Origin of the sequence: Chroococcidiopsis sp., from assembly GCF_051657925.1 — a bacterium.
GTDB lineage: Bacteria > Cyanobacteriota > Cyanobacteriia > Cyanobacteriales > Chroococcidiopsidaceae > Chroococcidiopsis.
Window position 1 is genome coordinate 57672 of sequence record NZ_JBOFLP010000155.1, and the last position, 53487, is coordinate 111158.

Below are 53487 nucleotides of genomic sequence, written 5' to 3' on the forward strand. Positions count from 1 at the left end.
TTGGATCTTCATAGCGAGAAAGCAGAGTTGTAATTGAAATATACTCGTCGTCGGAATCATCGAAATAGAATCGATTGCCGTCGTCGTGGGTTATCTCACCTTTGTACTGAATAGCTTTAATTGGTACATCTCCCACAGATTCAGCATCCTTTTGTTAATAGATTCGGCGTATTCGACCACTAAGCGGGTCGAGAAGTTTTTGGTCATACTGGGAGACCAGAGCGTAATGAGAAGATCGCTTCGATCGACCATGCCACGCATCATAGATTCTTTGAGCTGGATAGCGCGACCTCGGCGATCTCCGTCTTCATTGTCTGGCAGACGATCGCTATAGTACTCAACTCGTGCGGCGTGTCCTTGGTACAGGTAGAACAGGTGCTTGTCTTCGTCGTTCCATACCTGCTCATAGCGAGGAAACGGGACGTTTAGCGTATAGGGAATCTTGGCGTTTTTACAGGCGATCGATCCAGCTAAGTCAAAGCCTTGCTCAGGACTCGTCTCGACTTGAGACGGGTCCAGGTACGTCAAGGTGTGCTCTAGCAATCGGATTAGAGGATTCAGGTTTTGGGGATAGTTCTGGGCATCCGCTAGAAAAGTGCGGTACAGACCGAGGATAGTTACGTTCACGGGATAGGATCTATTTTTCCGCAACAATAACTGTCACGGGTGTACAGGACAACAGACTCGGAAAGGAGTCTCTGTATCTTTATCTTAGTCTGTTCGTCCTCTGTCATGCCTTGATCGCTATATCCCGTAGCAAGTTCGTTCATGGTTTCAGAGGTGCATCGTCCCCAGTCAGGGGATAGCTCTAACAGATTTAGGATGTAAGGGTCAGACACCTGTTTCCAGTTTCGGCATCTAGAGCAATCTAGTTTCGGAGTTGTAACAGGAGTCATGACTTACTTCCCTACCTTAAAAAGGAGTTGAGAATTACTACTTAGAGTCGGGGGGACCCCTTCGCCAGTCCATTTCTGGATCGCTTTATTCATCAGCACTTCTGCGGTTAACGTTTTTTGAAGTGCTTCATTTCGCTTGGCTTCCATCTCAGCGACCTTGAGTTCAGACTGAGCTGTAAGCAGTGCTTGCTTACTAATAGCAGTCTTCTCGATCGCGGCTTGTACTGTTTCGTCAAGCTTGAGTCCAGTAATGTTAAAAGAATCGACTTCCGCGATCGCACCTTTTGAAAACCCAGCAATCATTTCCTGAGTTAATCGCTGCTGCAATGCAGCTCCTACATCTGTCGAAAACGCAGCTTGGTTTGCAATCAATTCCGTCATGGATTGCTTGGCAACGACTTCCTTCACAACGCTTAGTAAAATCGGCTGCACGATCCGATCTTTGACTTCTACCGTTGTTTTCCCAACCTGGCTAAAGATGACAGGTGCGTGTTGTGCGCTGATTCGGAAATTCAGTGTCCCAAACACTTTCACGGATTGTCCGTCCGATGTTAAGGCACTAAACTCTTCGGGAGCGGCTTGAACTCTTGAATCGAACGTCGTAATCCAGTCTACCAAAGGAATCGACAGATGGACTCCCGGTTGAAGTGCGGCAGATTTTACAGATCCTAACGACGATTTCACGCCGACCTCACCCGGATCGATAATCGAGCAGCTCGTACTAGCAAACAATGTTCCGATCGCACACAGTAATAGAATCCACAATCTCATAACAGGATCTCCGCTCGTAGGTTTCAAATGAATAGTAAATGTCGTTTTGAACCTGAATTGGTTCGTGCGCGACGCGCTTAAAGTCTCGATCGAATGGCGGAAACCACTTATCGAAAGGTCCGGGGTGATCAACCATTGTGAGATACAGGCGATCGACATGCGGTAGAAAATACTGGTAAATCTTCTCTCCACCGATCACCATAATCTCGGTTGAGTTAATGTCGGGATGACCTGCTAGTATCCCGTTTATGGACGCTCGGATGAACTCAACCGTACGCTGTTGAATAAAATACAGATTTTCTTCTGGTCGCGATTGCTGCTTTCTACAAGACAGCACGATCGTGACTCTTCCAGGAAGCGGTTTTGATTTTAGATCGGTCTCGAAGGTTTTCGATCCGACAATCACAGCATGATTCAACGTTAACTGTCTGAAGTGTTTTAGATCAGCCGGAAGATACCACGGCAGTTTCCCTTCAAACCCGATTCCGTTTTCGAGCGAACAAGCGACAACGATTGAAAGCATTAGGGGGATGTACAGCGGGTACTGGCAATAACAGAGGGGTTCTGAATCGACGCTGATTCAATGACAACAGCTCCGCCGACTTCGATATAGTCTTTCCCGCAGTAGAAGACATATCCCGATCGGTGTCGTCGAATCGAGTTAGATGGAACTTCCCACGATCGAATGATCTGTTGATTTTGATATAGAAGGATTCGCTTCATTGATGGGTTGCAGTTTGATTGGAAGATCCAAATAACTACAAGCGCAAAAAGCGTAATCATTCCGACTGAAACAAGTCCAGCCGCTAAAACATCTTCTGTCTGTTTTCGTGGGTTAAAATCCGCCAACGACCGTTACCTCTCCTTTCAAAGATCCGTGAGATCTGTAAGGAATCAGCCATTCAAAATCCTCAAACACAAAGTCTTGCATTCGTGCTTGACCTCGATCGTGGATCATGAGTTGCGGCATCGGTAGAATCTCTCGTCCGATCTGCTCGATCGCTTGGTCAATATGGTCCGAGTAAAGATGGGCATCGTCGATATTGATCAACAACTCCCCGACCGGAAACCCCGTCAAGAACGCATACATGTGCGCTAGGAGCGCATACTGAGCCACGTTGAATGGATTTCCCAGAAACAGATCATTCGATCGAATCCCGACTCGAAGATTTAGTCGTCCGTCAATCACGTTAACGAGATGATCGATGTGGCAAGCCGCTAGAACAACGGATTCAAGTCCCCGGTCTGCTGCCATCTGATACGTTCTAGCCGGATTCCAGCAGGTTACATAATACGACTTACGATCGGGATTTTTTTGAACCTGCTCAACAATCCATTCGGTTTGATCGATCGAGTATTCGTAAGGCTCGTTGGCTTGTTCATCCCACTCTATGCATCCCCAGTTGGTAAATGCGGTGTAGTGAACGGGAATCTCGAACGGTTGTCGAGACAGCAAAAGATAATCTACAAGCTCCTCCTGAGACTGGACCTGTCTAATGAGCCGACCCGTAGAGTCAGGCGGATAAGCTAGATAACTGTAAGGAAACTCCTTCATCCGATACTGAAAGTGTTTATATGCCCACTCGTCCCAGATATGAACACCTTTCTGGATCAAGTCCGTAACGTTTCCGGTCCCCTTAAGGAACCAGATCATTTCTTCAAAGGCTCCGCGATAGAATACTTTCTTTGTCGTATAGAGCGGAAAACCTTTCGATAAATCAAATCGAAGCTGGCGACCAAACAACGAGTAGATGCATTTATCCGGCATCGGCTCTTTCGTTGCAGAATCGAAAATTGTTTTCTGGCTTCCATTCAGGATTACATCAGCCAGAAGTTTAAGATAGGTTGCTTCACCGTATTGCTGGGTAGTGTTCGAGGCATGAATTAGCGAATCGATCGCGTCAGGAGATAGTGTTGGAGGCATGTTAGTTCATTAAGTACCGGAATTCAGGAAAGTCTGCGAAGGTCTTGCAGTCCGGGTAGAACAGTTCCCAGTTCGCGCTATAGACCGCAAACATTTCGCAGAGTCGATCGTCGGATAGTTCCCGACACTCTAAAAGATCGAGCTGAGCGCGAAGGATTTTAAGCGCCAGTGTTTTATCTTCAGCAGTCGCCTCATCCGAAAGAATTGCTTCGATTTCAACGATCGGACCGTACCCAGAATTGTGATCGACGCAAACCGTCTCCGCTCCCTCAAACGGAGGAAGATAGACAGCTCTGCTGCGTCTCCATTTTGATTGGATAGCTAAATCGCGTTCCAGAATAGAATCTAGAGAATCAATTTGCAACAAGACCGGAAGCTCAATTTCTTGGCGAATCGATCCATTTTCAGACGATTCATCATTAAGCGACCACTTCGCGATGAGCAGTGTTCTGGGAGGCTCATGAATCGAGATTAGCGATCGGGTTCGAATCGAAATCGGAAGTTTGCGAACACAGGCTTCAGCCAGAGATTCAACCACTGATTCGAGTTGATCGATGCGATCGCTCGGAAGGTGACTCATCGCGATCGTGTTTAAGACGTTAAGCGATAGAGAGGTTCCGGGTGAGAAGTAGTGGTTTTTGTGGATCTGGGTGTCGGCTAGCGTGTAGTGAATAGCCAGCAGATCTGCGGTTCTATCCGATGGGATAGACTTGAGTTCGAGTTCAATCATGGATCACTCTAAGTTATATTTCGTTTTCAGCGCATTGAGAGCAGGTAGCAGTCGCTCGTGGAATGATTCCTGACTCTCTTTCTCCATCGATCGAGCGGTCTTGTCGTGAACACCTTGAAGATCCCGAAGGAAGGCAACCGCATCTGGAAAATCGTCTGGAAATAGACGTTCAATTTCCAGCTTCATCCACTTGAGAGGATGATCCCCCTGCGGCATCTGATAATACAGAGAGGATATTCCAGAACAGTTGAATTCCGTTTCAACTGCTTTTTGAAACCGTTCCGGTTCATCTAGAAGGCATCCGATCGCACACATGCTTGAATCATTAATCCAGTAAAGACAGTTATCGTCCTGGAACCCTGGGTTGTTTCCAGGAGTCTTGTAGAAGTTCAGAACCTTGTCAATTAACTCTTGTGCCTTCATTCGGGTAAATCCATAAAGAGTATAAAGACATCAAGCTAGAAAGCTCCTTTTCTAGACGATCTACGAACAACTCAATCGGAACATGAGTTAATCCGTCATGGCATTTTTGAAGACGAACCAAGAACTGAAGAGGCTCAGGGATTTCAGTGGGAAATAACGCCTGGACTTGCTGCATGATCCACAAGGCTTCCACGTCAACAGTAGAATTTGCTTCGGCGATGCTGTAGATATATCTGATTGTGGAGTCGGAATAGCAATCGGCATACTTCTGAAAGCGCTCTGAGTCTTCTAAAAGGCACCCAATCACACACTTAGAAGAGTTGTTAACGTGATAGGAACACGCTAGTTCTTCGAATCCGGGACCGTTTCCAGGTGCTGCATAGAATGATCGAATCTTATCGAGCAGCTCCGGCACGTTCATAGATAGGTTGCTGTATATACTCAGAGAATTGAACCTTCGCAGAGTGAAGCGCAGAGGCTAAATCAGTGTAGAAATCACTTTTAGGATGAAAGGCGATTTCATCATGAAGACTTTGCACTCTGTACAGAAAGCCAAGACTATACTCGGCATGAAGATCCGTAGGGCGGATAGAGTCGATTAAGCGAATCACTTGCTTCGATCGATTGCAGTTTGGACGACTTAGAGCAGTCGTGTAGATCGCTATCAACGATCCGTCTTGGGTGATGTCGTCTACATAGCGCTGCAAATAAGCGGCGTCATCTAGTAAGCATCCGATCGCGCATCTACATCTCTCGTTTCGATAGTAGGTGCAGTATCCGATTTCGGTAACACCTGGCTTGTTGCCAGGTTTGGAGTAGTACTTTAGGATTCGATCGACGATTTCAGTAGAGGTCATAGCACAAAGGGTAGGATGACCCAGGGAAGTAGCTGCGTTTAAGGCGCAGCTACTTCCAAAGGTTTAGTCGAAGCTGATATCGGGAGTAACTTTAGGTCTCTTTTCGACAGCTACGGTCTCGGACTCAGCAGGTCCAGAAGCTTCCGATGGTTTTTCGGTTTCAACGGCACCCATGATTTCAACCTTATCAACTCTAGCGAGTGTGAAGGTCGTCTTCGCCTCACCGTCCTTGACGTAGGAGTTGGGAACTCCCATCGACCCATCAACTAGCAGTCGAACATCTTTATCGATATGCGGAGCCATAGAATCAGCGTACTTACCCCACAGGGAAAATTGAGCCAGTACAGAAGGCGCGTACTTTTCACCTTCAGGCTTTCGCTCTCCCGTTGCAACGTTCAACAGAACCTGAAGAACATTGTCTTTTAGCTTAGGGTTATCTTCCGTTGTTTTATGCTGAACCGAAATTACGCGACCCGTCAATACCGTTCTAAACATTCGAAACGTCCTGTTTTAGTTCTTTTAGGCGTGCCTGCAAATCCTTACCAATGCTGTTGATTAGCTCAGCACTGGACATGTAATTCAAGGCAGGGATTAGGTAAGGCTCTGTAGCTAGCCTGTTATGTTGAATCGCAAGTTCCTCGACCGCACTGATTCGGGATAGCTTGTCATCGATGATATCTTCCGATAAATCATCTCCGGTCCACAGCTTCAACCCGATTCCAGTCGTAAGTGCGATCGCTTTTGTTTGGGCGCGGTAGAAGCTACGGTTAAACAGTTGCTCATCTGCGCTCGGATTTCCGCTCTTGTCTTTACTGTGAGGAAATACAGAAGCACCCGATTGGGAGAGGACTCCGAAGTGGTAGATAGCGCTGCAAGAAAATCCGTCATGAACATACGGCTTGCAGAAAAAACCCCCACCTCCGATCTCTTCAAAAAAATACCCTCCGGTAACAGGGTTAACCACAAACCCGGTCTCAAGCTCTGGGAAATGCTGACGCATTAAACGCAGAGCATGAGCATGGGATAGATACAAAATCTTATCTCCCGTCTTTTGCGTTCCTTCTCTAAACTTATTGCGCTCAACCCATTGAGACACATCTAAGTTGTAGGCTTCCAGAAACCGCTTAGGATCGATAGACAATACAGGATGCCGTGCGGGAATTCCTGTTGGGAATAGGTACGGGTCTGACACTGCGTTAGTCATGCATCTCTCGCTGTCTGAACTGCACTTACAATACGCAATCCATACGGAGGGTATAACGGTATATTTTCGTATCTTTAGACCCGCTTTATTTCCCAGGATTATTTTATCCGTACAAATCAGGAGACATTTTCAGGAGGTTCCGCAGGTTTACGGACAGGTTGCAGTACAGGCACGGTATGTAGTCGATCGTACTTTCCGTTAGAGACCAGCAGCAAGTTGTCTAGCAGGTACGCTTCGGTAGATTCCGTAATGGAGCCAAACAACGTCACAAATTCTTTGTAGGTGATCCGAGTTGTGCGAGTTAGCGAGGCATAGCTCTCCCCGCTTTGCTTAAGACGATCGATCGTTCGGGTCATCTTCGTCGCGTCTAGCGGCAGTTTTCTTCCACGTTCTCGGACCTCGGTGACGGGACGATACAGATCGAGTCTCCGCTCTCGATGATCTAACCGCAGCAGAGGACCGTAAGAATACGCAATTGACGGAAGCTTGCTTTTCGCGGACAGCTTAACACTGCCAAACAATCCAAGCTCGGAAAGATGGGAAGCCTCGATCGTCAGCTTAGACAACGCAGCCATCAGCAGCGCAGGATCGGGGATCTCCAGGTAGCGGGACGCAAGCAGTTCCAAGTCTAGAACGGCTTCCGCACACTGTTGAGAAAATGCAAGCGATCCAAGCGGGGATATGATTAACGCCTCCGCTGGATGCACAGGTTGATTGCACAACGCAATCAGATCCTCTAGCGGAAACACTTCGATCGATTGCCGCTTTGAAGCCTCTGCCACCTCGACGATCGCGACATCTACCTCATCCCCTAAAAACAAAATCCGCATCCCTGATCCTGTCAGGATTTCAAGGTCCGAGGATGCTTGCTTAATCGATAAGCTTGCTAGCGATCGCACAAATTCGAGAGGGAGCCGGAGTCCGATCGGTTCCAAGACCTGGGTAGAAAATTGCGTCTCTTGCACCTGGAAGGTCACACAAGCCGCATCACCTTCGATTATGAATCTATATTCATTATGGGACACCCATAGCTTGTAGGACCATTTAGACACCACTGAGAGCGATCGTAAAATTCGGACTAAAATCTCGGCGTTGATGCGGTAGGTCATGATCACGTTCTCTCGGTAAGCTCTGAACACTGTACCGTGATTGTGCGATCGATAGTATCAAAAAGTCTGCGTAAGGGGTTGACAGAACTCCCTATATCCGGTATCATTCTTTAATATTAGATCTAGAAAATATTTAATTAAATACATATAATATCTTTCTAGATATTATTAGAATAATTACTTAATTAATTATTTCTAAGATGTATAACCAAGAACCCTCAAGGTTCTTAGTTGAGACGTAGAAAATAATGGGTATAAATACCTGCGTTAGTGTTCGTGAGATCTGTTCCACGATCGAGACCGATCAGGATTTATTCGATGCGATCGAATACTTATACACTTCGGCAATCCGGCTTAGCGAAAAATATCCAGGTGATTTGGCGATAGAAGATTTGGTCAGTGTTATTTCGGATGCGTTTCTATCGGCAGGTGATATTATCATTCAGCATGGATTGGATAAGTAGGCTATCAAGAAGGTAGAAACTGCCTTAGGTAGCAGCAGTTAGAGCTATCTAAGGAGTTGGTATAAATCACAGTTCTAACCCGTAGAAACAGGAGCTGGTTTCGGACCAGCTCCTTTACAGCACTATTCAATAACAGGGACGGAGAAGCATGTCGATTAAATTTAGAGGTCATGATCAGTGGCTTGAGATCGTGCAGGATGAATCAGGGCTACTGATCGTTAGATACCACTGCCCTGAATGGGAGGTGCCTGTTCTTGATTTTCCTGTATATCACGGGAAGTGTTAACACTTAGGAGACTGTTTATGTCTTTTTGGGACAAGTTATTTCCGGTTGTAGGTTGCCAAATCACCATCTATCCCACTCACTTATGGTTAGATTTTTCAAGATCGCTTGATGCAGAGGTTTTTGCCTCGCTGAATGAGCTTAATAGCAGGGCAGGGTTCTGCTTTAGGGAACGCGACAGGGATAATGCAACTAAGTTCTCTCTGCATTTTCCGGCTACGTACTGCCCTCGGCATGTAGCAGAAGTTACAGTAGAGGTCATAAGATCACACGGTATAAGGGTTAGAGTAGAGGTCAATGTCCTTGGAGTACAAAGAATAGAGCAGATGAAAGATAGACGCTATACTTTCTAGCGTTCCGTGTCTGTCTTCTCTTGTACAGTAGAAAGGGTTACGTCAATCATGAGCGAGGCAGGGTAACTCCTGTCTTGCTCCTATGTTAAAATTACGGCAATCCAGGAAAAGCCTGGAGGTGGAAGTCAGTTGGCTTTGAGCACCCCCGTCTTTGACTGAGGGGTGTTTTGCATTTAAGAGGATGTATGGATTTAGATAGATCTCGATCGCTTTGGGGTGTGTATTTGAACTACAAAGGAGATCATCGAAGCTATAAGACAAACACAAACGAGTATGTAATAGCCTCGGATATATCTTCTGCACTTCGTCTAGTTATGGAGAAATACGACGGCAAAGATCCGTTTATTTACTCCATACAGCACAAAGGGACGGCAACGATCGAGGATCGATACTAACTATGCATCAGCTCAAGTATCCGATAGACCCGGACATCCCTGATAAGGTGTGGAGCGTTGTCACTGACTTTTTACGTATCCACGGAAACTATCCCGGATCAATACTTCTTGGATATGGAACATACCTCTGTTTAACGTATGTCGTGGAAAAGCAAAGGATGAGTCACACCATCCTTGGAATAACGGAGTTTCAAGGTATTCCTATTATTGTTGATCCGGGATATGAGTACCGAATTATTGCGATCGACACAATCTCGTCTTGCCTAGATCAGGCAATCAATGCTCTACATAAAAATCAAAACGACGAAATTTAACAAAGCATAATAAAGCCTCCGTGCCCTAAGAGGCACGGAGGCTAGTTGTTATCTCTTCATGCTTGAACAGCTTTAAGATAGTCGATCGCTGCTTCAATCTCAGTACTGTAGTTGCAGGCGAATTCCTCAAACCACAATCCTTCTGTTGACTTCCTATCTAAGGTTTTCAACCATTGTTCAGCAGCAGTCTTCATCTCCTCAAGCTGTCGTTTCGACTCGGACTCTACGGCTGCTTGCTGATCCTTCTGCCTTTTGAGGTCATGTTGGATCTGCTCAGCTTTCATACTAGAAATCAGATCATCGGTCCCAGAGCGCTTGGGCATAGGCTCTCCTAAGTTATATAGGAGATCGTCGATACCGTTTCCCATTTCTTAAATCCGCTTATATCACAGGGAAGCTAATCATTCACAGCCGCAAGAAGCACTTCGGCTAGCGATCGATCCGCCAGATCATCCATTGTAACCGTGTCGCAGATATCGAACTTTGCACCGACACCTTGAAGATCGTTATCTATCGCATCTAGAAACTTCTTTGCGCCGGAATCGTTTCCGACTTGGATAAACGTGATGCCGAGTTCTGCATCCCGCTCCATCTTCTGGGAGGCAGCGATGATGGTCTCAAACACCTTCCGCTTATCATCCGGCTCTCCATCCGTTATCACCAGGATAGTTTCTCCTTCCTTTGATTGTCCTTTATTCTTACGATCGAAATAGTTTTCCGTCGCATCTTTTAGAACCGATGCCAGGTCCGTTGATCCAGACGGATCGTTCTCTAAGAAGATGTCGTCCACCTTGCTAGAGGTCACATCGTCGTATCGCTTGAATTTATTAGAAAACACGTAGACCGTGATTCCATCGGGATCGAATTGTTCGCATTTACGCGCTAATGCTAGTGTAGATTCCTGGGCAATATCCCAACGGCTCCGGGTTAATCCCTGGATCATTGTAGACATGCTGCCGCTCTTATCCAGAATCAGCGTGTAATCTCTCTTCTTTAGATCGTCCATTATTATCATACTTAAGTGAATTTCGACCCAATCATCAAATCACCTAATGCAGCCGTTGTCAAATTCAGTAATATTACGATACATATTCTACCTACGTAGGTATACTATATTCTTATACCTACGTAGACAGTAGATGAAGATTATTAGCCTTTCAGGTGCGATCGGATCAGGGAAAGATACCGCTGCGCAGATGATCTCCGAACTCTCAAAACAGCCTGTTCACCACTGCAAATTTGCACACGCGATCCAAGACCAGATTTCTTTACTATGCGGCTTCTATCAGTCCGATCTGTCTCATCGACAGTTGTTTGACGATCGCGACTGGAAAGAAGGACATACCTTACTATCGTTTAAGGGGATTGACTACACTCCAAGAGGTCTCTTAAAGACGATCGGTGAAGGCTATCGATCGCTGTTCGGCGCAGGTATTTGGGTTGAACTACTCGCTTCTCATGTTCGATCGCTCCCTGAAGATTCGATCGTAGTGATTTCCGACCTTCGGTTTCCGCATGAACTGGCGTGGGTTCATTCTATGAATGGAACCACAGTATACATTCAGAACGAAGTCGCAGAAGCTGCGTTCTACAACGAAAACCAAATCATTCATGCGTCGGAGTCGTATTTGACATACCTTAAAAAAACGACTCAAATAGAGCTTCTGAATGAGTCAACGTTATCGGATCTGCTTTATTTTGTAAAGACCATGATGCTAGATCTATCTATCCCGATCCGATAAATTATGGACTATATAAAATATGCGATCGTATCTATGCAGTAAGTGTCTAGATAGTCCATCTAAGCCTGTCAGTTTTTGTAGATCCTGCCAAGCAGGAGCACGAGCTAGATTAATTAAACGGAAAGCGGTGGAGTACAAAGGAGGCAGGTGTTCTGTTTGCAGCTATAGTAGGTGCGAAGCTGCTCTACAGTTCCACCACCCTGATCCGTTAAACAAGAGCTTCGGAATTGGAAAATCTAGCCGATCGTTTGAATCCTTGAAGTCAGAGCTAGATAAGACCGTATTACTATGCAGCAACTGTCACGCAGAGGAGCACATGTTACGCCATGATCGAACCTTGGAACGTAGATCCGTCAAAAACCCCACTTGATGAGATTAAATATTCTACCGTACCTAATCTTGACAATGGTATTTATATTGTCAAGATGTACGATCCTGAAGCGAGTCATAGATCCGTCTATTTTTGGAACAAAGAAGCTGCTATAGCATACGCTAACTATCACGGGGACGATGAGTACGGTTTTGCAGGATGGCACAAAGTTAACATTTACCAGTTCGATCGGATATGTGAAGATGGGAAGATTAGCCTTCGGGACATGTATGCTCACGATATTCGCTTGCAATTAATCTCTGCGGGTATTGTTGAGAAGGAAGACCCATGCGCGGATTTTATAGAGCCACCTGATCTAAAAAGTATCTATATTACTGAAATAGATCCCGGTGATGAAGACGAATACTTGCTTCTCTATTTCTCGACTATGGAAGCCGCTCTTACCTATGCCGCTAGGTGCGATAACAAGGAGGACGATCTTTATTGCAGCTCTGTTAATTTTTACAAGTTTGATCTACTTTGTGACAATGGAAGGATCAGTGTTAAGGAGTTCTACGATTACTAGTTATGATCGAATTCAAGCAAGGGGATTTACTAGAAGAAGATGAAGTTGATGCGATCGTCAACGCAGTTAACTGCGTTGGAGTAATGGGGAAGGGGATTGCGTTGCAATTTAAGGAGAAGTATCCAAACAACTTCAGAGAGTATCGATCGGCTTGCCTTCGTGGAGAAGTAGTTCCCGGAAGAATGTTTGTGACCGAAAACTGTCTTTATCCTCAAAAAGTCAGCAATCCTCGGTACTTAATCAATTTTCCTACCAAACAACACTGGAAGGATGATTCCACTATGAAGTATATCGTTGACGGGATGCGGGATCTTCGAAAGGTGATAAAAGACAGAAAGATTCGATCTATCGCAATTCCGGCTCTAGGATGCGGTAATGGAGGTTTGCAGTGGGTAGGGGTTGCTTCTATTATGGTCCAGTATCTTATCGGTCTACAAGATGTTTATGTAATTATCTATGAGCCGCAGTGCTAGATAAAATTAAACAGTATCTACAGGAGCCTCATCGCTATAGCTGGTTCATCTTTGAAATCAGTCTCTACTCTAGCTTAGAAAGAAGCATCTTTGTTAAGCACTGGCTTATAGATTCTAGCGATGCTTGTTCAGTTATAGTCGATACTGTTTGGTTTAGATTCTTTGTCTATCGGTTAGGCTTCTATCTAAAACACAGGGTTAGATAGCCTTCAGGTCTGTTGGTATAGTTGCAAAGTGATTTGATGAGTATGTCTACGGTATAAAAGTTTGAGATTAGATTAAGTCAACCAGATCCAGCCAGTAAAACTACAATGCGTACTTTAGCTTCAATTCAGCAGATTGGATCTATATCTGCAATCGACAATGCAGATGCTATAGAAAAGTTGATGGTCCTTGGATGGTCTACCGTCGCTAGAAAAGGTGAGTTTGAAGAAGGTGATTTATGTGTCTTCTTTGAGATCGATAGTATTCTGCCTGAAACAGAATGGTCGGAATTTATGCGTCGGTGGGGTAACTACCGCATCCGAACTGTGAGGCTGCGTGGCGTCTTGTCTCAAGGACTGGCGTTACCGCTAAGTGTTTTCAAAATCATGCTGCCAACCGAGATCGGCGCAGACGTGACCGAACTACTAGGTGTCACGAAATATGAGAAATTTGTAGCGGAGATTAAAGGTCAAAGCCCTTTTCCAGGCTTTATTCCGAAGACGGATGAAACTCGAATTCAGTCAGTTCCTCATATCCTGAAAGAGTTTGACGGTAGAGAGGTTGTCGCTACGGTTAAATACGATGGAGTGAGTGCAACGTATGCCAACTTTTACAAAGAGTTTTACGTATGTAGTCGAGACATTCGGTTAGACCCTGCTAACAACCCTTACTGGCGTATCGCCGACAAATACAAGCTGGGAAACATTCCCGAAGGTATTGCGGTTCAAGGCGAGATCTGCGGTCCAAAAATGCAAGGCAATAAGCTAGGACTAAAAGAACTATGGTTTTTCGCGTTTAATGTTTTTGATATTCAGCGAGGTAGGTACTTTAACTGGCGAGAATTCGTCACGTTCTGCAAAGAGTACGATATTCCCTATGTAGGTGTGGTTTTTCTTACAGTTCTTGACGCAAGAAAAACCACACCTGAATCTCTACTCGAAGCAGCAGAAGGAATATATCCCGGAACAGTAAATCAACGGGAAGGGATTGTACTTCGACCCATTGTAGAAACCTACAGTGCAACCTTGAATGGCAGACTCAGCGTGAAAGTGATCAACAATAGATTTCTCATTGAGAATAATGAATAAATCTGGTTTTGCATCAGGTATTAAAAGAGTAAACACTAAAAAACCTGCTTGGTGCGCCAAAGCTTAAAATCGATCGGCGTAGCAGGTGTATTAACTCTATATTATCCCATCTCTAGGTGTGTATGGTTATCACCTGCTTTCCTTTCTTCAACGCCTGAATCTTTGCTATAAGTTTATTAGCTTCCTTTCTGCCGATCGTTCTCTCTGGCTTGCATCCATAGGGACAAGGCATCTCTTCTGCGATCCCCCATAACCTACAGATTAACGGTCTTTGTTTATAGATTGAACAGATGCCAAAACCCTGCACTAGCTTGGAACATGTCAAATCACCGTCAACGGTCGGAACTGAGCTAACGGTCTGAATGTTTTCGACTTCGATCGGAAGCACCCCAATAACCCCACAGCATTCCTGGCATTTTCCTTTGCATACTAAGAGGGGTAGAGAGTTGTATATCTCTTCCAGTTCTGCTAGTTGTAGTTGACTCATATCTTCTCCTTACATACTTATAGGCTGTATTAATATCTAATTTTTGTTAAATCCCTAAAATATTTTTTGGGTCTGTCTGCAAAACAGCGATAACCTCTTCCGAAAACTCAGGAGTAGGAAATGATTCACCTATCCATTCAAAATCAGGGTAGGCTTCTTTTAGAAATACTCCATGAGGGATGCACTCATCTTCTCCCAGCCACACCCTTAGCCGATAATCTATCCTAACTTCCTCAGTTTCTATCCAAAAGTGAGGGTATATAACCTGTTTTGCTCTTCCGCCCATCCTCCAGGTGCAGGTTCCTGTAAATAGTTGGAACAAGACTTCAGAGCTGTAAAGCTCTGAAGCGATAAGGTAAGTACACCCATCGCATTCCGTAGGTGTATTGTCGAAAGGTATCGACAGTCTAACTAGTTCATCTATATCCATCTTTATCCCTCTCCTGACTTGTCAATATCCGTACAGTCGTGTATAATTTTATAGATGCTGGTTGAACTAGGATCATTTTTTTCTCTTTTGATTTGGACTCTCCTACAACTATCTAATAGTTGTAGGTTTTTTATTTTTCAAGTCCGGGGTAAAACTCTTCTATAAGTGCATTGTTCATATCTTGCGCTGCTTAGTTGCTTATAACCTCCATATCGCAAAAGTTTAATAATAGCAGTCTTAGTTCTTCAGGTAATGCAGCAATTTTGTCTTCGCCAAATACAGTTATTTTGCTTCCTGGGTAAGGCATGAAGTCAGTAAACGCCTTTAACCCTGATAAAGGTGTAGCGTTCAACATTTTTTAAGATCTCAAGCTCATTAGCTCCTGCAAAGAAGCCATCTCCTTCACTAAGCGGGTCTTTCTTTACGCTTTTTTTTTTGAGTGAGCCATGACGCGATCGCAATTTGAGGTTTGTATTTCTTGATCGCTTCTACGGTTTCTAGTTTTTCTACGTCTAATTTGGGTGCTGTAGCCTTAGCATCTCTAGCATACATATATCCCTGCATCAGAGGATGCATCTGTATCCAGCTATCAGTCTGATGGATTCCCAGGTGATAGCCCAGATCCGCGTTCCCTGCTGCGACTTCGATCGCAAATCTATCTCCTATCTTCTCTCTTAACCAGTCAATCAGCTCGATAGTCGGGAGCTGGTATCTACCTCTGAACTGCATCCACATCCGTAGCTCTAGGTTATCAAATTGAGCGTAGAACTTATAGGGATGCAAGAGGATTCTTCCTTCTCTTAGGAGTTGTTGATCGATCGCTTTAACAATTTCACTTTGTTTTTCTGGTGATAGATCAATAATCTCTGCTTTGATTTGTGACATAATTTCCTACAAAAACACTATTTCTTTGATCTCTCCTGCCGATGTCTTTACAAAAATCTTATGTCCCTTCTTTAGTTCGCTTTGAATAAAGGATTCTGTAGATATCGCACGTCGAATAGCCTCTGTTTGCGTTGTCCCTTGCAGACTGCATAGAAGATCTAGCATTCTGCCAGAATCAAAAGGCAGTGATATACTTAGCCTCTTGTTAGAAGGTGCTGGTAATGGAGAGTGTTCCGAGTCTTTTTCAGTTCCCATCGTGCTATCTACCTCTTCTTATTCGAACAGCTACTCCCTCATTCTCTTCCAAGGGGACAATACTTTTAGTCCCGCTTATAAGAGGAGGAATTAAGTACGTATCTGACTTGTATGCTTCTATGTACTCTTGTAAGGAGATTATACTGATTCCGAAATAATCAGCATATGATTGTAGTTGAGATAGCGTCACATTCCCGGATAGTTCAATGTAATTAACCTGTCCCTTATCTAAACCTAAAGCCTCTTCCATGTGCTGCTGACTCAGATTTACTCTAAACCTCAGCATTCTTAAAGCTGTTAGTACATGTACCACTGGATTGTTAATTTTTGGCATATAACCCTGTTATTTTTATTTAGACGCTAACCCTACTTCGATCGCGTTAATCACTCCGCCTACCCCTTGAGCATGTAGACGACTGTTTTTAACCTTTGCAGATCTAGCGGATCGAACAACTGTATCGATCGATTTTTGAGGCGCGACTCCTGCGATCGCAATTACCAGATCGGCTTGCTCCACGGCTTGCACCGCTTTATTGATTTGAGACTGTTTAGCCGATGCGTTCGCCCAATGCAAAATCTCAACTTGAGAGTCCCCTAATTTTGCTCGCACCCCTAATTCCAACGTGCTGTCGCCACCTACGATCACAACCCTTCCTTTGAGATGGCTAAGCGATCGAGAAGGATTCTCTAGCGCAAGGCTGTTTTCCTTTTGAGGCTTACTTGATCGAGCGGTAGGCTTGCCAACAATGCTTATTGCTCGGATACGGTTGTTTAGCGCAAACTGTGCCGTGAACCGGATCGTCTCCTCCCCGGACAATCGATGCTTCGCGACTGGACCCCTGTTAGACAGTTCATTGATTTTGTTGACGAGCGCAATCGCGATCTCGTCTACCGCGTTAATCTCAGATAGCTCCTTAAGACGGTCCCGGATATAAATCGCTAGATCGGTTGCTTCGAAAAAGCATCGTTGCTGACCAATTTCCTCCAGGATATCTTGCTTAAGCTCCCGCCTCTGATTTTCTAGCTCAATATCTTTTAAGCGTTTAATTTCCTGCTGCTGTTCGAATTGCATCTGCTCGTCAACCAACAGCTCAGCTTCTTGCGGGATTTTTCTAATCTTCTCTTCTAGTAGACTCTTCTGACTTCTCAACCGATCAACAAGTTTAACGATCGCAGGGTTCTGAGTTCCTTGCGCCTCGAACTTTACTAAGGCTTGTGAAACCGTTCGATGAATCGGCGCTACTTTTGAGAGCAGTTGTTTTTCGTGTTGCTCGATTAAACCCTTACGTTTTTGACTTCGCTCAAACTCCTTGGTTTGGTCCTCCGCCTGTTTAATTGTGTCTTGTATCTCAATCTCAAGTTGTGAAAGATCCATAGTTAATCCTGATAAATCACCTATCGACGCTATCTGGTTTTCTCAAGGCGTTTGCTACTATAGCGTTGGATATATATATATATATAGCATCCGATCGCCATCATCAGAATCCCGCCAAGTCTAATAACATGGGAATTGCTCACGTCTCCCCATGCGCTGCTTCCAAAAGCAACTATAAGAAGTGCGCCTGTGTTTATAATGGGTTTACTCATTTTTTATTTTCCGAGCAATTTCTCTAAAGCGTCAGCACAAGCCTGGCGCGCATATCTTTCGGAATTAGTTTCCGATCCGTACCTTTCTATGTTTCTCCATTCTTGAATTAGCTACTCTATATCTTCCATGAATCGCTGCAAGTAGAAGGCGGAAGCATCTCCCGCTAGCATTGTCTGCAACGTAACGAAGTTATTCATTATTTCGTCCTCTTTTAAGAATCTCTTTGGGGTATGCTTCCATCCAATGACTACCCCGAACGTTTCGTATGTTTTTACGATGAATGTTACCCAATCTTCTCTGTTTGTAGGTCCATGTGCGCAAAATAAACACTCCCTTTTTCCATCGATAACATCCTTTACAGTGTTATGGATATCTATGCCTCTAGCTCCGAACCGTGCGATCGTTTCTCCTCCCTGATGAACCCACACAGTATTCCCATCAGACTGTATTTGTACCCCAGGAGGATACAGCACATCTTCTATCGTTATTCCTATGTCTTCAGGTGAGCACTCTAGAAAATCGGTCGCATCTCCTACAGCCCATCCTGCTTCCGCTAGTTTTCGAAGTCTATCTATATCCATAAACTTTCTTGAATTAGATTCGATACGTCTTTAGCAGATTTACCTCTTTTAGCGATCGGACATCCTCCGTCGAGGTCTCAGAACCACTTCGTCCCTCTTTTCATCAATGCTTCAACTGCATAGATTTCACCACTATTTTTATTATTTATTTCTCATTCTAAGTCTGTACCTATTCGCTTTAGAAGAAGTCCAGCAGTCTTGGTATAGGTCTCTATCTTATCTAAAATCAGCACCTCTTCGTCCGATCTATTGCTTTTATCTATAAGCAGGTAAGCTACAAGATCTCTTAATCGTTTTAACGCCTTTGCAAGATCTTCGGGATCTACCGCATCCGATATAGAAATGAGATCGTCAACACTTTCAGAAAAGCTTTCTAATTTTGGAGTTTCGTATACCGCCGAAAACAGCACCGACCTAGAGTCGTTGCATACAGGATGATTTAAGGCTATCAGTGTCGATGTTCTATATATAGCTCTTAGAAGTAGGTATGCATCTTCTACTGTTTCAAGACTAAAATCATCCAACGGTATTTTTTCTTCAGTATTTTTTCCTTCGTATACTATCTCTTCTTCTGCTGCTTTTACCATCAAATCCCGGATAGATACACAAGCATATTCGATCGCCTCTTCTATTAACCTGTTTTCTGGAACTGGTCGATAGGAGATCCCCTCAGAAAAAGGCAGGTTTAGATATCTGTAGAAAACCTCAGATCCCAAAAACTTTTCGTATATGATTCTAGCGTAATTTCTAAAAGGATCTTCATCAGAAGGTATTTTCGTTTGATCAGTTTCAAAGTGGATTGTCTCCTTGCTTTTTCTGTCATAAATCACTACCTGCATGTCATATGTCTCTAGAACAGAGGCAATAGATACAGCAGCTTCAACAGTGCTTATTAAAGGAGACACCTCTATTTCATAGATCCCTTTTGAGTGAAGGCTAATCTTATATAGAAACAGTTCTTTGACTTCCTCAAACTCCTTTCGCAAATCATCTTTTACGGAAGTCGCAAAATGACATTCGATAATATCTTCGTATATCAATAGAAGACAGTCCGCGATCGGTCTAATTTCTAAAAGTTCTTCCCGCATCAACCCTGATCCTTAAATATCGGAGCAGGTATCATTGTGCCTACGTGCGTTGAATTTGTCAATCAGAAATTATCAATTCTTCCAGTTCTCGAATTTGGTTTAGTTCTTGTCCGGGGATGAGTTCAATCGCGATCGAGGTTTCGAAGCAGTCCGATCGAGATGCACTTATATAATGTCGTCCTTCTGATTCGAATTCAAAGAAATATACGACTCCGTTAAACCATTTCTTCCCTGCTGCCCCGTCTGCTATAAATCTCTGCATATTTTAGGCATTAAGACGGACTACGAAAGTATAACCCAAGAGAAATAAAAGAGGAAGTAAGTACTTCCTTCGCTTCCTGCGTTCAGATACACGGTTTAAGCCAGTTCTTCATTTTAGAAATAAAAATATACAGACACGATAAAACATTGTGTTGACGATCCGTGTGTCTTGAGTCAAATGCCAGGAACGAGACTTGAACTCGTGACACGAGGATTTGAAGATCTCCTGCGATTTATAGCGTTCTGGTGAGGATGCACCTGCCTTCATAAATCAAGTGGCTCGTAAGTGGCTCGTAAATTGGCATTTATTCGAGGTGAGAGCCGCTTGGAAGGCAGGTGAGCCGGGATAGCTCAGTTGGTAGAGCAGAGGACTGAAAATCCTCCCGCAGGGGTTCGATTCCCCTTCCTGGCACTTTCTTTAAGGGTTTCAGCCATCGGATTTGCCGAAATCTTTGAAGGATCTCCCAAGTGGAGTGCAACTGGCTCGTAAGTGGAGCGTGTAAAAGTCCGCCTATTTGCAAGCCTTCCAGCGTTCTCAAATCTTCTTAGGTTTGAGATATTTGCGTATGCCTGAAAAACAAATTATCGTAAGGGAGTCCTGATATGTTTGCGGGAAGCAATATGGCACGTCTTTCCTATGGTGAGGTTGGGGTCGAAGTTAATCGAGGAAAAATTAGACTTCGGCTTCCTCGGTATTTAATGGATAAAGGTGTAGAGCGATATATCTATACAGGAATGGATGATAGCCGAGATAATAAATTCAAGGCAGAAACTTTAGCGTTATCGATGACGGAAGATCTTAGAACAGGGTGTTTCGACCTGTCTCTGACGCGTTATAAAAACGCTCTTAATCCTAGAATCTTCCTCAACAAAAATATCTCCTCTGCTTTGGATTTAAGGCAACTTTGGACAGATTATGCACTTAGTAGAAAGCGGCAGGTTGCCGGGACTACTTACAAAATGGAGTACGAAACTAAGTTCCCGAATCATATTAAGCAGCTTCCTACTTTCCACCCTGAAGATGCGATCGCACATCGAGACTACTTGATTGAAAATTTGTCTTTAGGTCAGGCTAGACGAGTCATTACGCAGTTAAGTGCTTGTTGTGACTGGGCGATGGAAGAAGGAATGATCCATCGCAATCCGTATAAAGGAATGGCAGAAAAAATTAAGGCAAAGATACGAATTCCAGGAGAAGAAGATTCGGAGATAGATCCGTTTTCCGACGCTGAAAGAATAGGTATCGAAAAGGCATTTGAATTCCACGAGGAACATAACCACTTTTACCCGTTCATTAGATTCCTGAACTTAACCGGATGTAGACCTTCCGAAGCGATCGGATTGAAAAAGGAAGATATTTTAAGAGGGTTTACCCAAATTATTTTCCGCAGATCATATTCGACAAGGGTAGGGATAGAGAAAGACACGAAAAATCACGGAAGCAGAAGATTTCAAGTAAATCAATCCTTAAAAGAACTGCTGACAGATATAGTGCCTCTCAGAGCCTCAGACGATTATGTAATATTTAAGGCAAAGAAAGGGGGGTATATCCGCCAAAATCAATTTGTTCAGCGTGTTTGGAAAGGCTACCATCCAGAAGGTAATCCTCACGGAAGGCACTATATCGGGATAACTGAAAGTCTTCTATCGCAAGGGATCATGGAACGATACAGACCTCCATACAATTTGAGGCATACTGCCATCACGCGAATGGTAGAGGAAGGTGTCTCTCTAAATCACATCGCCTACGCGATGGGAAATTCAGCCGCAGTCATTGAAAAGTACTACATGGGAAGAATCATGAAATTCACCTCCCCATTAGACTGAACCACTGTTAGGTTAAGTTATTGTGTAAGGAGAACATTTATCAAATGTTCTCCTTGGGCTGTTTGGGGGTTGTATATGGACAAATTAGTTCGAATCAAGTGGGTGATCGCGCTTGTTGCGCTGCTTACGGGAGGGCTATTGAGCCTGTCTTCGATCGCAGTCTTTAACGTGCTGGGAGATATCCTAGTTCTACTTGGGGTATGTCTAGGTCTGTTTTCTGCATATCAGATGGAGCGGAAGGAATGCAGATAGAAAAGGATTGGGAAGTCTGTAGAATAAAGCAGCTATTGTCTGATGCGACAGACGATCAACTTCTTGACGTAATTAGAGACTGCTCGGAGAGATAATATGGTTCATCCTACCGAAAAAACCAGACCTGACCTTATTCTTGAATCGGGAGAACATAAGGGAACGGTATACAAAATCTTGCATACAGGATTCGGAACTCGATGCGGATATATAATGCTTCCTTTCGGGCACCCTGTGTTTGGGTACAGCTTTTCGGAGTTGTCGGGTATATTCTCTGTTCATGGTGGTATAACCTACAGCAACGCAGGCGCACCTAAGCATAAGAATGATTACAATTTAGAACGGTGGATCGGGTTTGACTGCAATCATTGTTTTGATCTGCCGGACGAGACGCTACCTTTTGACAATAACCTCTACAAGCATTACCTGCACTTCTCTTCGAGAATAATAAGACAGTATTGGGATACTGAAGACACCTCGGCAAAGCCAGAGGTTCGATCGACTGATTATGTCAGAGCAGAGTGTTTTAAGCTCTGCTCTCAAGCAGCATTACTGGCTAAAGCACATCAATCTGCTGGTTAACCTGCTGTTCTTTACGGAACGCTTCCTTTCTAGTAAATCTACTCTGGAAGCGTTCCTCCATCACCTCGAAATTTTTCTTCCAGTCGATAGACTCAAGCTCTTGATCCGGGTTCTTTTCTAAAGAGGCAGCTCCTTTCTGCAAAAGATGCTGAAAACAAACCGGATCATTATTCATCGGCTTTATTGTTTGAACAGGAAATTTTCTACGAATATCACAAACATCACACTGTTCATCAAACTCCAGCAGTACCTGACGTACTGCCTCAAACACTAGAACTATATACGTTCCGTTTAACCCAACGCAATAATTTACCTCATACCCATATCCTTTTGGATAAGACAGTACAACTCTAATTCCATAAATAACGGATCGCATCCCAAGCTCGAATCTGCCTGTTTCCGATCGCCAGTTCAGAAGATCCACATTAATGTTGGGTTCTGTAGAGGTAAATATCATTAGTTAAGTTCTGCTTTCCTTATAAAAATATTTCTTGTTTTTTCGATAGCTCTCCTATACTCGACAAGCTTCTGGTATAGATCAGGGTGTTGAAAACAGAGTTTAGCGATGCCAGCAGGATCGACCTTCTCTACTGTCATGTTCGCTTGAAATTGAAGTACCGTCCCGCAGTAACCACACATAGAAACACCTCCGGGGATAGGTTTTATGTTTGGGCTTCCGGGACTAAATGCAGCATCTATCCCATTGTTGCAGTTAGGACATTTTGATTCAGGGATGTCATAACCCTTACTGCGTCTAGGTGTGTTTCTATTTTTTCTACTGCTCATCTTCTTAAGTCACACATCTTTAGATAAAATTTGTACGCCGCAGATAAGGTTATTAAGCTAGCAATGCAGACTAAAACCCCTACAGGGTTTCCTTCTAGCAGCAATCTCACTCCTGCGGCTCCTGCAATCGAAGACAGTACTATTTTAATAACCAAAGAAATAAAACCCCAATCCATGTAGTTACCTACCTAGTTTTGAAATAAGTAAGAAGCGCAACAAACACAAATACTATCGGATACCATGCCTGCCATCTGCCATAGATAAACAAAAGAACCGATACAGATAGAAAACCGCATACCACAGGCAACCAGTATTTCTTATTCATGCGACTAGTTCATACCGTGAGTTTTGTGATCGTCTTCCAGTAGAACGTCTAATTCTTTTGCATAATCAAACGCACGTTTCACAATCCCTAATCTAGGCTCATACTCCGATCGGAGCATCGCAGCTAGGATAACCAACGTAGAATCTCGAATTACGTCTTTTTGAAGCTGCTTTCTGTTCGAGGATTTTCTAGTGCTTCTTCGTGCATCTTCCATTTCATCATGTCAACTGCTGCCTCCTTGATTTTTTCAGGGAGTTTGTTCATGTAATCGTTTACGTGGTCAACGCTATCTAATTCCAAAACCGCTCTTAGCGAATGAAATAATAGAGCAACTTCTTCCGTCGTCAAATTTTCAAAGATTTGATTGGGGGTTTTCATGTATTTTTCTTCAGGGTTTCTTCAATCGAAGCTATAGATAACAATCGGTCAGGATCGATACCTCGTATCTTACAAACAACGGACCTGCAATACATTAAAGAGTCAAACTTCTGACGGGAAAATAGGAACATCTGGACTATCTCCGACTTGTCTAGAGATACGTATGATCCGTTGTCATTAAGACAAATAAACGAGGCACAGACGCCGCATATAGTGGGAATACCAGGGACAGGTTCAGGATCTGTTTCTGGGTTGTTCGGGTCAAGCAAAAACATTAATTCTGTACCGCAGTCAGGACATCTTAATATATCGCCCATCATTCTAATCTCCTAGACCTATAAACGCGATCGCACCTCTGTACTATCGCTGCACCTCTTACAGCACCCCGTCCTTGGGATTCTAAGAGCCTCGGAGTCATGATTACCCTGACGCAGCTATCACGGGTGAGATGCGATCGCGTTAGCCATAATACACGAAAACCCTCTGTGTGTACAGAGGGTTTCGGCACCGAAGTACCTTATTGCGTTCCCAATAATTAGTCTACCTATTTTCTACAGAAAAGAACGTGGATAATTGTTATATCATTATGGTATTATCCCATTGTTCTATACGGCTCTTACTATGTGGCTTGGTGTATTTTTTATCGCCTGCGTAATATCAGGTCTGATTATAAGGATAATGGAAGGAGATCTCCCCACCATTTATGGACTCGTAATGCTAGGTATGATTTATTTAATAGTGTTTACAATGGATCGGTAAAATGAGTGGACTAAGCAGTTTCGATCTCCAAGAGCTGACCGAGATAGAAAAGTATGTGAGATTTCAACTTAAGGTTATCCAAGCGACAAAATATATCGCTCAGGATAGTGCGGATAACCCTGCCTTAATTGAGCGATATACTAAGCAGATTCTAGAGGATGTACTTGAAGCGATCGATCTCAAGCAGGAAGATGCATAAAACCACTGTTTCTATGTCTTTAGAGATCATTCTTCTCTTTCCTTAAGAATGCGATCTAGCGAATCGATCGCCGATACAAACTGGATCAGAAAGTTTTGAGGGACCGCTTTAGAGGCAAGTCCTTCAACGATCTTATATTTGTATAGCTGCTCCCTCAAAAAACGGGTATCCAGATAGCTTGCATCTACTACGCAAGCTCTCGCGTTATGTAGACTGTCTGCGAACTTTACAAGTCGCCAATCAGGTGACTCGTATGACAGTATGTGTCCGTAATAAGTGGATTCCGATCGCTTGTGTAGATCGGTGCAGTGCCATACGATAGCAGCGACCCTCTCACCAAATAGCTTTTGAATCTCCATGAAGGACACACCCACATCTTCAGGAGCATCATGCAGCAGAGCTGCGATCGCCTGTTCCTCGTCCCCTTTCATTTCAAGAACTAATGCAGATACAGACATTAGATGCGATATATATGGCACTTCCGTATGTTTCCGAAGCTGTTTCAGATGAACCACGCAAATAAACTGAAGCGCTTCTGAGAAACGAGGAGAAAACAAATCAGAGCTAGAAAAACTAGGCATACGTTAGAACAGAATCCTACATTGAATAAATTCATGCTTTACATACTCCTCTCGATCGAGGCGGGTAATCTCAACACTTCATTACTTTAGTTGATTTTCCTTGTCTTGTTCTAAGACGTAAACAAAAAAGCAAGCGTCGAAAATTATCGACACACTCTTTGAAGAGAATTCTGATTTGTCGCCGTTAAATTTCTGCTCTAATAGGACGTAGACAACAAAATCCGAGAACCGTTTGATAGCAGCAATCTCTTCGACTTGGTTCCAAATCACCCGCCTTCCCTTGGCATTATTAGATCGGGTCTGTCTCATCCGAGCTGAGATTCGACCTGTAATTTCCTGAGAAAGCTCCTCGCCAGTCGATCGGCTGGATCGGATTATCTCTTGAGCGAGAAGTAATGGTTTCAACGCGTTTGTCCGTTCCGGGTTATGGCGTTTTTCAGCTCGATAGAATACCCGATACAGATTTACAAGTTCTTGAGGAATTGCGATCGCGCTTTTGCTTGATCCGATTGCAGTAGATCTGTTCTGGGTTGCGACTTCCAGTTCGCAATCAAGCCTAGCAAGTCCTAGCGCCTTCTCTGGGGATACCCCAGATTCTTCTAAAGATTTCCTCCATTCTTCAGCACTGTCTTTCTGACTCTGAATCTCTGCTTCCTGATACTCCCCGAACCTGGAATACTTCAATGACATCCGATCCAGCTCATCTATATCGACACTCTCATGAGTTTCTGTCCAAACGAAATGCATCGCATCGAACATGATCTGGAAGTTTTCTGCGTTTGGCAAATCGTTTAATAAAGCTGCAATCGAAGCGATGCACTCCTCGAACGATCGTCCGTTACTCATCACGTCGCAGAACTTTGTCTTAATTTCTTGGTAAGTTACCATTAGTTTTCCTTACTGGCTATACAGTTTGCCAGTCCCGTTTACGGGATTATTCACGAATTAAGAATGCAGCAGAACTGCGGCTAGTCAAGACTCAGTTGCCTCCACCGGAAGGTTCCTTCTTCCATTCTTCGATTCGATCGTCCAGCCATGCGATCGCTTCATCTCTATCGACCATTCCATTAAAAACATCTCCGCATCCGTGTTGATCGATAATCTCTTCGGCTGTTTTTCCTTCGATCCAAAGCGGTTTAAGATCGTCCGGGTCAAACCAATCTTCAGCATCCCACCACGAGGCGATGGTATCTGTATCTTGGCTACGGACGTAATCAAGAAGCTCTATTCCTTTACTCGACCATCTCCCGATAGGGTTATGTCCATCAAACTCAGAGCCAAGGTACTCTTTCAGCATCGCTTCTAATGTATCTTCAATAGATACTACCCAGCTATAGACAGACTGTGCGATCGCTGAAGGATAAACGGTAAGAATCCGCTTGTCTATTCCGTTGTGGGATTCTTGCGGAATGCCTTGACCGATATCTAGAAAACAATAGACTGTTCCATCTTCTGGATTAAGGTATATATCGGTTTTCCATCCTCCCCAAGAACCTGAAAAATCTTCTTCCTGGAGTGCTTCGATCGACGCTCGTAGTGATTCGATCATATTTTTACCCAGCCTTGATTAAACTGTAGATTTTCGGAATTCATACCACCACCTTGGGTTGCGTAAATACTTGCTGGAGGCATAACTTCCTTGCTTAGAAGTTTTTGTCTTTTTTCTTGGATTGCTAGAACCTTTGTATAGATTCGTCCATGTCTACTAGCACTTGCCTTATCTACTGCTGCTGCTACAGCAACAGCCTCTAACCCTGAAAATGCTCCAACAAAGATCCAGTCGCACATCCAGTTATCCTGATTTAACCAGCCTGGTGAATCCTCAATTGAAAATGCATTTCCCTCGCAAACGACAAAGACTTGCATAACGTCTCCACTTCTTATACTTTGCTGAAAGGTTGCTAATCGGTCGATACTTGCATCCTAAAGTAAGACGCTCAAGATGTCTTGAGCGTCTTACCCAGGGAAGCCTATTGATTAGATTCTAGTGCATTCTGAACTTCTCGCCGGAAATCGTATCCATTATCGATGCTGCCCCAGTCCATAAATCGACTTAACTTGCTAAGTTTAAGCTTCTCGTCGTCCGTTAGGCGATGACGAATTTGATCGATTGATATGTCATTCCAATCGTCAGTACGCAGCTCAATAAATAAGCTGTCCTCAACAAGGTTAACTAACGAAGAAAACTCTCTGCGCCATAGATTAACGACTTCATGTTCGTTCATGTTCTAGCGTCCTTTGGTTAGAAGCTTCTCCGCAATGCGGAGTACGATGTATCCCGCAAATCCGATCGCCATCACCCATTCTTCTACCTCGTCAATTTCTTCACGATCGTCTTTAGGCTTTGGCTTCTTTCTGGAACTGCTCATGATATTACTCCTTTTATTTAATCAGCGATAGGAAAGCGGACTCCGATCGAGTCAAGAATTTTGCACCTTCTTTACAGATGACTGAAAAGAACCTCGCTGCAAAATGTTCGGGTCTTGTTGTACCTCCTACGATCTGGCTGTGGTAGATCCCAACCGCAAGAAACCCTCGGTATGCGGTATGTGGCATGTTAGACAGGCTCACTCCTCCATCAAAGATAGAGGAGAGCGCACTCCATCCTCCTTTCCAGTTATGGAGCGATCCTTTCACCACCCTTTTCGGGTATATGAGGCACAGCACGTCATGAAACTGTCCCAGATTCATTTCCAGGCTCGTTAGCTTGGTACATAAAGCAACAAACTCCGTATAGTCTTGTTTTGACTTGACTAAGAAGCGATCGATATCTAGAGGATCGATCGACACGTTTACCGTGTGCTTAAATGCAATCTTCCGCTCTGTCGAAAGGTACGATCGAGTCTTCTTGCTATAAACTGCTGCCTGAAGAGACCATCCGATGGATGTGTCGTGCGATGTGGATGCGATAAACCGCAGTTCTAGTTGATCTAGTTCGTCAGGACCAATAGAAACACAAGTATCCTTCATTCGAAGTTCCATGAATACTTTTGCTCCTCCATCCATGAGAGCCATAGCCTCTACACGCAGTAAGCCTGTATCGACAAGTCGATTAAGGTACTCAAAAGACTCTTTGTTGGATATTGGGTTGTAACTAGGGGTTACAACCCCTAGCGTGGATTGGTTGTCCGATCTACACAATCTAATATAGTTATCATCTTCCCCATAGATAGGGATTACGCTAGGAATATAGGCTTGTCCGCGCTTTTCGTAAACAGTGCGTGATCCGATCGGAACCTTGATAGGTTCCGATACGACTTCCCAAGGACATTTCAAGTTAAGCGCTTGACTGATTGAGGTTCCTTCAGAAAATCTGCTTCCTCCGATCTCTTCCCAAATATCAACTACTTTGTGATACGCTTTTTCGTCGTTAATGGATACAACTGCTGGTGTAGTCATTGTTTTTCCGATCGCCACGTTAGTAACTCCTTATTGATATATCTGACTGATTACTTTATCAAACACACTTCAGACAAACCAATCAGCCTCTTCGTACTCTGTTAACTGCCTAACCGCTAAATCGATATACTCTAATCCAGTGTGATGAAGACCGGATTTATCCCAATCCTTAGATTCAGCGGACTGGTAAATCAAGCAGTGCATTAATTTGATGAACTGAATCGCAGAAACAATAGGAGATTTTCGGAATCTGTATTGTTCTGAGACAACCTCCCCGTACCGATCCGCACAGGATTTTTGATTCTGGTCCCAAAAATCCTGACCCAATTTTCTTGCGTCCTCTTCGCTGAAATCCGATCGGATAATAGAAGTCTCTAGGTGCAAAATATAGTTGCAGATCGCGTTGATATGCTCATCCGAAACGACAAAACAGCTCATTCAAATGTCTCCTCGAAAGTCTCTTTTTGAGGTCCATCCAGTTCAACCTGATCGATATTCTCGCAAAATCGAAGGCGCAGTCTCACTCCAATATTGTTTCCGATCCCTTGCTGATTATGGAGCCATCCAATACAGTGTCGATCGTCTCCTTCAGTAGAATGGTGGCAAGCCATAATTTTTAAGGGTTCATCTAGATTTAACTCTCCTGGAACCGCGATCGTGTCTACTAGATTTTGATGTAACTCCGAACTATAGTTCGGAATATCAGATAGTTTACTTCCTTGCTTCCAGGGACAGGAAGCGCACTGCTTGACTTGAGGTAGTTTCCAGGTCATGTAAAGTACTTCCCAAATAGTCTTGAGGTAATCGACTCAATTCCATGATCCACTGCCTGAATATTGTCGGTAGTCATTCCTTTATCCCAGTCTTCCTTAAGAGACCACCAGCCTGTACCTCGGTCATGATATAACGTCTTCAAGTGGGTCATTACATCCGAAGCTAATATACCGGACGAGAAGCCGGATAAAGCATCCTCTATCTGATCTAATGACAGTTCTTCGATATCGACCCATCTTCCGACAAAGTTATTACTGCTTTCACAGTAACCTAGGAACATAAGTAGGATAGCTTGTTGGATCGTAAGAAGATCTACCCGAAACTCAACTTTGAGACTTATTCTCTTTTGTCCGTCTTTTGATACAGACGGAACAGGAAACCTACTCATGCAGAAACTCTCTTAGAAACTGCACTGCTGACGCACCTCTTCCCGATGCCATCGTGGAATACTGTATCGCCAATTCCGTGCTATCTACCGAGGAGATATCAACCTCATTTTCTTGTAGCCATGCAATAAGCTGAGAGGCGATTTGATACTCTTGCAAGACCGCTACTGCGTCTTGCATAGAAGGTTGGATGTAGGTGATTCGAAACGATCGATCGCGATCATCACATCTAACTGCAATCATTCCGTAAGAGAAAGCGATCGCCTTGACATCCTCAAAGGTCAATGAGTTTCCGTACTCATATTCAACATCCTCTCGAATTACAGACTTGAACCAACGTTCTTTATTAGAAAGAGTAAGCTTAGTCATTCTCCCTCACAGCTAGCTTAAATTGTTTCCATGCAGTATCCACAGTACCCGACTGAGCTTCACCAAAACGGTCGGAGTCGAAATCCCCAAATAGCTTTGCAGTTACCATTTCTATCACCCCTGGTTAGTTCCTTCTACATGTTTTTGCCACTCATCTAAGACGGGACGTTTAATTTCTATCTTAATAAGCTCGATCGCTCTTTCTACCAGAATACATTCCGCAGCCTCAAATTCGTCCGACTCGACAGCCCCAAACTGAAGGCAATACGCCTGACCAATATCTACAAAATGAATCCCTCGAACTTCGTCAGATGCGTCCCCGAAAATCTCATCGAACTCATTAGGGTAGTTGTCTTTATTTATGCATAGAAGCATAGATATATCGTCACAAGACGCATAAGCATACCCCAGCAAAGAATCTGCCATAGCGATCGCTGTTTCTTCGAAGTCGATCGGATGCTCCTCTGACCACTTATCGAGAACTGCGTTATTCAACTCTTCTCCTAGAATTGTATTCACATCTCCGATCGCAAGAATTTCCCTGGCAGACATCTTGCTAACAAGATCTTCGAGAATTCGATCGAAGTCCTCATTTGTCATGTGCTTATAGTTATCCATGTTACTCATTTGAAAAACCCTCCTCTAAAAATAATTCCGGGAAAGAGACTTTTGCCTCTGGGTTATTTAGGTTCTCTGAGGTAATAAACTCCCATATAACCTCTTCAGAATCCACAGATATTCCCTCTGACTCTTGCAAAGGGAGTTGGCGAATAGCCTTCTTCTCAATATCTTCGATTGAGTCACCTTCTTGATATTCGACTTCTATGACTCGAAGAACTTCATAGTGAACTGGAACTCTGATTCTAGGCATAATTAACTCCTGTAATACTCATCAACTAGCCGTTTAAGCTAAACATCCTCTACCAATTGAAAATCACCGTACTCCGCCATCACTCCGATCGATCCTCCTCAAGTCGAAAATCATAAGGCTCTAGAAACGCGGCAGTATTTTCTAGAAAATCATCCCATCCGTTTAGGATTATATAGAGCATAGATACTGCGTGAGCGTAGATCTCAAATCTATCTAGACCTACCCTATTAAATCCAGGACAATCGATCGTCCAATTATCTGACAAAGAGTGTTTATAGGCTGAGAATCTGACTCCTTTGTGCATAATGTTGATGATATCGTGGTCGTTGCCTGTGGAAAAGTTGACCGATCTTTCATCAGAAGATCTGAATACCAGTGTTTTAATCATGGTTAGCAAAACTAGAAAGGACTGACTCTATCTCTTGAGCTAAATCTTCGGACGTACCTATAGATCCCGGATAGCTTCTACTCCCTTCTACGTCTTCGCAACAGTCCTCAATGTCACCAATATTTGATAAGGCGTATCTTAGTGCAAATTCGATCACAGAGGCTTTTCTAGATAGATGTCTAAGCTGTATTTGCTCTGCTTTTTGCTTAGCTTCCTCAATCGCATCCTGAGCTAACTCTAAAGCACATTTAGAAAAATAACTTTCTTCTGAATCGCTTTCCATTCCTCCCATAGAGTTAAAGGAAAGCTGAACGTCTTCGCAAAGCACTCTGACTACTAGAAAAAGCTGGTCCCAGGTTTTCCCGTGAGATAAGAATCGTTTCCCGTCCTCAAACGAATAGTTGATCGCGAGTCTTTTAGCTTCTTTTTCAGGGTATTTATCTTTCAGCTCTGCTTCATAGTCGCGAAGAGGTAGAAAATATGCACCTTCTTCGCTTGTTGCGATCGTTCTGTTGTCTTGGTAGTCAACTATCTCTCCCAGATATCCAAGCTCTGGACAATCATCCACGATCGTTTCAGCTTCGATCTTAAACCCGTCTACTTTCCAAGACGCACAAAGCATTCCATCTGACCTTCTAACCCAGCAGAACGGAAAATCAAGCATATCAGTTTCTCCTGAATTAATGTTTCTGTAACGTTTTAGCTGAAAGGAAACCCCTTTAGAAATCCTCTTGCATCATTGCACTTCTTTTCAACTCCTTCTCGAACAGCGTCAGGCATGTCCCACGCGGAGGTTTCTTGCAAAACTGCCTTTCCCATTGCGGTAGCGGTTTCCATTTCCGCTTCTTTTAATCGCAACTTTAAGGACTGTTCAGCAGCAAGCTTGCTGCTGATGTCAGGATCATCCCAGTCCCAATCACGAGAAATAATCGTCTGTTCAAGCGCTTTAACAAAATCAGCGTTGACTACTTGAATAAACTGATTCAGCTTTTCGAGCGTTTTTGATCGTACTTCTGCTTCCTTACGATCAATCCAGTCCTTGAATTCTTGCAGCAATCTAGCCTTGTCCGCCTCTTTCTTGGTTTGTAGTCGCAGGGATTGATCAATCCTATCAACCTTATTTTGTTTGATGTTTAACATCTCAGAGTAGATATCAACTAACCTCCGCTTATCCCAAGTCGGTTTAGAGTCTAAGCTGATGCGTCGAGGGTTAATGCAAGCTACTGTCTGCATAAACGAATCAGAAAAGGTTGCGGTAATAGATGCTTCACACCAGGCACGTATATCCTCAGTCGGATCGTGAATATTTGTAGACAGCACGATTTCAGGATCTTGGGTAAGCTCTAGATAATGAAAAGGATGATCGGCTGAGCCGATCTGCCAAACAATTATACCCTCGTAAACAGTTCTAGCAATCATACGCTCACCGTGTTTTCTACTGTTTTTTCTTGGATCTCGTTACCATCTCGATCGACCACTACAGAAAGACATCGATCGAAGTCTTCAGCAACATACGTTTTGATGTCATTCCTGTTTCTACCTCTAACACTAACCTCGAATCCCTTGAAGGACGGGTGAATAAACACATCATGATCAGTCCATCCATCGTATTCACCCCACTCGTTCATGTGGTGGAATGATGTTGTAAACACTAGCCGCTCTTTACGGTATTTACGTCCATCCACTTGATCGGCAGATATCGATCGATCGATATCAATCTTGGTTCCGTTATCGAACCCGGAACCTTGCGGCAGATGCCGATCGGCTAACTGACTGAGAAATATTTCCACGTTAGAAGCAAATACCTTTCTAGACTCAAACTCATCAGAGTTAGGATTTAACCTGCTCATCTCGCGTTGAATCCGTCTAAGTTGCTCAAGCTTAGACGCGAAAAGCTGTAGCAAAGTGATATTTGGCAAAGTAACTCCTTTTTATATAGCTCTACGGTCCATCTACTGTTCTGTAACTGCGTACACCCCTACATCGAAACAATCAACCTCTGCGCGATCTAGGTCTTGTTTCACTGCTTTTACAGCAAGAGCAGAAATAAAGTCATTAGGAATCTCAGTAGATATGTACTTGAACACAGCATCTTGAACACTATATGAATTACCGTTTGAATAAATCACATAGCATTCCACACTATAAGAATCCCCTTGTATATTCCCTAGCTCTGTGTTGATTAGATTAGGATGCTGCTCAGGATCTAAATTCATCCATTTAAGATGCTCGTCTAAAAGATCAGCAGCATCGACAGCTTTAACCTTCATGGCAGATGCATCGTCTAAAGAGTCGGCTAGATCTTCTAGAATCTCTCTGATTTTTGCCAGGTGTGCGTTCATGTAAATCCCTTTTTAATCTGCGATCGTTGCTGCGCCAACTGGATTACCGTTGTAGTCCAGAATCTTTTCTTGCTGTAAATCTTCTGGATTGGATGTATCCTCTATTCGATCTGAATACTTCCTTAATATCCGTGCTACTTCTGCGCCTGTAGCGTCAAATGCTTCATTATCTAACTTGATTTGGATTGTTAGAGTAGTCATTGAATCCCCTTAATTAATTCCTAGATACACACCAACTATTTTCTTCAGAATTTCCTTAGATCTACCTGAGTTTATGTTCTTCTCGATCTTCCATTCATCAAGCTTTTCTTCGCCTATGTCTACCATACCTTCTAGATCACTAATCAGCTTTTTCCATGCTGAATGAACAGCAGAGTGTAGAATCTGAGATGTTGCAGTAGAAACAAGAGTTTTAACGTCTTGGGCGTTTCTAATGTCTATAGAGATATCAAGCAACGGACAAGGGTAGCGCCTAAGTACCACGTCAAATTGATTGAAATTGTACTCTGTGTAGTTATCTAGCTCAAATAGCCACGTTGAAACCAACCCTCCTAGAGATCCGTCACCTCCATCTGTGATCTCACCTACTTCTATCCAGTAGGCGATCGCTTCATCCAGCAAATCGGATAGACATTCTCTTGCAAGGCTGTTGGCGTTTAGATTCGAATTAACTCCGCTGCTCATAGCATCCCTTTTGTATTGTTTTTAAGCGATCCGAAAATCTTGTACTTCGCACCTCATACGCTGATCATCTTGTATGGTACGTTCTCATACAGTCAACGTTACAAAAATCTCCTTTTATCCGGCTTCTTCCAGATCCGTTAGTTTCCTCATAGTAGGCGAACAGCCTACCCTTGTAGTTGTTCCCGCACCAAGAGCATGTTCTATCAGTTCTTATCACCTCTCTTAGGATCATTTGATCGGATATCTTATCTCTTCCGATATACTTCAAACCTTCTCTATACAAATCAGTCATCTATCTCTACCTTTTTTCGCAACTCGATAACTTTTTCCTTGTCCTTAGCCTAAAGGGTTTTCATGTTCTCTGGAACCGGAAACAGAAGACTCTTCAAATAACCTTCGGTAGCGAGAAGCTACCGCATACCAATCAATGTCACACGCGATCGCAGATAGTAAGCCGATCGCTAGATACTCACCCGCTTCTCTTCTCTGCTGGACGGTATCACAAAAGTCTAAATACCATGCCTCAAACCGCTCTTTCAAAACATCAAGATCACTTGTTTCAGATGCAATCTCTAAGCAGTGCTTACGCAAGTCCTTCTGATTATCCAAAAGGATTATAAATCGATTTGTCATTGTACTATCCTCGCTTACTGTAGATGTGATAGCCTTCCTTTGTCTTGTAGCAAGAGATCCAGTTAACTTGGGCATCTTCTGCAATAGATTCCCAGTCAATATAAAATTCTAGCCTGCCATCAAAAAAGCCAGTATTTAGGATTTCATCAGGAAGTTGTACAGCTTCCTGACAGTAGTTTTCTACAGAACCATAAAGCCCTAAATATCGATCGTTAAACTCGGACAGATCTGCATCCTCCCCAAACTCTATTAGAAAACCTTTAATCTCTTCCTCCCCATACTGTTCGATCGCATTCACGATCGCGCAGATTTGGGATAAGTCGCTACCATCATAACCCGCTAATCCTTCACGATCTTCGATCGTCCATTCTTCTGCCTGGGTCTCAGATAGAAAGTGCTTGATCTGCGTCCTTAGCTTCTTTGGTGTTACGTCAGAGGTTAACGATAACCAAGTACCTCTTAGTTGTCCTTGATTGTATCTAGCGATGTCCATCACGTAGATCTTAGACATTTCTCAAACCCTCCAACGCAAAAGGCATTCCCATGTTTTCATCATCGTATATATTCATTACAGGAATAAGCTTGCGCCTGAATCGATATCCCTCATCGATGGTCATCCGTTCGTCAGCCATGATCCAGGTCATAACATACGCAGTCTGTAAAGGATTCATTTTCATTAAATCGTCGATCGCGTTCGTTTGGTTCCTTTCAAACCACTCATCAACTATCACCTTAGCGACAATTCCTAAATCAGCAGAACCTAGATACATGTAAACACCTTCAGTAGTTATTACTTTGCTTGATACTCTTTAACCGTTTGCCATTGTCCAGCAAAGTAAATCTCTACAGTTACTTGATTGTTGTAAGGAGCACCATCTGAGATAGTCATTCTGCTCAACCATACCCGAAGATCCGGGGATTCTAATTTCAAATCATCGCACTGGCTTTTTCTAATTGTAGTTAGAGACTCAAGGTAGGCTAGAGAATATCTCTTGTTTTTCATGGTTTCCTTTGCATCATGTTCTTAACTGTGTACAGCTTATCTCAATTCATGATCAGATTCAAGTAATTCCGTAATATCGGCAACCGTTTTATTGCTGTACATCCAGTGATATTGAACTCTGTAGTTAACGAGGCGTTTTTCTATCTCTTCTACCATGTTTCTGGTAGCTCTGAACGTTAAGCATCTAGGCTGATTGCTCCAACCATGCATGTATGCGGATGAAATTTTAATACAGCCTACTTCTTTAAGAAGTGTTTTCAACTCTTCCGTAACAAGAAGATCGCCTAAGTTGGTACGATTGCATAGATAGTACCTCAAATAGGTATCCTGAGAGACCAATTCTATATCCATTGCTGCTTGTCCTTGCGTAATTAATGTTGAATACACAGCCTAGTCTAGTTCAAGAACATCTATAATCACTAGCTGTATAGGCTGATTAAAGCTCTCTAGTAGTCGGCTTGGATAGCGCTCCATTAAGTAGCTATACTCTATCCCTTCCTGAGCAAATCCTCGAAGTACCTCCATTACTCGCGATCGAAGTACTTCGATCGAATGCTGTTTTGCATACTCAGCAACTAGATCCACATGCTCAGATGTATAAACATCCTCAAACTCGTACCCAATCTCATGAGAGTGCAAGTCATCTAACTCGATCGATTCAACAATTCGATCGATGTTCCAGTACACTGATCCGCCTGTTTCATGATTAGCGTATTCGTTCGCCTCTTCTGCTGCATAACTAAATAAGCCTGACAAGTCATCATCTAATAAATCGATCGAAAACTTGTTTTCCACCTCTGTTGTAAAGTCCGCTTTAACCCAGCTATCCCATGCATTACTCTCTAACTCATTTCTAACCTCATCATGAACGTCTCCATCAATCAGAGGGTAATCAGACAGATTAGTTAGAACCTCGATTATATCGTTCGTCAGGTTCCTGACTCTGATCGCGTACCCGTAACTCGAATAGCGTCCATATAGCTTGTATACTCCAGGTAATTCGTCCCAATTTTGTCTAATCCATCGGCAATTAGCGATCGTTACGTCCGATCCTCCATAGTCAGACCCCTGAAGCAAAGGAGAGGTAATTAGAGAATCTAAATCAATATTGGATCGGTTTTCTATATCTCTAAGACTACCAAACTCTAGACAGTCTAAATCTTCTAACTTTTCATCATCCCAAGAATGAAAACGATTCATTCGATAGCTATCGACAGATAGCGATCGTGCTGCTTCTAACTTTGCATCATCTGTTAATCCCGTGAATTCTAAAACCTCCAGAAAATAAGGGTATCCCTCTATTTCCTTCTGATAGTCGCTGATGGCGTATTCGTTCTTTTCTAGCCATCGATCGTAAAACGGATGAATCATCTCACCTACTTCTGATAGCAAGCTAAAATGAAAGGAGCAATTTGAATCTATGTAGTAGTGGTAAGATACTACCTCATCTACATGCTGAATCAAGTAGATCCCTTCCGACTCATCTACAGCGATCGCACCGATCGCTTTGTATCCCGCATAATCGTAATCTGATAAATTTTCTAAGATATCCGATAGAGTTGGTGCAGTTCTTTTTATGTCGTTCATAGTCGTTTTCCCTGGTAGAACTCTCGTGTAATTCATAAACAACACTCAGCGAAAAATGTTCTAATTCGTAGATGAGTCTCTATCTTCCGACATGGAAGACAAAGGGTAGAAGTATTTGTCAGGGCAGGATTTCCATCTAAAACCGTGCGGTCCTTCTCCTATAGCCGCCCGTCTTAAATCCTCTCCCTCTAACTCACCTTTAAGATAATGTTTACCGTCCAAAACAGTCACAAACTCAGTCTCTGAGCCTGCAAGATTTCTGTAGCAGCTTCGTTCATATCCATCTATAACCCCTGTATAGTAAGGGTTAAGCTTGAGATAGTCTTTTCCAGATCTGATCTCATTTAGGCGATGGACTAGTTGAGTACTAGTCCATTTATAACTTCTGCACTGGCTATATGCATCCCTTACCAGAGAAAGTACTCTTTCAGATCTCCGATACATTGCATCTTGATAGTTAGACATGTAAATCCCTAGATTAGGTGGTTTCCATCAGCGTATTCTAGGCACTCTTCTAGTGCCTCTTCATAGGTGATCTCTAGTTCCTCGATTGATTCTAAGCTGTAGTCTTTCACGATCGCAACATGTCCAGAACTGGCATTGCACACCGTAGAGCAGTTCATGTAATCAACACCGTGGCTGTCTAGCATACCTTCATCGATATCGTCCATAAGCTGTTCTCTCTCAGCATTATCCTCTAAATGTCGATCGGGATAACTATAGAGATAGTGCATTTCATACGATGGTATGAGACTACAGATATGTACATGCCTTCTACTATCGTAGAGATATACACTCCAAATTTTTCCGCCTGATCGTTCTAGTATCTCATCACTCCATCCATCTTCCGCGATCGCTACCACTTTGAACAGAGGTAGAACACCGCTATCGATTAACAATCTTGCATCATCATCCATTACTTTACCTCCGATCGCAACTTCTGAAACAATTCGACCGCCTGTAGAAAGGCGGGGATCTCCTCTACTGCGATCTCATCTAGAATGAGTCTTGCACCCTGATCATTAGAATATTCGATTCTGTAAATAGCAGGGTGATCAAGTAACGGCTTAAATGCTGCCTTTACCGCTTCTACATCAGAATCATATTTCTCCGTTCTCTGCTTTCGAGAGATGTCTGATCTAAGATCCCCAATCAATTTCTCTACTTGAAAACGAGAGGCTATTCCCTTAGATTTTTTGTTGGTGCTGGTAATACCCTCACTTCGATTTTCTGAATAGTCAAGGTGCTTTAAGGTAAGTACCCATCTCATGCTTATCGCACCTTTAGAATTGCATTCGATTTCCCGTCTTAACGACTGCTCTAAGTCTTCAGGGATCTTGGCGATTTTCGTAATCTCATCCAGAACGGTAGACGCCGTAGGATAAGATTCGATCTCAGCAGCTTTACTGTTTATGATGCTAGCGATCGACTCAAGATCAGGGACTCGATACGTTTCTGAGAAATCAAATCCTTCTACAGAGTAACTATCCCCTAACTTAAGACTTTCAACAGTAAGTAGATGTGCATAGGTAAAACTCTTAGTTACCCTGAACAACACACCTTGGATATTTGCCTCAAAACCTAGATCGTTCTCTGCATTACACTCTATAAGGCTATACTTATCTATCATGAACTGCACAGCTTGATCGCGATCTTCAATCTTAGGTATTCCGTTAAGAAACGGTGTTTTGAATGTATTTCGAAGGCTAACCCTACTGGAGTAAGGTGTATCGTGTTTAATCATGAGGCTCCTTATTTGAGGCTAACTTGGTTAAAGCACCTTATTTCTTAGTCTTAACTCTTCTATCAAAATCCGATCGCGTAGTATCTGAATCCCTACCGATTGCCCTAGATAGAAAGTCTTGTAGAATCGATCGTCTGTTTCTTGTGCTACTTTGTACTGAGCCTCTGACTCAGCTAAAAAAGCATTCAGTACTTCTAGAAGTCGATCCATATTATTTATGTTCCCAGACGGTAAACCATATCTTTCGATTTTCGAAATCCCAGTCCATAACATCATTCAAATCCATGATGCTTGCAATATCACATCTAATTTCCTCACTAAGTACAGCCAAACCAAGATCAAATTTACCGTCAAACACATCGTCTCTAGTATCCCAGGATATCCATTCAGCTTCATTAGATATCTCTTTCCGAAGAAACGAGAGAGTATCAGACCAGAACTCTGTGTCATGCTCTTCGCTCAATAAAGCCGATCCGTTCTCTATCTCTTTAACTATCGCAGGGATCGGAATGCTAAGGACGTGAAAGCGATCGGTAAGCTGACTTTCAGGGAAGATCCCGATCAACCTATAGTATGGTTTTGACATAAGAGCCTCTAGTTGAAATCTTTTTCACGCAAATTCATTAGCCAACTTGGACCTTTAGAGTTTCGTATCTCAGTTAGCGCGATCCTATAGTTATACTCGCAGAAATGAGCATAAGAATATCTCAGCGTAACCCATTCACCTGATAGTTTTTGTTTCCATCCCCTAGCATTACCCGTTTTGTCTATATGCTTCTGGCGATAGAAGCAAAGTGCTTTTTTCTGCTGCTCAGTGAGAACATCTAATCTACTCACGATCGTCTTCCTCCTCCCATTCATAGCACTGCGCTACTTTAGTTTGGATATACGAACAATCGATCCCATCGGAGGAGGCAAATTTAGGAAATGAACCAAGCCCTGATCCGATCTCTTCCCACAAACCGATCCCGCTTCCTAACGCAGATCCTGCCATCAAGTAGAACACCCCACAGTTACTAGGTACATCCTCTATACACTGCTCAAGTGTATAGGTGTTATCCCACTTTTCTACAAATAAATTCACGATCTCAGTGAGAAGCTTCTCAGCGTTAGATAGTTCCGTGCTGTAATCCACTTCTAACTCATCTAATTGACCTACCCAGGTTTCGATCACATCTTCTTGCGATCGGTAGAAATCCTTAAAAGGGATTCCATAAAGAGGGTGATCTTTATCATCCGTCCCTGACTCTAGATCGAAGTTAGTCTCAATCAGCCACAAAGAGGCATATCGAAAATCATCCTCATTGATCGCTTTTAGCTCGTCAGTTGTATATGTTTTAGTCATTAGATCTAGTCTCCTATTACGCTGTACCCATCACAGTACTTTGAACTCATCCGAAAAGCTAATCGTTTTAGACGATGTGAATCGTAATAACTGTATCTTGCATCGTCCCAGCAAGAAATAAGGCAAGAATTCGATCGCTTTAATCTAAGGACAGATTTTCTAATTCGGAAAAAGCGACTAAAGAACCAACTGGAAAATCGATAGAATCAGACATTACTTAACCCTTCTTTGCTTACAGTAATTTTTCACAAAATGCAATGACTGAGTAAGATTTGGAAACGACCAAATCATTAGCGAATCATGATCGAAAACAGCGTACCCGTTAGGGTAGAGTTCAGTCTCTACAAGAGTAGTGCTGAGGTATCTATTCTTGCATTCTGCAAGGGTAAATCCATGCTCTGCTGCAATATCGTAGACACACTGAAATACTTCGGAATAGGTAAACATTACATAACTCCTTTTTTTGTTGATCAACTTACTTATCTAAATGAAACCAAAATTGTACGTCTGTATAATCCCGATCGCTTTCCTCCAAAGACTCGAAATGCGTACATAGCTCTATAATGGCGTCTAATGCAGCAGAGTATACATTTAACCGATTAAACATCTTTCTAATAAGGTTTACCTCCTTATCACTTACTTCCGCTCTATCAGTTGCCTTGAAAATTGAATCGACAATGCTATCTACTAGATCTTCTTCCTCATCGCCTACAAACTCTACAAAACCATCTTCATTTAGATACCCTGACAAGTCAGGAACATGAACACCGATCAAGCCTTGATCTGTCGCTAGAAAATCGATCGAACACATCTGGAAAAACTTAAGTTCCATTAGTTAACTCTCACCTAAAAGGAGACTTGCTTCGGACTCTAGATCATCAATTGACTTAAACGATGCTGTAATTTTTACTAGGCTAATACAAGCCTCATAGCTCTCAGGATCGGAAGGTGAAACTCTCTCTACAATCTTGCCAGATACTACAAGCTCATTCAAAGCGACATCAAAATAAACACTCATTACCCGGTACTTACTACCAAATAAACCAGTAAAAAAACACTCCATAAGAACCATAACCTAAACAGTGTAGTTACAGCACTGTTTAATACAGTGCTGTAGGCTAACGTTTTGTAGAGTGTAGCTAGCGCAGTAATAAACTGCGCTAGCTTTTTAATCTCTGAAAAGCCTTTTGTTTGTGTACACTTAGCATCAAGATCGTGGAAACTAGATCTATTTTGGAACGTGTATACATCCCCTAATTCTTACCTACCAAATAACTGTATAGAGCCTAGCTGTCTAGGTTAACTAGTATTTGCTAATTACTAGTTATCTACCCTCTATACGTCAGGATAGCGGTTTACTAACATTTAACGGGTTACTCATACAGATAGATATATGAGTCTCATCCTTATACGACTCGTTAAACGCTAGGGGCTATTTAGTTTTCATGGTACTTTCTACCTAATGAGTCTCATCCAGTAATCTAAGCTGTTATAGATTAATCCCATGCTCAGTGCGATCGATAATCCTTTCTCAGAAGGACACTTAGATCGGCTAGTCTAGGAAATCTACAAATTTTTAGTAAAGTCGTATGAGACTCTATTAAGTTGAATTGTCAAGGTGCAAGGTTAAAGGATTCCTAGATACAAAAGTACCCAGAGGAAACGGGACTCCTACAACAAACCCGTCCTAAGTTTTCGGACTAGGTTGTTATAAGTATCGGTAGCAGGACTACCTAGTTAAATTATTCCCCGATCGCGCTACTAACCGATCAAAAGTCGAAAACAATTAGTAGCAGCTATCAAAACCCTTACGTAGAGAGGCTTTTGGGTGTTTGTCCTTCCCTTTCCCTCTCATGTATCTACTATAGCGCGATCGCCGCTAATTTGTATAGATCAGATGTACTATTTTACGATTAAGTTGTTTCATTGATTCTAGCTAGGTGTTTAGATGTTTATCTATGGTTCTAGGATGTACGTTTTATATGGGTTTCAGCGATCGCGATCGTGTGTTTAGTCCAATATCCTTACTGTGTTAGTCCAAATACGCTACAGCGTTGATCCGATCGCTGTAGCTCTTACCCTATAAAGCTTTCAGACCACTGTATTGATGGGTGATTTGCTCTGGTAAGCAATTCACCGTAACTCTAGCGTATAGGTTTTGTAGGTTAGGCAGTCGGTACGCTCTCGATCGCGCTATAGGGTCTGTAGGCTCTCAGGATAGCACGATTAGGACTAGGTAGAGCTAAGGTACGATCGCACCCTAACGTATGCAGAATAGCCTAAAACAAACGATCGATAGAAAACCGATTGCAGATCAGGGGAAAACGATCGCGATCGGAACATTCGATCGGCTTAGGACAAGTTCCGATCGTGCATTGTCGTTAGCGATCGCATTAGTGTTGTCGTTCGCATTGTCATTAGCGTTTACTTTAGTATTGCTCTTAGTGTTGTCTATTAAAATAACAAACGATCGATCGCGATCGGGAACAAGAAGACGCGATCGGCACTGGACTTACGTACTTCTTATAATAAATACCCTATCCAATTCCCAATACCCCTCATAACCCCTAATACCTTAGCGATATCACTTCAATATCAATCCATCGTCAATAATAAAACCCTATACATCTCGAAAAGAGACGATCGATTGCCTTGCAGGGTCTATAGGACTCTCAGGAATGCACTGTATACCCTCTGTAAGGCTCTAGGAGGCGAAGTAATACTGGTATGATAGAGGAACAAGCGCATACCCTCCTATGTACCTTCTACAACCTCTCAGAGCCAAGTTCTCAGCACAGCATTTTAGTCCTGTTGCGGGAAACGAACCAAATAGTCAACTAGAGCGACTTAAAAAGCCTGTATCGCATACCGATCAGGCGATGCAATACCGAAATCATCAAAAGCAAGAGAAACAGAAGGAATCAAAGCAGCGGATTCGTCGATCGACCCGTCCAACCTTAATTCCCCTAGCGTTGAAAGACAAGCTGAAGCGAGATGCATTTACCAAACCGTCCGAAGAGAGTCCTTTGGTTTAAGTATGGGGATTCGAATTCAAGAGAAAGCCGTTCAAGCTGCATTACGAAACTACTACGCTGAGGCTGGATATGTCGTAAAGCGTGAAGTGATTACCCCAGTCGGATTTATTGATTTAATCCTATATCGAGAGATGGGACGCTCCTCTAGAGAGAAAGTCCTAGTTGAGGTTAAAGAATGGAGTGGGATTAAACATGCGATCGGACAGTTACTGAGCTACGAGCAATATCATTCCGATTCTACTGAACTTCGACTTATCTATTTCACCCGGAACGGTCAATACAAAGGAGTGGAATCGATCCACCAAACCGATCAACTTAAACGACAGCATCCTAAGTTGACGATCGAGTTCGTCAACAACTTAATCCCTATTGATACTTTTATTCCATGCCAACCGACGATAAACCAGAACTCATTAGACTCTACGAGCAGTTTGAGTCAGACCTCTCAGAATCTGATCGATATCCTAATCCCCCAGGACGAGTTAGCGGAATATCCCCTCGATCTATGGGGATCAACTGGGACACCGTTCGACAAGATTTCATTCTAGGGAAGCGGAAACAGCTAGAAGACGGTAGCTGGGTCAGCGAGGATTATACTCACCAAGAATTAGCAGGTAAGTATGCGATCAAGCTATCCACACTAAGGAAGCAGCTTTATAACGGATCATGGCATAACTATCGCAAGGCTTACCTCGCTAGGGTAAGCCAGATGAGTATCGGGTTGGAACTAGGTCTCTACACCCAGGAAAACTACCAAAGCGAAATTGCAGCGATGCGAGCCTGCGACAAGTTAGGAAACGTAATGACTGCTTATATCCAGCACCGCTTCGGAGAAGTGCTGGATGCTCAAAGTGATTTGCTCACAGACGGAGAGCTGCCGTCGAATGTTGCAGAGACCATGAATGAGGTTCATCCGAAGACAGGTGTTCCCTTGTTCTTAGGAGAGGTAGAAAAGGCGATTAAAGTCACAAAAGATATTTATGACCTACAGCGCAGGATTTACGAGAATGCTCCTTCAACTGGAGCAGATATTGTGGAAGAAGTAACCTCGAAACCGAAGTTCGCAAACGATCGCGAACGTGAGTCTAAGATTAGCAACCTCGAAGCGCAGATCGGTCGAAAACTCCGTCAGATCGAGCAAGAGTCTGAAGGAAGAAATTAAGTATAAATACTGAAGACACTAAATCTGTTTTATTTCAAGATGAACCTTGCCGTTTCATTTAAGCCTTATGCGTTGGTTCCGGGTGCGCTACGTCTTGTTTATTGCTTGTATGGGATCAGCAGCAGCAGCCTTATGTTTGCTGCTGCCTAGCATATTTCTAATGATGCTGTTGTTTATTACGGTATGTGTCACGCTTCCTGGATCATACCTGTATTGGTTCACGAATCGATCGCGACGATTTGTTAAGTGCTTCAGTGAAACTGAGGTGCAGGATTATCTAAGAAATCAAGGATTAAGAGGAAAGATTCGAGTCAGCAAGATCATTCGAGTCCAACGAATCAACCACTGATAAATCAAAACAGGAGATAGTATGAGCAGCTTATTAGTGTGGTCCTGCAAGTTGATCTATGACGATACAATATTCGAGAGATCCGTTAGTGCTGGTACAGCAGGAGAAGCAGCAGAGCTGCTAGTAGCAGCATGGGAGCACCAAACCTGCGTCTATTCGATCGCGTCTGGAAGCCGATCGATCAAAGTGGAGGTTCTAACCGATATATATGGTCAAATGTTACGTCAGGTTTCGGGTGATATTATAAGCTGTGTCTTGTGGATAACTGATGGAGACCCGTCTGAGTTGCCGGGTCTAGCAGAGCGACTGGAAGAGCTAGAAGCCGCTAAAAAGCAGATAGAGAATACAAAGCAGTACTTCGTCGTTGAGGGGGTTCCCATCCCCCAGTACAGAGCAACCGAAACATCAGAAGCGATATGCGAGGAGGTGTCGTATGTGTGAAGTTGCGGAGGTATGTTGCTCAACGCGCAGAAAAGCGCGTAAGGAGCATATCTGCTCTGATTGTCATCAGCCGATCGCAATCAAGGAGGTTTATATTGAAACAACTGGAATCTTCGATCGTATACCGTTTCAAAAGAGAACGTGTTTGACGTGTGACGATCTGTACACTTTTCTATGGAGTCTCCCAGAAACTGATTGCATCAATGACTCGCTGCATCAGCATCTAAGAGACTGTGAGTACATCGATCCATGTCCCCATGCTGAAGAAGTTGAACGAGGTCAATACTGCTCGATTACTTCAACGGTGCCGTGGTTGCGGCACCTGAAAGGTAAGTGGACGTTAGTGCTAGGTAAATATACGACCGCTAACGTTAAGGCACGATCGAAGCATCGAGATTTCGCCTATCTTCCGCTGTGATTTTAGAGCAAGGAATTACAGTAGGAGTAGTAGATAGAGTAATCTGCGACAGTATTCAACGATGGAATGCGGGTTTCAGCCAAAGATATTGTCGCAAGACCCTCGAATACTGTCGCAAAACAGGGAGATATTGTCGCAAGACCCCTGAAAAAACGGGAGATATTGTCGCAAGACCCTCGAATACTGTCGCAGCATAAACATGGACCAGGATGAGCTAAAGGAGCTAATTCAGCAAGAACCGATCAACGTCTTGCGGATTAAACAAGCGATCGAAACCGAAGGGTTGCAGGTCGATGCGGTGCTAGTACCGCTAGTTGAGGAGCTTTCGTCTCTGAGAGCATACCTATTAAAAACAAAAGCTCGTGATATCAGTTCTCGCGCCACGGCTGCTGAATTAGGAGACTACTTTCTATCGAATCCCGATCTTGTGTCCGGGTTTTCCTATCGAAACGGGCAGTTGTTAAATCGTAAACAGCATCCGGTTTCAAAAGACGATTTAGACTTGGTTGCTTTGGAGCGAAAACTTCGTCTAACCTCTCGATTTTTTCAGTCGCCTTTATCGTTTAGAGAGTTATTGATTGGATTGAAACGCTATTTCCTATCTGTGGCAGTTACTGATCGCCATCAAAGTGAGACGGTTAGAGAATGCATTCACGATCAAGCAGATCAGTTACTCAATTCATCTAAAACTAAGAAACGATCGTATATCTTACTGAGCGAGTTAAAGCGTCGCCTGCCTTACCATTCAGAAGAAGATATTAGATCTGCGCTGATAGACTCCGACTGGATCTTTGATCAAAAAACCAATCGTCAATGGATATTTAGAAAAGGAAAACCGTCATGATTAACAAAGACGTAAGAGTGTTGCTAATGTTTTGCTATGCATTTATTGTACTAATTGTCGGAGTTGTTCTACTAGAACATAGCAGCCCTGTAGTTAAAACCTGCGGCATGGTGTTAGTTGTATACGCTAACTATTTGGCATGGAATTCAGGTGAGGCATAGTAAGTTGTGATTAAAGTTGTCGTTGCTGGATCGCGATCGTTTTCAAACTATCCAGTAGCTAAATTCTATCTGGATCTTGCCTTGATAAATCATACCGACGTTGAGATCGTGTCCGGGACCGCACGAGGAGCGGACCAGCTAGGAGAGCGATATGCAAAGGAAAAGGGATTTCCTGTAAAACTATACCCCGCAGAGTGGGACATGTACGGCAAATCTGCTGGGTATATCCGAAATGAGAAGATGGCTAAGTATGTCAGTCACGCTGTTATCTTTTGGGACGGGAAATCAAAGGGGACGAAACACATGATAGACCTATAATCCAAGAGCTTTTCCCTGACGAACGTTCTTTCTAGATTCTCTAACAAGCTGTGCAGCGTATTGTCTTGTTTGAGCGTTTGCAGGAATCTTAGGAAGATTTGCGGTATAGTAACGAACGAAGTTAGCAAGATTCATTTTTACTATGTTTTTTGATTGCTTCTATAAAGCTTAAGGTGGAAAAAGGGTAGCCGTAAGCAAGATTACTATCCACCTTGATTGGTTCCGGCTCTCTTTTTGGATCAGGTTTGCTTCTCATATTACTTTCTACCTCTTAAATACTTCGCTCCAACCACTGCCCCTCCCAAAACGCCTGCACCTACCCCTGCTCCAATTAACGCACCCATCGGACGATAGCTAGGATCTTCGTAGCGATTCATCAAGTCTTGTTCGTTCCCCATGAATCGATCGAACGTTCCTTTGAATCGCTTTCCTTCTGGACTTTCTGCGTCAATCGCCTTCATTCCTAGAACGCTTTTATCTGAGTTCATGATTGCGGATTCAAAATCTTCGTTAAATCGAGTCCCAAGTCTTTGACGAAGGGCTGTTTCCTGCGGCGTAGATAACTCACTGACTCGACGAGCGTTCGCAACTCCGCCTGCTGTATACCCTAGTAATGCACCTAGTCCCAATCCACCTGCGATCGCAGCTCCTGCTGAAAATTGAGCAGTAGGATAATGCATAAACCGACCTTGAGGATACAGTCGATAGTTATTGCTTCGAGCGGTTTGACGCTCAGATTGCTGAATGGCTGCGAATTCCTGTTGAGCCTTGCGTCTTAGCACGGGATCAGAAGATGCTAAATGACCTGATTGAGCCAGCTTCGTCTTGCGTTTAGCAATATCGTCAAATCCTTTACCTAGAGCACTTGAGGTATTCTTAAGTCCCCGACCCATGCTAGGAGTCATAAAACGAAAATTAGCTTGAGAATAGAAAGTTAAATGCATACGAGGTACTAATAGATTAACAAACTAACGTCTTTGAATATAGTGCGATCCGAGTCCTGCCGCCATTCCTAGCGCAGCTCCTCCTAGAATAAATCTGTTGTTACCCTGCTCTCGCCAGGTTTTAGCAATGTGATCCTCGTTATCTCTATACGCTTTCACATATTCATTAGTCTTAGGGGTCCGATTAAATACACGCCCCGCTTCAGAACTAATCAACAATGAGGGATTTCTGGGATCGCTTTCAAAGCCGTAGACAAGGTATGGACATCTTTATCCCATTGATTTCCTCTAGCGTAGAGATTCACAACCCCTGCGCCTAAACCAATCCCTGCTCCAGCTAGTCCTGTTATCGCAGTAGTTCCTAAAACCCCAAACTCAGATGAGTTTTCCATATAGGAAAACTTATGCGCCGATCGACGAGTGTACATAACTATAAGCAATTCTTCTACCTTATTGTACCGCTATTCTCTTCTGGTAAGGTTTTCGCGAATACTGGTTGAACATGCTTGCTGGTATAGAAATCCGGGATGCAGGAGTTGAACCTGCCTGCGCTCGATTATGAGTCAAGTACCTTTCCGCTCGGTCAATCCCGGTTATGTGAAGTATATCTTAACACCTACCCTGTTCTTATATCTTCTTGTTTTCTTAATAATTTCCTATTGATATCAAGGAATGTAGATGTTTGAATAAGACACGTCCGCACGGATCACGGAATAACAGTATTAATACACACCCGTATTCTTAAAATAGTGTTAAGACCGGGGTGTTGCCGTTTACCTAAGATGTCTGTCGTGTATATTCAAACTCCACCTCTGGCTGAACCGTCTATCTTAAGTGCGTCTGCTTCCTGGAAATATAAATATGGGACTTCCTTTGTGGATGAGTTATATCGTAAAGTCCCGATCCGATCGATGCATAGAACTACGGTCTTTCTAGTCGGTCCCGATCGAAGCTATTACAGTTACTGCTCTAGTCAAGCAACGCTACTGTCTTTCTTTAACTATGGAGCAGCGGCTGAGGCTGCAAGACAGCCTCTATCGTCATTTAAGCCGATCTATCATGTGGTAACCCCGACCCTTCACGAACATCTATGTGATCGCGAGTTTTTAATCTCTGCATTCTTGCCTACCAAGATGGCAGCAGAAGATTTCTTTGATCAATCAAGTTGCGGACCCCTGGGACTCGGAACCTATTCCACTATTTCGTTGAATGAGGCAGTACAAATCGCGATCGTAAAGCAAATCTACTAAGTAGATCGCACGTATTACTTTTTGTATACGTGCGGTTGTCCTTTTTGGCTGAGTACGTTATGCTTGTGCTGTTATTTACGAACATCGAGGTGTGTATGCTTCCGATTGTTGGAAAATTTCCCGCACCTGGAAGAAAGGTGCGGTTATTTGCAGGTGTTTTCGTATTTATTGGCTTAGCAGGTAACATCCCTGCTCGTGCTGATTTTATGGGGTTCCTGACTGGGGGGCAGGCGCAATCTGATCAAAATGATCGTGCTGCCGCTGAGCGAGAAGAACGCGGGTTCGAAAGTCGATCGGATCGGGGTACGGGTGTTGTGAGGATTGAAAAATACTCCCCTTCTTTACCTGCATCCTCCGGGTCTAAGGGATGGAAAAGTGAGCAGAATCCTGGCGGAGCACCAAGACCTGCTCATTCCCCCGTCTGGTTCATAGCTAGCAACTTAGCCTATCCTCAATCTGAGTCTTCTATTCTCTCTAGATTAGGAGATCCAACCTTGGATTTGGATGGTCGGCTAGAGTATACCGATTACACGAGCTGGACAACTGTGATACTGGATAAGCGGCTTGATCCGCGTACCGACAAGCGGCAATACATTGTTACAGGGGTGTCCTTAGAGAGGCTGAATCGCCGTTAACGACAGGAGATGATTATGTCTGAGTCCGATTATATTGTGGATGTAGAGCCTGATATTGCTAGCGAATACTGCAACGAAGAGGAGGATGGTGACGAGGAGGATGACGAAGAAGAAGAAGACGACGAGTACCTTCCAGACCCTGAAGCCAGTTAATGGATTTGTCCTTGAGCCGTGCTTAGAGATCGCCTGGATCGGCGCTAACGGCGCAAAGATCCAGGATTCCTGTATCCACTATGCCGCATACAGGAATGGGACTGTAGCTCAGCTAGAGACTGAACTAAAAGAGAAGGTCAGGATTATCCCCGGACTGGATGCAGAGTTCTGTTCGACGTGCCGGATTTGGTGGGTAAACCAGTTCGAGAGAGAACTTTATTTTAAGCGGCGGCGAGTCGGAGACTTGAATTGGTAGAACGATCGGTGCAAAACTCACAGCCCTGCTCATACAAGCAGGGCTTTGTTAGATATGAATTACGAACATACTCAGAGATTAGTTAGAAGACTCATTGTTTCCGAGTTAGAGATAGACGAGCTATCTGAAGATGATCAGAATGATCAAGTAGCCTTGGAGGTAGCCAGCTATGGAGATGTATTCTCTCCTCTTACATGGAGAGAAGCCTTTATAGATAAGCAGACAAAGCTGTTATTGGCTGTGATGGACGAGCCTTCGTACTTCTTGGAAGTCCATTTACTTTATTTTTCAAAAGTGGAGGGATGGTATCCTTTAATTCCTGAGATATTGGATGGTTTGATTCTTAGAGATCCTGATGCTGCTGAGTTCATTATGGAAGGGTTTCAAAGATCGAAAGAATCCCCGGATTACGGAGCAGATGTTGACAGTGTTAAAACGCTAGAAGGAGAGATATTAGAATATGGGAAAAATCAACTCGAAGGGAGAGGGATCAAATCTATCCAAGGCGCAAGGTAATCGTAAGGCTTCTAGATCTGATGAACATTCTTTTGTTCGATCGGCTGGATTGGAGAGTCGCAGAGATATCACAGATGCGATCGTATCCAAAGGAGGCGATCAGAACACAATTGCCAGAGTTACGGTACGTTGCGATCGCGCAGTGACCGGAGGAAGACCTGAACCCAAAAAGCGAGAAGATTGGGATCTTGAACGGCAGCGAGAAATGGCAGCTATCGAGCATTACGGAGCGCAAAGGATCAGAGATCTTCCTGACAACGCAGGGGATTCGAGGATTTTGAAGGCAGCGGACGAAGGAGCCTCGATCGCACGAGACGCGATCGAGGATAAAAAAGAGAACGGAAACTATTTCGTCCATATCTTCGGATCGTTTTTTAAGCGCTTGGCGTCTGATCAGGACAGGCTAGAATTTCCTGAGTCAGGCGGATCATCATCCCAATCAAACGACGAAGGAAAGGTATGGGACGGAGTATATTACTCTAAGCAGGATATGGACGACTGGTATCGTATGCCGTAATACACCAATCGTTTACTCTGGGTAAAGAGCACCGATAATCTCGGTGCTTTTCTTGTGTATAAAAGCGATCGTGTGGTATTCTACTTTCGGGTTACTGGAGCTGCCAACGATCGAACGATCCAGGTCCGGTAGAAGGCAGGTGCCGGATGTGCGGGGCTAGCTGATCACCAGATTCGCACAACTGCTTGACAGAGCGAGATCCCAGTTCAGGAGATAGCTACCTGAATCTGAAACTAGGGAAAAGCGGGTTGGATAACTCGTTTGAACACCTGTAAAAGTACAGCCTGTTCAAGAGAGTTACGTTAGCTCAGTAGCCTTCTGAACTCTATCCAAAAGAACAGCACCGAAGATATCTTCGGTGCTTTACTGATTTTACCGACCAGCCTGATGGCACACCTCGCTTGACAGCTTGAAGTGTACTCCAGGGGTTTGCTCTAATTTAACAAGCAAGACGGAGTATTGTCAAAACCCAGCTCAATATTTCGGCAGGTTCCACCCTCCACGTCGTGAAGCAGAATGTATATCCCACAGGCATTAAATCCGTCTTTGGCGATCCGATCTTGAACCATCTTTGCCTCAGCTTCTAACGTCTTTAGGCGTTGCGCTAAGTCATCTATTTGAGAAAAGGTTTCGGAGATAATCACCTGCTTTAGGAAGTCGCCTCTAACACCGGAAACGATCGCTTGGAGCATCTGCATAGCTGTTCTAACGGGTAGTTTATCTGGTAAAAATTCAAGGAGAACACTTACGCCGATGTCAATTTTACGACATGGACACCTTGGATTAGATACATGTATCCGCTTAAGTTTCTAAGCTAAAAGGCGTAGGTAGTTCGTAAATCAATACGAAGGATTAGCTAAAATATTAGAGAATTCAGTAGTTTCATTGATACACGATACAAGTCGGTAGAGTAAAATGATTGGATGATTTTGTAGTCTATTCCCTAAATAACAGGGTTTGTCAATAAGGAGTATGTATGGGTGTCGAACTCTCAAAAAATTTAACTATTGAGCATCTTGCATCAAATCCAGAGCTATGTAAGGAGATCCTTGTCTCACACAAATCTAATCCTCCGTTCATCGCTCTTGATGGCAACTGGTATATCGGAAGTACATTTGCTTCGAAAGTGGTGGAGGTTCACCCAACTTCATTCAACAGTCTCTCTAGAGCGTTAATGGATAAGTTAGGAGAGTGTGGTCGAATCACAGTTCCTCGAAGTCGGTTTATCGAAGCCTCGACGTGGGAAGGAGCTGAGCCTTACTCGTTCCAGAAGATGCCGCCTGTATTGCAGGCGATGCATCTGTATCCTGCTCAATTTTTGCTCTCTGTCGTGATCGGGTTTAAGAAAAACCCGATGGGTCGAGATGTGCTTAAAGCGCTGGGGATGGAATTTAAGAAAGGAATCGGCGAGTTGTTTCTTTTAGAATGCTTAACGTATTCGGAGGAAGCTGTTAATAAGACTCCCGCTCCTCCCGCGAATCCGCTTGCTCGACCTGTCCAGATTGTTGCCGCTGCCGCTAAAGAACACTATCTAGATGTAAACGGAGTTTATTGCGATGCCTCCGTATCTTACGAA

The 53487-nt window shown here is 43.5% G+C and carries 73 protein-coding genes and 2 tRNA genes (2 of these 75 running past the window's edge); 21 read left to right on the top strand and 54 right to left on the bottom strand.

The genetic code is table 11. The features are described 5' to 3' along the window. From ACRC32_RS12520 to ACRC32_RS12570, 11 genes are all read right to left on the bottom strand, one after another. Window positions 1-136 carry the 5' end (the start) of a hypothetical protein gene (locus tag ACRC32_RS12520; RefSeq protein ID WP_438554273.1) on the bottom strand. 680 nt of this gene lie to the left of the window's left edge, so only the first 136 of its 816 coding nucleotides appear in the window; its start codon is at window positions 134-136; the stop codon falls past the left edge of the window. Beyond that, on the bottom strand, window positions 91-627 hold the full coding sequence (locus ACRC32_RS12525) for a hypothetical protein (protein WP_438554274.1): 537 nt from the start codon (window positions 625-627) through the stop codon (window positions 91-93). Before ACRC32_RS12525 ends, ACRC32_RS12520 begins: the two co-directional genes overlap by 46 nt. Before the next feature lie 272 nt (window positions 628-899). After that, complete coding sequence (locus ACRC32_RS12530) at window positions 900-1667, bottom strand: prohibitin family protein (protein WP_438554275.1); 768 nt, start codon at window positions 1665-1667, stop codon at window positions 900-902. After that, window positions 1618-2190 (bottom strand): dihydrofolate reductase, encoded by a 573-nt coding sequence (locus ACRC32_RS12535; RefSeq protein WP_438554276.1) that lies wholly within the window; start codon window positions 2188-2190, stop codon window positions 1618-1620. Before ACRC32_RS12535 ends, ACRC32_RS12530 begins: the two co-directional genes overlap by 50 nt. A gap of 312 nt (window positions 2191-2502) precedes the next feature. Further along, entirely contained in the window at window positions 2503-3591 is a 1089-nt protein-coding gene (gene thyA / locus ACRC32_RS12540; protein ID WP_438554277.1) for a thymidylate synthase, read from the bottom strand. Window position 3592: 1 nt separating this feature from the next. After that, window positions 3593-4321, bottom strand: coding sequence for a hypothetical protein (locus tag ACRC32_RS12545; RefSeq protein WP_438554278.1), 729 nt, complete (start codon window positions 4319-4321; stop codon window positions 3593-3595). A 3-nt stretch (window positions 4322-4324) separates the two neighbouring features. Continuing rightward, window positions 4325-4744: a hypothetical protein gene (locus tag ACRC32_RS12550; protein WP_438554279.1), complete on the bottom strand. Its 420-nt coding sequence runs from the start codon at window positions 4742-4744 to the stop codon at window positions 4325-4327. Then, window positions 4722-5051: a hypothetical protein gene (locus ACRC32_RS12555; RefSeq protein WP_438554280.1), complete on the bottom strand. Its 330-nt coding sequence runs from the start codon at window positions 5049-5051 to the stop codon at window positions 4722-4724. The genes ACRC32_RS12550 and ACRC32_RS12555 overlap by 23 nt, the downstream gene beginning before the upstream one ends. A gap of 613 nt (window positions 5052-5664) precedes the next feature. Then, complete coding sequence (locus ACRC32_RS12560; RefSeq protein WP_438554281.1) at window positions 5665-6096, bottom strand: hypothetical protein; 432 nt, start codon at window positions 6094-6096, stop codon at window positions 5665-5667. After that, window positions 6089-6805 (bottom strand): hypothetical protein, encoded by a 717-nt coding sequence (locus tag ACRC32_RS12565; RefSeq protein ID WP_438554282.1) that lies wholly within the window; start codon window positions 6803-6805, stop codon window positions 6089-6091. The genes ACRC32_RS12560 and ACRC32_RS12565 overlap by 8 nt, the downstream gene beginning before the upstream one ends. Before the next feature lie 116 nt (window positions 6806-6921). Continuing rightward, window positions 6922-7914, bottom strand: coding sequence for a hypothetical protein (locus ACRC32_RS12570; protein ID WP_438554283.1), 993 nt, complete (start codon window positions 7912-7914; stop codon window positions 6922-6924). 1497 nt (window positions 7915-9411) lie between these two features. Between ACRC32_RS12570 and ACRC32_RS12575 the strand changes: the two genes are divergently transcribed. Beyond that, complete coding sequence (locus tag ACRC32_RS12575; protein ID WP_438554284.1) at window positions 9412-9723, top strand: hypothetical protein; 312 nt, start codon at window positions 9412-9414, stop codon at window positions 9721-9723. Between the two features lie 56 nt (window positions 9724-9779). Here ACRC32_RS12575 and ACRC32_RS12580 read toward each other — a convergent pair whose 3' ends face one another. After that, window positions 9780-10091 carry a salt stress protein, Slr1339 family gene (locus ACRC32_RS12580; protein ID WP_438554285.1) on the bottom strand — a complete coding sequence of 104 codons (312 nt, stop codon included), beginning with the start codon at window positions 10089-10091 and terminating at the stop codon, window positions 9780-9782. A 29-nt stretch (window positions 10092-10120) separates the two neighbouring features. After that, window positions 10121-10729 (bottom strand): VWA domain-containing protein, encoded by a 609-nt coding sequence (locus tag ACRC32_RS12585; RefSeq protein ID WP_438554286.1) that lies wholly within the window; start codon window positions 10727-10729, stop codon window positions 10121-10123. A gap of 133 nt (window positions 10730-10862) precedes the next feature. On the opposite strand from ACRC32_RS12585, the gene ACRC32_RS12590 reads away from it, so the two are divergent. The 4 genes from ACRC32_RS12590 (at window position 10863) to ACRC32_RS12605 (ending at window position 14126) form a co-directional block, all read left to right on the top strand. After that, window positions 10863-11465, top strand: a complete 603-nt coding sequence (locus ACRC32_RS12590; protein ID WP_438554287.1) for a hypothetical protein — start codon at window positions 10863-10865, stop codon at window positions 11463-11465. A 326-nt stretch (window positions 11466-11791) separates the two neighbouring features. After that, a complete protein-coding gene (locus ACRC32_RS12595; protein ID WP_438554288.1) occupies window positions 11792-12361 on the top strand; it encodes a hypothetical protein in 570 nt (189 codons plus the stop codon). Between the two features lie 2 nt (window positions 12362-12363). Further along, window positions 12364-12834, top strand: coding sequence for a macro domain-containing protein (locus ACRC32_RS12600; protein WP_438554289.1), 471 nt, complete (start codon window positions 12364-12366; stop codon window positions 12832-12834). Between the two features lie 311 nt (window positions 12835-13145). Next, window positions 13146-14126 (top strand): RNA ligase family protein, encoded by a 981-nt coding sequence (locus ACRC32_RS12605; RefSeq protein ID WP_438554290.1) that lies wholly within the window; start codon window positions 13146-13148, stop codon window positions 14124-14126. Between the two features lie 112 nt (window positions 14127-14238). On the opposite strand, the gene ACRC32_RS12610 is transcribed toward ACRC32_RS12605, so the two are convergent. The 7 genes from ACRC32_RS12610 to ACRC32_RS12640 all read right to left on the bottom strand — a co-directional run bounded on the left by ACRC32_RS12610 (window position 14239) and on the right by ACRC32_RS12640 (window position 19440). Beyond that, window positions 14239-14613, bottom strand: coding sequence for a YkgJ family cysteine cluster protein (locus tag ACRC32_RS12610; RefSeq protein ID WP_438554291.1), 375 nt, complete (start codon window positions 14611-14613; stop codon window positions 14239-14241). A gap of 46 nt (window positions 14614-14659) precedes the next feature. Further along, window positions 14660-15043 carry a hypothetical protein gene (locus ACRC32_RS12615; RefSeq protein ID WP_438554292.1) on the bottom strand — a complete coding sequence of 128 codons (384 nt, stop codon included), beginning with the start codon at window positions 15041-15043 and terminating at the stop codon, window positions 14660-14662. Between the two features lie 190 nt (window positions 15044-15233). Beyond that, window positions 15234-15398, bottom strand: coding sequence for a hypothetical protein (locus ACRC32_RS12620; RefSeq protein WP_438554293.1), 165 nt, complete (start codon window positions 15396-15398; stop codon window positions 15234-15236). A gap of 50 nt (window positions 15399-15448) precedes the next feature. After that, entirely contained in the window at window positions 15449-15928 is a 480-nt protein-coding gene (locus ACRC32_RS12625; protein WP_438554294.1) for a hypothetical protein, read from the bottom strand. A gap of 604 nt (window positions 15929-16532) precedes the next feature. Beyond that, window positions 16533-17558, bottom strand: coding sequence for a hypothetical protein (locus ACRC32_RS12630; protein ID WP_438554295.1), 1026 nt, complete (start codon window positions 17556-17558; stop codon window positions 16533-16535). A gap of 323 nt (window positions 17559-17881) precedes the next feature. Further along, on the bottom strand, window positions 17882-18352 hold the full coding sequence (locus tag ACRC32_RS12635) for a hypothetical protein (RefSeq protein WP_438554296.1): 471 nt from the start codon (window positions 18350-18352) through the stop codon (window positions 17882-17884). Window positions 18353-18504: 152 nt separating this feature from the next. Then, window positions 18505-19440, bottom strand: coding sequence for a hypothetical protein (locus tag ACRC32_RS12640; RefSeq protein ID WP_438554297.1), 936 nt, complete (start codon window positions 19438-19440; stop codon window positions 18505-18507). A gap of 601 nt (window positions 19441-20041) precedes the next feature. Here ACRC32_RS12640 and ACRC32_RS12645 point away from each other — a divergent pair. Beyond that, window positions 20042-20113: transfer RNA gene (locus ACRC32_RS12645), tRNA-Phe, on the top strand. Window positions 20114-20304: 191 nt separating this feature from the next. Further along, a complete protein-coding gene (locus ACRC32_RS12650; RefSeq protein WP_438554298.1) occupies window positions 20305-21528 on the top strand; it encodes a tyrosine-type recombinase/integrase in 1224 nt (407 codons plus the stop codon). Window positions 21529-22333: 805 nt separating this feature from the next. On the opposite strand, the gene ACRC32_RS12655 is transcribed toward ACRC32_RS12650, so the two are convergent. Both ACRC32_RS12655 and ACRC32_RS12660 read right to left on the bottom strand, forming a co-directional pair. Next, window positions 22334-22816 (bottom strand): hypothetical protein, encoded by a 483-nt coding sequence (locus ACRC32_RS12655; RefSeq protein ID WP_438554299.1) that lies wholly within the window; start codon window positions 22814-22816, stop codon window positions 22334-22336. Between the two features lie 804 nt (window positions 22817-23620). Then, window positions 23621-23848: a hypothetical protein gene (locus tag ACRC32_RS12660; protein ID WP_438554300.1), complete on the bottom strand. Its 228-nt coding sequence runs from the start codon at window positions 23846-23848 to the stop codon at window positions 23621-23623. Between the two features lie 760 nt (window positions 23849-24608). Between ACRC32_RS12660 and ACRC32_RS12665 the strand changes: the two genes are divergently transcribed. After that, the gene (locus ACRC32_RS12665; protein ID WP_438554301.1) at window positions 24609-24806 is read left to right on the top strand and encodes a hypothetical protein; all 198 of its coding nucleotides are present in this window, start codon (window positions 24609-24611) and stop codon (window positions 24804-24806) included. Between the two features lie 26 nt (window positions 24807-24832). Here ACRC32_RS12665 and ACRC32_RS12670 read toward each other — a convergent pair whose 3' ends face one another. The 28 genes from ACRC32_RS12670 to ACRC32_RS12805 form a co-directional block, all read right to left on the bottom strand. Continuing rightward, window positions 24833-25387, bottom strand: a complete 555-nt coding sequence (locus ACRC32_RS12670; protein ID WP_438554302.1) for an HD domain-containing protein — start codon at window positions 25385-25387, stop codon at window positions 24833-24835. An 81-nt stretch (window positions 25388-25468) separates the two neighbouring features. Continuing rightward, complete coding sequence (locus ACRC32_RS12675) at window positions 25469-26275, bottom strand: hypothetical protein (protein WP_438554303.1); 807 nt, start codon at window positions 26273-26275, stop codon at window positions 25469-25471. 91 nt (window positions 26276-26366) lie between these two features. Continuing rightward, window positions 26367-26936: a hypothetical protein gene (locus ACRC32_RS12680; protein ID WP_438554304.1), complete on the bottom strand. Its 570-nt coding sequence runs from the start codon at window positions 26934-26936 to the stop codon at window positions 26367-26369. After that, the gene (locus tag ACRC32_RS12685) at window positions 26933-27253 is read right to left on the bottom strand and encodes a hypothetical protein (protein ID WP_438554305.1); all 321 of its coding nucleotides are present in this window, start codon (window positions 27251-27253) and stop codon (window positions 26933-26935) included. Before ACRC32_RS12685 ends, ACRC32_RS12680 begins: the two co-directional genes overlap by 4 nt. Before the next feature lie 104 nt (window positions 27254-27357). Then, window positions 27358-27612: a hypothetical protein gene (locus ACRC32_RS12690; protein WP_438554306.1), complete on the bottom strand. Its 255-nt coding sequence runs from the start codon at window positions 27610-27612 to the stop codon at window positions 27358-27360. Window positions 27613-27615: 3 nt separating this feature from the next. Next, window positions 27616-27756 (bottom strand): hypothetical protein, encoded by a 141-nt coding sequence (locus tag ACRC32_RS12695; RefSeq protein ID WP_438554307.1) that lies wholly within the window; start codon window positions 27754-27756, stop codon window positions 27616-27618. Window positions 27757-27769: 13 nt separating this feature from the next. Beyond that, a complete protein-coding gene (locus ACRC32_RS12700) occupies window positions 27770-28804 on the bottom strand; it encodes a DUF932 domain-containing protein (RefSeq protein WP_438554308.1) in 1035 nt (344 codons plus the stop codon). A gap of 416 nt (window positions 28805-29220) precedes the next feature. Then, the gene (locus tag ACRC32_RS12705) at window positions 29221-29559 is read right to left on the bottom strand and encodes a DUF6283 family protein (RefSeq protein WP_438554309.1); all 339 of its coding nucleotides are present in this window, start codon (window positions 29557-29559) and stop codon (window positions 29221-29223) included. Continuing rightward, entirely contained in the window at window positions 29556-29948 is a 393-nt protein-coding gene (locus tag ACRC32_RS12710; RefSeq protein WP_438554310.1) for a hypothetical protein, read from the bottom strand. Before ACRC32_RS12710 ends, ACRC32_RS12705 begins: the two co-directional genes overlap by 4 nt. Continuing rightward, window positions 29941-30315, bottom strand: coding sequence for a hypothetical protein (locus ACRC32_RS12715; RefSeq protein ID WP_438554311.1), 375 nt, complete (start codon window positions 30313-30315; stop codon window positions 29941-29943). Before ACRC32_RS12715 ends, ACRC32_RS12710 begins: the two co-directional genes overlap by 8 nt. 114 nt (window positions 30316-30429) lie before the next feature. Next, a complete protein-coding gene (locus tag ACRC32_RS12720) occupies window positions 30430-30942 on the bottom strand; it encodes a hypothetical protein (RefSeq protein ID WP_438554312.1) in 513 nt (170 codons plus the stop codon). After that, the gene (locus ACRC32_RS12725; protein ID WP_438554313.1) at window positions 30935-31186 is read right to left on the bottom strand and encodes a hypothetical protein; all 252 of its coding nucleotides are present in this window, start codon (window positions 31184-31186) and stop codon (window positions 30935-30937) included. The genes ACRC32_RS12720 and ACRC32_RS12725 overlap by 8 nt, the downstream gene beginning before the upstream one ends. A gap of 380 nt (window positions 31187-31566) precedes the next feature. Beyond that, a complete protein-coding gene (locus ACRC32_RS12730; RefSeq protein ID WP_438554314.1) occupies window positions 31567-32238 on the bottom strand; it encodes a hypothetical protein in 672 nt (223 codons plus the stop codon). A 35-nt stretch (window positions 32239-32273) separates the two neighbouring features. Beyond that, on the bottom strand, window positions 32274-32993 hold the full coding sequence (locus ACRC32_RS12735) for a hypothetical protein (RefSeq protein WP_438554315.1): 720 nt from the start codon (window positions 32991-32993) through the stop codon (window positions 32274-32276). Then, window positions 32990-33424, bottom strand: coding sequence for a hypothetical protein (locus ACRC32_RS12740; protein ID WP_438554316.1), 435 nt, complete (start codon window positions 33422-33424; stop codon window positions 32990-32992). The genes ACRC32_RS12735 and ACRC32_RS12740 overlap by 4 nt, the downstream gene beginning before the upstream one ends. 102 nt (window positions 33425-33526) lie before the next feature. Then, entirely contained in the window at window positions 33527-33916 is a 390-nt protein-coding gene (locus ACRC32_RS12745) for a hypothetical protein (RefSeq protein ID WP_438554317.1), read from the bottom strand. 12 nt (window positions 33917-33928) lie between these two features. Next, window positions 33929-34117 (bottom strand): hypothetical protein, encoded by a 189-nt coding sequence (locus ACRC32_RS12750; protein WP_438554318.1) that lies wholly within the window; start codon window positions 34115-34117, stop codon window positions 33929-33931. Between the two features lie 9 nt (window positions 34118-34126). Beyond that, on the bottom strand, window positions 34127-34600 hold the full coding sequence (locus ACRC32_RS12755; RefSeq protein WP_438554319.1) for a hypothetical protein: 474 nt from the start codon (window positions 34598-34600) through the stop codon (window positions 34127-34129). Window positions 34601-34936: 336 nt separating this feature from the next. Then, on the bottom strand, window positions 34937-35233 hold the full coding sequence (locus tag ACRC32_RS12760) for a hypothetical protein (RefSeq protein ID WP_438554320.1): 297 nt from the start codon (window positions 35231-35233) through the stop codon (window positions 34937-34939). A gap of 4 nt (window positions 35234-35237) precedes the next feature. Next, window positions 35238-35744, bottom strand: coding sequence for an antirestriction protein ArdA (locus ACRC32_RS12765; RefSeq protein WP_438554321.1), 507 nt, complete (start codon window positions 35742-35744; stop codon window positions 35238-35240). Next, entirely contained in the window at window positions 35737-36003 is a 267-nt protein-coding gene (locus ACRC32_RS12770) for a hypothetical protein (protein WP_438554322.1), read from the bottom strand. The genes ACRC32_RS12765 and ACRC32_RS12770 overlap by 8 nt, the downstream gene beginning before the upstream one ends. A gap of 623 nt (window positions 36004-36626) precedes the next feature. Continuing rightward, window positions 36627-37823, bottom strand: coding sequence for a hypothetical protein (locus ACRC32_RS12775; protein ID WP_438554323.1), 1197 nt, complete (start codon window positions 37821-37823; stop codon window positions 36627-36629). A 473-nt stretch (window positions 37824-38296) separates the two neighbouring features. Next, entirely contained in the window at window positions 38297-38740 is a 444-nt protein-coding gene (locus ACRC32_RS12780; RefSeq protein WP_438554324.1) for a hypothetical protein, read from the bottom strand. Beyond that, window positions 38740-39567: a hypothetical protein gene (locus tag ACRC32_RS12785; protein ID WP_438554325.1), complete on the bottom strand. Its 828-nt coding sequence runs from the start codon at window positions 39565-39567 to the stop codon at window positions 38740-38742. The genes ACRC32_RS12780 and ACRC32_RS12785 overlap by 1 nt, the downstream gene beginning before the upstream one ends. 27 nt (window positions 39568-39594) lie before the next feature. Next, complete coding sequence (locus ACRC32_RS12790) at window positions 39595-39777, bottom strand: hypothetical protein (protein WP_438554326.1); 183 nt, start codon at window positions 39775-39777, stop codon at window positions 39595-39597. A 1-nt stretch (window position 39778) separates the two neighbouring features. Then, entirely contained in the window at window positions 39779-40153 is a 375-nt protein-coding gene (locus ACRC32_RS12795) for a hypothetical protein (RefSeq protein WP_438554327.1), read from the bottom strand. A gap of 243 nt (window positions 40154-40396) precedes the next feature. Then, window positions 40397-40912 (bottom strand): hypothetical protein, encoded by a 516-nt coding sequence (locus ACRC32_RS12800; RefSeq protein ID WP_438554328.1) that lies wholly within the window; start codon window positions 40910-40912, stop codon window positions 40397-40399. A 475-nt stretch (window positions 40913-41387) separates the two neighbouring features. Next, window positions 41388-41744, bottom strand: coding sequence for a hypothetical protein (locus ACRC32_RS12805; RefSeq protein ID WP_438554329.1), 357 nt, complete (start codon window positions 41742-41744; stop codon window positions 41388-41390). Between the two features lie 1435 nt (window positions 41745-43179). On the opposite strand from ACRC32_RS12805, the gene ACRC32_RS12810 reads away from it, so the two are divergent. The 7 genes from ACRC32_RS12810 (at window position 43180) to ACRC32_RS12840 (ending at window position 47640) form a co-directional block, all read left to right on the top strand. Continuing rightward, the gene (locus tag ACRC32_RS12810) at window positions 43180-43476 is read left to right on the top strand and encodes a hypothetical protein (RefSeq protein WP_438554330.1); all 297 of its coding nucleotides are present in this window, start codon (window positions 43180-43182) and stop codon (window positions 43474-43476) included. Between the two features lie 192 nt (window positions 43477-43668). Then, window positions 43669-43947, top strand: coding sequence for a hypothetical protein (locus ACRC32_RS12815; protein ID WP_438554331.1), 279 nt, complete (start codon window positions 43669-43671; stop codon window positions 43945-43947). Window positions 43948-43949: 2 nt separating this feature from the next. Continuing rightward, complete coding sequence (locus ACRC32_RS12820) at window positions 43950-44495, top strand: hypothetical protein (RefSeq protein ID WP_438554332.1); 546 nt, start codon at window positions 43950-43952, stop codon at window positions 44493-44495. Continuing rightward, entirely contained in the window at window positions 44453-45109 is a 657-nt protein-coding gene (locus tag ACRC32_RS12825) for a hypothetical protein (protein WP_438554333.1), read from the top strand. The genes ACRC32_RS12820 and ACRC32_RS12825 overlap by 43 nt, the downstream gene beginning before the upstream one ends. Window positions 45110-46516: 1407 nt before the next feature. Then, window positions 46517-47161 (top strand): hypothetical protein, encoded by a 645-nt coding sequence (locus ACRC32_RS12830; protein WP_438554334.1) that lies wholly within the window; start codon window positions 46517-46519, stop codon window positions 47159-47161. Beyond that, window positions 47158-47322: a hypothetical protein gene (locus tag ACRC32_RS12835; RefSeq protein WP_438554335.1), complete on the top strand. Its 165-nt coding sequence runs from the start codon at window positions 47158-47160 to the stop codon at window positions 47320-47322. The genes ACRC32_RS12830 and ACRC32_RS12835 overlap by 4 nt, the downstream gene beginning before the upstream one ends. 6 nt (window positions 47323-47328) lie before the next feature. Next, complete coding sequence (locus ACRC32_RS12840) at window positions 47329-47640, top strand: DUF2493 domain-containing protein (protein WP_438554336.1); 312 nt, start codon at window positions 47329-47331, stop codon at window positions 47638-47640. A gap of 257 nt (window positions 47641-47897) precedes the next feature. Here the strand turns inward: ACRC32_RS12840 and ACRC32_RS12845 are convergent, their stop codons facing one another. The 3 genes from ACRC32_RS12845 to ACRC32_RS12855 all read right to left on the bottom strand — a co-directional run bounded on the left by ACRC32_RS12845 (window position 47898) and on the right by ACRC32_RS12855 (window position 49177). Beyond that, window positions 47898-48584 carry a hypothetical protein gene (locus tag ACRC32_RS12845; RefSeq protein ID WP_438554337.1) on the bottom strand — a complete coding sequence of 229 codons (687 nt, stop codon included), beginning with the start codon at window positions 48582-48584 and terminating at the stop codon, window positions 47898-47900. 212 nt (window positions 48585-48796) lie between these two features. After that, the gene (locus ACRC32_RS12850; RefSeq protein ID WP_438554338.1) at window positions 48797-48976 is read right to left on the bottom strand and encodes a hypothetical protein; all 180 of its coding nucleotides are present in this window, start codon (window positions 48974-48976) and stop codon (window positions 48797-48799) included. A 129-nt stretch (window positions 48977-49105) separates the two neighbouring features. Then, window positions 49106-49177, bottom strand: a tRNA-Ile gene (locus ACRC32_RS12855). A 198-nt stretch (window positions 49178-49375) separates the two neighbouring features. Here ACRC32_RS12855 and ACRC32_RS12860 point away from each other — a divergent pair. The 5 genes from ACRC32_RS12860 (at window position 49376) to ACRC32_RS12880 (ending at window position 51911) form a co-directional block, all read left to right on the top strand. Then, the gene (locus tag ACRC32_RS12860) at window positions 49376-49834 is read left to right on the top strand and encodes a hypothetical protein (RefSeq protein ID WP_438554339.1); all 459 of its coding nucleotides are present in this window, start codon (window positions 49376-49378) and stop codon (window positions 49832-49834) included. A gap of 59 nt (window positions 49835-49893) precedes the next feature. Further along, window positions 49894-50469: a hypothetical protein gene (locus tag ACRC32_RS12865; RefSeq protein WP_438554340.1), complete on the top strand. Its 576-nt coding sequence runs from the start codon at window positions 49894-49896 to the stop codon at window positions 50467-50469. 15 nt (window positions 50470-50484) lie between these two features. Continuing rightward, entirely contained in the window at window positions 50485-50622 is a 138-nt protein-coding gene (locus ACRC32_RS12870; protein ID WP_438554341.1) for a hypothetical protein, read from the top strand. A 310-nt stretch (window positions 50623-50932) separates the two neighbouring features. Beyond that, window positions 50933-51394 (top strand): hypothetical protein, encoded by a 462-nt coding sequence (locus ACRC32_RS12875; protein WP_438554342.1) that lies wholly within the window; start codon window positions 50933-50935, stop codon window positions 51392-51394. Beyond that, the gene (locus tag ACRC32_RS12880; RefSeq protein WP_438554343.1) at window positions 51339-51911 is read left to right on the top strand and encodes a hypothetical protein; all 573 of its coding nucleotides are present in this window, start codon (window positions 51339-51341) and stop codon (window positions 51909-51911) included. The genes ACRC32_RS12875 and ACRC32_RS12880 overlap by 56 nt, the downstream gene beginning before the upstream one ends. 434 nt (window positions 51912-52345) lie before the next feature. Here the strand turns inward: ACRC32_RS12880 and ACRC32_RS12885 are convergent, their stop codons facing one another. Beyond that, the gene (locus tag ACRC32_RS12885; protein ID WP_438554344.1) at window positions 52346-52609 is read right to left on the bottom strand and encodes a hypothetical protein; all 264 of its coding nucleotides are present in this window, start codon (window positions 52607-52609) and stop codon (window positions 52346-52348) included. A 278-nt stretch (window positions 52610-52887) separates the two neighbouring features. Here ACRC32_RS12885 and ACRC32_RS12890 point away from each other — a divergent pair, with 278 nt between their 5' ends. Next, window positions 52888-53487: the 5' portion of a hypothetical protein gene (locus tag ACRC32_RS12890; protein WP_438554345.1), read on the top strand. Its footprint extends 597 nt past the window's final position; 600 of the gene's 1197 nt are visible here — the first part of the coding sequence; the start codon lies at window positions 52888-52890; its stop codon lies beyond the right edge, outside the window.

Bases quoted from the DNA above. Each gene is read 5' to 3' on its own strand.
- ACRC32_RS12785 (WP_438554325.1), bottom strand. From the start codon at position 39,567: ATGATTAAACACGATACACCTTACTCCAGTAGGGTTAGCCTTCGAAAT.
- ACRC32_RS12670 (WP_438554302.1), bottom strand. From the start codon at position 25,387: ATGCCTAGTTTTTCTAGCTCTGATTTGTTTTCTCCTCGTTTCTCAGAA.
- ACRC32_RS12535 (WP_438554276.1), bottom strand. From the start codon at position 2,190: ATGCTTTCAATCGTTGTCGCTTGTTCGCTCGAAAACGGAATCGGGTTT.
- ACRC32_RS12550 (WP_438554279.1), bottom strand. From the start codon at position 4,744: ATGAAGGCACAAGAGTTAATTGACAAGGTTCTGAACTTCTACAAGACT.
- ACRC32_RS12545 (WP_438554278.1), bottom strand. From the start codon at position 4,321: ATGATTGAACTCGAACTCAAGTCTATCCCATCGGATAGAACCGCAGAT.
- ACRC32_RS12870 (WP_438554341.1), top strand. From the start codon at position 50,485: ATGTCTGAGTCCGATTATATTGTGGATGTAGAGCCTGATATTGCTAGC.
- ACRC32_RS12765 (WP_438554321.1), bottom strand. From the start codon at position 35,744: ATGTCTAAGATCTACGTGATGGACATCGCTAGATACAATCAAGGACAA.
- ACRC32_RS12590 (WP_438554287.1), top strand. From the start codon at position 10,863: ATGAAGATTATTAGCCTTTCAGGTGCGATCGGATCAGGGAAAGATACC.
- ACRC32_RS12820 (WP_438554332.1), top strand. From the start codon at position 43,950: ATGGGGATTCGAATTCAAGAGAAAGCCGTTCAAGCTGCATTACGAAAC.
- ACRC32_RS12805 (WP_438554329.1), bottom strand. From the start codon at position 41,744: ATGGAACTTAAGTTTTTCCAGATGTGTTCGATCGATTTTCTAGCGACA.
- ACRC32_RS12730 (WP_438554314.1), bottom strand. From the start codon at position 32,238: ATGCTTGATTTTCCGTTCTGCTGGGTTAGAAGGTCAGATGGAATGCTT.
- ACRC32_RS12885 (WP_438554344.1), bottom strand. From the start codon at position 52,609: ATGCAGATGCTCCAAGCGATCGTTTCCGGTGTTAGAGGCGACTTCCTA.
- ACRC32_RS12815 (WP_438554331.1), top strand. From the start codon at position 43,669: ATGTACCTTCTACAACCTCTCAGAGCCAAGTTCTCAGCACAGCATTTT.
- ACRC32_RS12755 (WP_438554319.1), bottom strand. From the start codon at position 34,600: ATGAGCAGCGGAGTTAATTCGAATCTAAACGCCAACAGCCTTGCAAGA.
- ACRC32_RS12685 (WP_438554305.1), bottom strand. From the start codon at position 27,253: ATGCAAGTCTTTGTCGTTTGCGAGGGAAATGCATTTTCAATTGAGGAT.
- ACRC32_RS12630 (WP_438554295.1), bottom strand. From the start codon at position 17,558: ATGGATCTTTCACAACTTGAGATTGAGATACAAGACACAATTAAACAG.
- ACRC32_RS12740 (WP_438554316.1), bottom strand. From the start codon at position 33,424: ATGAGCAGGTTAAATCCTAACTCTGATGAGTTTGAGTCTAGAAAGGTA.
- ACRC32_RS12650 (WP_438554298.1), top strand. From the start codon at position 20,305: ATGTTTGCGGGAAGCAATATGGCACGTCTTTCCTATGGTGAGGTTGGG.
- ACRC32_RS12615 (WP_438554292.1), bottom strand. From the start codon at position 15,043: ATGGATATAGATGAACTAGTTAGACTGTCGATACCTTTCGACAATACA.
- ACRC32_RS12635 (WP_438554296.1), bottom strand. From the start codon at position 18,352: ATGGATATAGATAGACTTCGAAAACTAGCGGAAGCAGGATGGGCTGTA.
- ACRC32_RS12810 (WP_438554330.1), top strand. From the start codon at position 43,180: ATGCAGAATAGCCTAAAACAAACGATCGATAGAAAACCGATTGCAGAT.
- ACRC32_RS12880 (WP_438554343.1), top strand. From the start codon at position 51,339: ATGGGAAAAATCAACTCGAAGGGAGAGGGATCAAATCTATCCAAGGCG.
- ACRC32_RS12745 (WP_438554317.1), bottom strand. From the start codon at position 33,916: ATGAACGCACACCTGGCAAAAATCAGAGAGATTCTAGAAGATCTAGCC.
- ACRC32_RS12710 (WP_438554310.1), bottom strand. From the start codon at position 29,948: ATGAGTAGGTTTCCTGTTCCGTCTGTATCAAAAGACGGACAAAAGAGA.
- ACRC32_RS12565 (WP_438554282.1), bottom strand. From the start codon at position 6,805: ATGACTAACGCAGTGTCAGACCCGTACCTATTCCCAACAGGAATTCCC.
- ACRC32_RS12695 (WP_438554307.1), bottom strand. From the start codon at position 27,756: ATGAGCAGTTCCAGAAAGAAGCCAAAGCCTAAAGACGATCGTGAAGAA.
- ACRC32_RS12640 (WP_438554297.1), bottom strand. From the start codon at position 19,440: ATGCGGGAAGAACTTTTAGAAATTAGACCGATCGCGGACTGTCTTCTA.
- ACRC32_RS12790 (WP_438554326.1), bottom strand. From the start codon at position 39,777: ATGGATCGACTTCTAGAAGTACTGAATGCTTTTTTAGCTGAGTCAGAG.
- ACRC32_RS12715 (WP_438554311.1), bottom strand. From the start codon at position 30,315: ATGACTAAGCTTACTCTTTCTAATAAAGAACGTTGGTTCAAGTCTGTA.
- ACRC32_RS12735 (WP_438554315.1), bottom strand. From the start codon at position 32,993: ATGATTGCTAGAACTGTTTACGAGGGTATAATTGTTTGGCAGATCGGC.
- ACRC32_RS12575 (WP_438554284.1), top strand. From the start codon at position 9,412: ATGCATCAGCTCAAGTATCCGATAGACCCGGACATCCCTGATAAGGTG.
- ACRC32_RS12825 (WP_438554333.1), top strand. From the start codon at position 44,453: ATGGGGATCAACTGGGACACCGTTCGACAAGATTTCATTCTAGGGAAG.
- ACRC32_RS12725 (WP_438554313.1), bottom strand. From the start codon at position 31,186: ATGCCTAGAATCAGAGTTCCAGTTCACTATGAAGTTCTTCGAGTCATA.
- ACRC32_RS12865 (WP_438554340.1), top strand. From the start codon at position 49,894: ATGCTTGTGCTGTTATTTACGAACATCGAGGTGTGTATGCTTCCGATT.
- ACRC32_RS12795 (WP_438554327.1), bottom strand. From the start codon at position 40,153: ATGTCAAAACCATACTATAGGTTGATCGGGATCTTCCCTGAAAGTCAG.
- ACRC32_RS12620 (WP_438554293.1), bottom strand. From the start codon at position 15,398: ATGTTGAACGCTACACCTTTATCAGGGTTAAAGGCGTTTACTGACTTC.
- ACRC32_RS12850 (WP_438554338.1), bottom strand. From the start codon at position 48,976: ATGGAAAACTCATCTGAGTTTGGGGTTTTAGGAACTACTGCGATAACA.
- ACRC32_RS12530 (WP_438554275.1), bottom strand. From the start codon at position 1,667: ATGAGATTGTGGATTCTATTACTGTGTGCGATCGGAACATTGTTTGCT.
- ACRC32_RS12775 (WP_438554323.1), bottom strand. From the start codon at position 37,823: ATGAACGACATAAAAAGAACTGCACCAACTCTATCGGATATCTTAGAA.
- ACRC32_RS12675 (WP_438554303.1), bottom strand. From the start codon at position 26,275: ATGGTAACTTACCAAGAAATTAAGACAAAGTTCTGCGACGTGATGAGT.
- ACRC32_RS12875 (WP_438554342.1), top strand. From the start codon at position 50,933: ATGAATTACGAACATACTCAGAGATTAGTTAGAAGACTCATTGTTTCC.
- ACRC32_RS12580 (WP_438554285.1), bottom strand. From the start codon at position 10,091: ATGGGAAACGGTATCGACGATCTCCTATATAACTTAGGAGAGCCTATG.
- ACRC32_RS12585 (WP_438554286.1), bottom strand. From the start codon at position 10,729: ATGGACGATCTAAAGAAGAGAGATTACACGCTGATTCTGGATAAGAGC.
- ACRC32_RS12680 (WP_438554304.1), bottom strand. From the start codon at position 26,936: ATGATCGAATCACTACGAGCGTCGATCGAAGCACTCCAGGAAGAAGAT.
- ACRC32_RS12600 (WP_438554289.1), top strand. From the start codon at position 12,364: ATGATCGAATTCAAGCAAGGGGATTTACTAGAAGAAGATGAAGTTGAT.
- ACRC32_RS12835 (WP_438554335.1), top strand. From the start codon at position 47,158: ATGATTAACAAAGACGTAAGAGTGTTGCTAATGTTTTGCTATGCATTT.
- thyA (WP_438554277.1), bottom strand. From the start codon at position 3,591: ATGCCTCCAACACTATCTCCTGACGCGATCGATTCGCTAATTCATGCC.
- ACRC32_RS12605 (WP_438554290.1), top strand. From the start codon at position 13,146: ATGCGTACTTTAGCTTCAATTCAGCAGATTGGATCTATATCTGCAATC.
- ACRC32_RS12690 (WP_438554306.1), bottom strand. From the start codon at position 27,612: ATGAACGAACATGAAGTCGTTAATCTATGGCGCAGAGAGTTTTCTTCG.
- ACRC32_RS12770 (WP_438554322.1), bottom strand. From the start codon at position 36,003: ATGTATCTAGGTTCTGCTGATTTAGGAATTGTCGCTAAGGTGATAGTT.
- ACRC32_RS12760 (WP_438554320.1), bottom strand. From the start codon at position 35,233: ATGACAAATCGATTTATAATCCTTTTGGATAATCAGAAGGACTTGCGT.
- ACRC32_RS12830 (WP_438554334.1), top strand. From the start codon at position 46,517: ATGGACCAGGATGAGCTAAAGGAGCTAATTCAGCAAGAACCGATCAAC.
- ACRC32_RS12800 (WP_438554328.1), bottom strand. From the start codon at position 40,912: ATGACTAAAACATATACAACTGACGAGCTAAAAGCGATCAATGAGGAT.
- ACRC32_RS12625 (WP_438554294.1), bottom strand. From the start codon at position 15,928: ATGTCACAAATCAAAGCAGAGATTATTGATCTATCACCAGAAAAACAA.
- ACRC32_RS12595 (WP_438554288.1), top strand. From the start codon at position 11,792: ATGATCGAACCTTGGAACGTAGATCCGTCAAAAACCCCACTTGATGAG.
- ACRC32_RS12570 (WP_438554283.1), bottom strand. From the start codon at position 7,914: ATGACCTACCGCATCAACGCCGAGATTTTAGTCCGAATTTTACGATCG.
- ACRC32_RS12560 (WP_438554281.1), bottom strand. From the start codon at position 6,096: ATGTTTAGAACGGTATTGACGGGTCGCGTAATTTCGGTTCAGCATAAA.
- ACRC32_RS12610 (WP_438554291.1), bottom strand. From the start codon at position 14,613: ATGAGTCAACTACAACTAGCAGAACTGGAAGAGATATACAACTCTCTA.
- ACRC32_RS12655 (WP_438554299.1), bottom strand. From the start codon at position 22,816: ATGATATTTACCTCTACAGAACCCAACATTAATGTGGATCTTCTGAAC.
- ACRC32_RS12705 (WP_438554309.1), bottom strand. From the start codon at position 29,559: ATGACCTGGAAACTACCTCAAGTCAAGCAGTGCGCTTCCTGTCCCTGG.
- ACRC32_RS12750 (WP_438554318.1), bottom strand. From the start codon at position 34,117: ATGACTACTCTAACAATCCAAATCAAGTTAGATAATGAAGCATTTGAC.
- ACRC32_RS12780 (WP_438554324.1), bottom strand. From the start codon at position 38,740: ATGGATGATGATGCAAGATTGTTAATCGATAGCGGTGTTCTACCTCTG.
- ACRC32_RS12720 (WP_438554312.1), bottom strand. From the start codon at position 30,942: ATGAGTAACATGGATAACTATAAGCACATGACAAATGAGGACTTCGAT.
- ACRC32_RS12660 (WP_438554300.1), bottom strand. From the start codon at position 23,848: ATGAAAACCCCCAATCAAATCTTTGAAAATTTGACGACGGAAGAAGTT.
- ACRC32_RS12845 (WP_438554337.1), bottom strand. From the start codon at position 48,584: ATGCATTTAACTTTCTATTCTCAAGCTAATTTTCGTTTTATGACTCCT.
- ACRC32_RS12665 (WP_438554301.1), top strand. From the start codon at position 24,609: ATGAGTGGACTAAGCAGTTTCGATCTCCAAGAGCTGACCGAGATAGAA.